The organism is Paeniglutamicibacter sp. MACA_103, assembly GCF_045798555.1.
Lineage (GTDB): Bacteria > Actinomycetota > Actinomycetes > Actinomycetales > Micrococcaceae > Paeniglutamicibacter.
This window is the reverse complement of record NZ_JBIXLN010000014.1, coordinates 1-54881: the sequence shown is the minus strand read 5'-3', so window position 1 is coordinate 54881 and position 54881 is coordinate 1. Positions and strand designations below refer to the sequence as shown.

The 54881-nt window shown below is 65.5% G+C and carries 55 protein-coding genes (1 of these 55 running past the window's edge); 32 read left to right on the top strand and 23 right to left on the bottom strand.

What is annotated here, in order from left to right:
* The 6 genes from ACIPVK_RS08810 to ACIPVK_RS08785 all read right to left on the bottom strand — a co-directional run.
* A protein-coding gene (locus tag ACIPVK_RS08810) for an acyl-CoA dehydrogenase family protein (protein WP_407611594.1) crosses the window boundary here: on the bottom strand, positions 1–1064 show its 5' portion. It extends 94 nt beyond the left edge of the window; the window shows 1064 of its 1158 coding nt (coding positions 1–1064); it begins with the start codon at positions 1062–1064; its stop codon lies off the left edge, out of view.
* Between the two features lie 117 nt (positions 1065–1181).
* Positions 1182–2795, bottom strand: coding sequence for a thiamine pyrophosphate-binding protein (locus tag ACIPVK_RS08805; protein WP_407611593.1), 1614 nt, complete (start codon positions 2793–2795; stop codon positions 1182–1184).
* Entirely contained in the window at positions 2792–3598 is an 807-nt protein-coding gene (locus ACIPVK_RS08800; RefSeq protein WP_407611592.1) for an SDR family oxidoreductase, read from the bottom strand. The genes ACIPVK_RS08805 and ACIPVK_RS08800 overlap by 4 nt, the downstream gene beginning before the upstream one ends.
* A gap of 11 nt (positions 3599–3609) precedes the next feature.
* Positions 3610–5655: an acetate--CoA ligase family protein gene (locus tag ACIPVK_RS08795; RefSeq protein ID WP_407611591.1), complete on the bottom strand. Its 2046-nt coding sequence runs from the start codon at positions 5653–5655 to the stop codon at positions 3610–3612.
* Positions 5652–6863: a Glu/Leu/Phe/Val dehydrogenase dimerization domain-containing protein gene (locus ACIPVK_RS08790; protein WP_407611590.1), complete on the bottom strand. Its 1212-nt coding sequence runs from the start codon at positions 6861–6863 to the stop codon at positions 5652–5654. Before ACIPVK_RS08790 ends, ACIPVK_RS08795 begins: the two co-directional genes overlap by 4 nt.
* A 110-nt stretch (positions 6864–6973) precedes the next feature.
* Positions 6974–7564 carry a TetR/AcrR family transcriptional regulator gene (locus ACIPVK_RS08785; protein WP_407611589.1) on the bottom strand — a complete coding sequence of 197 codons (591 nt, stop codon included), beginning with the start codon at positions 7562–7564 and terminating at the stop codon, positions 6974–6976.
* 280 nt (positions 7565–7844) lie between these two features.
* Here ACIPVK_RS08785 and ACIPVK_RS08780 point away from each other — a divergent pair, with 280 nt between their 5' ends.
* The 3 genes from ACIPVK_RS08780 to ACIPVK_RS08770 are packed head-to-tail and all read left to right on the top strand — an operon-like array spanning position 7845 to position 10463.
* Positions 7845–8597 (top strand): ABC transporter substrate-binding protein, encoded by a 753-nt coding sequence (locus ACIPVK_RS08780; RefSeq protein WP_407611588.1) that lies wholly within the window; start codon positions 7845–7847, stop codon positions 8595–8597.
* Positions 8594–9712 (top strand): amino acid ABC transporter permease, encoded by a 1119-nt coding sequence (locus ACIPVK_RS08775; RefSeq protein ID WP_407611587.1) that lies wholly within the window; start codon positions 8594–8596, stop codon positions 9710–9712. Before ACIPVK_RS08780 ends, ACIPVK_RS08775 begins: the two co-directional genes overlap by 4 nt.
* Positions 9713–9719: 7 nt before the next feature.
* On the top strand, positions 9720–10463 hold the full coding sequence (locus tag ACIPVK_RS08770; RefSeq protein WP_407611586.1) for an amino acid ABC transporter ATP-binding protein: 744 nt from the start codon (positions 9720–9722) through the stop codon (positions 10461–10463).
* Between the two features lie 86 nt (positions 10464–10549).
* Here the strand turns inward: ACIPVK_RS08770 and ACIPVK_RS08765 are convergent, their stop codons facing one another.
* From ACIPVK_RS08765 to ACIPVK_RS08755, 3 genes are all read right to left on the bottom strand, one after another.
* Positions 10550–11197 carry a GNAT family N-acetyltransferase gene (locus tag ACIPVK_RS08765; RefSeq protein WP_407611585.1) on the bottom strand — a complete coding sequence of 216 codons (648 nt, stop codon included), beginning with the start codon at positions 11195–11197 and terminating at the stop codon, positions 10550–10552.
* A 166-nt stretch (positions 11198–11363) separates the two neighbouring features.
* Positions 11364–11918: a Dps family protein gene (locus tag ACIPVK_RS08760; RefSeq protein WP_407611584.1), complete on the bottom strand. Its 555-nt coding sequence runs from the start codon at positions 11916–11918 to the stop codon at positions 11364–11366.
* A gap of 151 nt (positions 11919–12069) precedes the next feature.
* A complete protein-coding gene (locus tag ACIPVK_RS08755; protein ID WP_407611583.1) occupies positions 12070–12561 on the bottom strand; it encodes a DUF6328 family protein in 492 nt (163 codons plus the stop codon).
* A gap of 135 nt (positions 12562–12696) precedes the next feature.
* On the opposite strand from ACIPVK_RS08755, the gene ACIPVK_RS08750 reads away from it, so the two are divergent.
* Positions 12697–15228 carry an ABC transporter gene (locus tag ACIPVK_RS08750; protein ID WP_407611582.1) on the top strand — a complete coding sequence of 844 codons (2532 nt, stop codon included), beginning with the start codon at positions 12697–12699 and terminating at the stop codon, positions 15226–15228.
* A 48-nt stretch (positions 15229–15276) separates the two neighbouring features.
* Here the strand turns inward: ACIPVK_RS08750 and ACIPVK_RS08745 are convergent, their stop codons facing one another.
* From ACIPVK_RS08745 to ACIPVK_RS08735, 3 genes are read right to left on the bottom strand one after another with little or no spacing between them, the layout of a single operon-like run.
* Complete coding sequence (locus tag ACIPVK_RS08745; RefSeq protein ID WP_407611581.1) at positions 15277–15879, bottom strand: dual specificity protein phosphatase family protein; 603 nt, start codon at positions 15877–15879, stop codon at positions 15277–15279.
* Between the two features lies 1 nt (position 15880).
* Positions 15881–16534, bottom strand: coding sequence for a VWA domain-containing protein (locus tag ACIPVK_RS08740; protein WP_407611580.1), 654 nt, complete (start codon positions 16532–16534; stop codon positions 15881–15883).
* A gap of 31 nt (positions 16535–16565) precedes the next feature.
* A complete protein-coding gene (locus ACIPVK_RS08735; RefSeq protein WP_407611579.1) occupies positions 16566–16928 on the bottom strand; it encodes a hypothetical protein in 363 nt (120 codons plus the stop codon).
* 126 nt (positions 16929–17054) lie between these two features.
* On the opposite strand from ACIPVK_RS08735, the gene ACIPVK_RS08730 reads away from it, so the two are divergent.
* Positions 17055–18197 carry a hypothetical protein gene (locus tag ACIPVK_RS08730; RefSeq protein ID WP_407611578.1) on the top strand — a complete coding sequence of 381 codons (1143 nt, stop codon included), beginning with the start codon at positions 17055–17057 and terminating at the stop codon, positions 18195–18197.
* A 4-nt stretch (positions 18198–18201) separates the two neighbouring features.
* Here ACIPVK_RS08730 and ACIPVK_RS08725 read toward each other — a convergent pair whose 3' ends face one another.
* Complete coding sequence (locus ACIPVK_RS08725; RefSeq protein WP_407611577.1) at positions 18202–19746, bottom strand: FAD-dependent monooxygenase; 1545 nt, start codon at positions 19744–19746, stop codon at positions 18202–18204.
* Between the two features lie 322 nt (positions 19747–20068).
* Here ACIPVK_RS08725 and rlmN point away from each other — a divergent pair, with 322 nt between their 5' ends.
* From rlmN to ACIPVK_RS08675, 10 genes are all read left to right on the top strand, one after another.
* Positions 20069–21274, top strand: coding sequence for a 23S rRNA (adenine(2503)-C(2))-methyltransferase RlmN (gene rlmN, locus ACIPVK_RS08720; RefSeq protein WP_407611631.1), 1206 nt, complete (start codon positions 20069–20071; stop codon positions 21272–21274).
* Between the two features lie 42 nt (positions 21275–21316).
* Positions 21317–21796 (top strand): carboxymuconolactone decarboxylase family protein, encoded by a 480-nt coding sequence (locus tag ACIPVK_RS08715; RefSeq protein WP_407611576.1) that lies wholly within the window; start codon positions 21317–21319, stop codon positions 21794–21796.
* A 7-nt stretch (positions 21797–21803) separates the two neighbouring features.
* A complete protein-coding gene (locus ACIPVK_RS08710) occupies positions 21804–22622 on the top strand; it encodes an oxygenase MpaB family protein (protein WP_407611575.1) in 819 nt (272 codons plus the stop codon).
* A gap of 255 nt (positions 22623–22877) precedes the next feature.
* Positions 22878–23480, top strand: coding sequence for a SipW-dependent-type signal peptide-containing protein (locus ACIPVK_RS08705; protein ID WP_407611574.1), 603 nt, complete (start codon positions 22878–22880; stop codon positions 23478–23480).
* Between the two features lie 8 nt (positions 23481–23488).
* Positions 23489–24097, top strand: coding sequence for a SipW-dependent-type signal peptide-containing protein (locus tag ACIPVK_RS08700; protein WP_407611573.1), 609 nt, complete (start codon positions 23489–23491; stop codon positions 24095–24097).
* Positions 24098–24108: 11 nt separating this feature from the next.
* Positions 24109–25308, top strand: coding sequence for a signal peptidase I (locus ACIPVK_RS08695; RefSeq protein ID WP_407611572.1), 1200 nt, complete (start codon positions 24109–24111; stop codon positions 25306–25308).
* Positions 25305–25859 (top strand): hypothetical protein, encoded by a 555-nt coding sequence (locus tag ACIPVK_RS08690; protein WP_407611571.1) that lies wholly within the window; start codon positions 25305–25307, stop codon positions 25857–25859. The genes ACIPVK_RS08695 and ACIPVK_RS08690 overlap by 4 nt, the downstream gene beginning before the upstream one ends.
* 348 nt (positions 25860–26207) lie before the next feature.
* Positions 26208–26573: a thioredoxin gene (trxA, locus tag ACIPVK_RS08685; RefSeq protein ID WP_407611570.1), complete on the top strand. Its 366-nt coding sequence runs from the start codon at positions 26208–26210 to the stop codon at positions 26571–26573.
* 119 nt (positions 26574–26692) lie between these two features.
* Positions 26693–27898, top strand: coding sequence for a pyridoxal phosphate-dependent aminotransferase (locus ACIPVK_RS08680; protein WP_407611569.1), 1206 nt, complete (start codon positions 26693–26695; stop codon positions 27896–27898).
* Positions 27899–28043: 145 nt separating this feature from the next.
* Positions 28044–28454: a DUF2695 domain-containing protein gene (locus tag ACIPVK_RS08675; protein WP_407611568.1), complete on the top strand. Its 411-nt coding sequence runs from the start codon at positions 28044–28046 to the stop codon at positions 28452–28454.
* Positions 28455–28460: 6 nt separating this feature from the next.
* Here ACIPVK_RS08675 and ACIPVK_RS08670 read toward each other — a convergent pair whose 3' ends face one another.
* The 3 genes from ACIPVK_RS08670 to ACIPVK_RS08660 form a co-directional block, all read right to left on the bottom strand.
* On the bottom strand, positions 28461–28946 hold the full coding sequence (locus ACIPVK_RS08670; protein ID WP_407611567.1) for a septum formation family protein: 486 nt from the start codon (positions 28944–28946) through the stop codon (positions 28461–28463).
* A gap of 245 nt (positions 28947–29191) precedes the next feature.
* Complete coding sequence (locus ACIPVK_RS08665; protein ID WP_407611566.1) at positions 29192–29629, bottom strand: acyl-CoA thioesterase; 438 nt, start codon at positions 29627–29629, stop codon at positions 29192–29194.
* Between the two features lie 98 nt (positions 29630–29727).
* Positions 29728–30243: a MarR family winged helix-turn-helix transcriptional regulator gene (locus tag ACIPVK_RS08660; protein WP_407611565.1), complete on the bottom strand. Its 516-nt coding sequence runs from the start codon at positions 30241–30243 to the stop codon at positions 29728–29730.
* Between the two features lie 93 nt (positions 30244–30336).
* On the opposite strand from ACIPVK_RS08660, the gene ACIPVK_RS08655 reads away from it, so the two are divergent.
* The gene (locus tag ACIPVK_RS08655; RefSeq protein WP_407611564.1) at positions 30337–31008 is read left to right on the top strand and encodes an NADPH-dependent F420 reductase; all 672 of its coding nucleotides are present in this window, start codon (positions 30337–30339) and stop codon (positions 31006–31008) included.
* Positions 31009–31044: 36 nt separating this feature from the next.
* On the top strand, positions 31045–32088 hold the full coding sequence (locus ACIPVK_RS08650) for an LLM class flavin-dependent oxidoreductase (protein WP_407611563.1): 1044 nt from the start codon (positions 31045–31047) through the stop codon (positions 32086–32088).
* A gap of 478 nt (positions 32089–32566) precedes the next feature.
* Here the strand turns inward: ACIPVK_RS08650 and ACIPVK_RS08645 are convergent, their stop codons facing one another.
* Positions 32567–33463 carry a hypothetical protein gene (locus ACIPVK_RS08645; protein WP_407611562.1) on the bottom strand — a complete coding sequence of 299 codons (897 nt, stop codon included), beginning with the start codon at positions 33461–33463 and terminating at the stop codon, positions 32567–32569.
* A gap of 302 nt (positions 33464–33765) precedes the next feature.
* Here ACIPVK_RS08645 and ACIPVK_RS08640 point away from each other — a divergent pair, with 302 nt between their 5' ends.
* The gene (locus ACIPVK_RS08640) at positions 33766–34398 is read left to right on the top strand and encodes a dihydrofolate reductase family protein (RefSeq protein WP_407611561.1); all 633 of its coding nucleotides are present in this window, start codon (positions 33766–33768) and stop codon (positions 34396–34398) included.
* A 70-nt stretch (positions 34399–34468) separates the two neighbouring features.
* Here ACIPVK_RS08640 and ACIPVK_RS08635 read toward each other — a convergent pair whose 3' ends face one another.
* A complete protein-coding gene (locus ACIPVK_RS08635) occupies positions 34469–35014 on the bottom strand; it encodes a YceI family protein (protein WP_407611560.1) in 546 nt (181 codons plus the stop codon).
* 431 nt (positions 35015–35445) lie between these two features.
* Here ACIPVK_RS08635 and ACIPVK_RS08630 point away from each other — a divergent pair, with 431 nt between their 5' ends.
* The 12 genes from ACIPVK_RS08630 to ACIPVK_RS08575 all read left to right on the top strand — a co-directional run bounded on the left by ACIPVK_RS08630 (position 35446) and on the right by ACIPVK_RS08575 (position 46461).
* Positions 35446–35721, top strand: coding sequence for a hypothetical protein (locus ACIPVK_RS08630; RefSeq protein WP_407611559.1), 276 nt, complete (start codon positions 35446–35448; stop codon positions 35719–35721).
* A gap of 176 nt (positions 35722–35897) precedes the next feature.
* Complete coding sequence (locus tag ACIPVK_RS08625; RefSeq protein WP_407611558.1) at positions 35898–36995, top strand: pyridoxal-phosphate-dependent aminotransferase family protein; 1098 nt, start codon at positions 35898–35900, stop codon at positions 36993–36995.
* 575 nt (positions 36996–37570) lie between these two features.
* Positions 37571–37921 carry an ArsR/SmtB family transcription factor gene (locus tag ACIPVK_RS08620; RefSeq protein ID WP_407611630.1) on the top strand — a complete coding sequence of 117 codons (351 nt, stop codon included), beginning with the start codon at positions 37571–37573 and terminating at the stop codon, positions 37919–37921.
* Positions 37918–38415, top strand: coding sequence for an SRPBCC domain-containing protein (locus tag ACIPVK_RS08615; protein WP_407611557.1), 498 nt, complete (start codon positions 37918–37920; stop codon positions 38413–38415). The genes ACIPVK_RS08620 and ACIPVK_RS08615 overlap by 4 nt, the downstream gene beginning before the upstream one ends.
* A gap of 246 nt (positions 38416–38661) precedes the next feature.
* Complete coding sequence (locus tag ACIPVK_RS08610) at positions 38662–39948, top strand: LolA family protein (protein ID WP_407611556.1); 1287 nt, start codon at positions 38662–38664, stop codon at positions 39946–39948.
* A complete protein-coding gene (locus tag ACIPVK_RS08605; protein WP_407611555.1) occupies positions 39945–40916 on the top strand; it encodes an ATP-binding cassette domain-containing protein in 972 nt (323 codons plus the stop codon). Before ACIPVK_RS08610 ends, ACIPVK_RS08605 begins: the two co-directional genes overlap by 4 nt.
* Positions 40906–41721 carry an ABC transporter permease gene (locus tag ACIPVK_RS08600; RefSeq protein WP_407611554.1) on the top strand — a complete coding sequence of 272 codons (816 nt, stop codon included), beginning with the start codon at positions 40906–40908 and terminating at the stop codon, positions 41719–41721. The genes ACIPVK_RS08605 and ACIPVK_RS08600 overlap by 11 nt, the downstream gene beginning before the upstream one ends.
* Before the next feature lie 38 nt (positions 41722–41759).
* Positions 41760–42707, top strand: a complete 948-nt coding sequence (locus ACIPVK_RS08595; RefSeq protein ID WP_407611553.1) for a hypothetical protein — start codon at positions 41760–41762, stop codon at positions 42705–42707.
* Between the two features lie 146 nt (positions 42708–42853).
* Positions 42854–44053, top strand: a complete 1200-nt coding sequence (locus ACIPVK_RS08590) for a hypothetical protein (protein WP_407611552.1) — start codon at positions 42854–42856, stop codon at positions 44051–44053.
* A gap of 301 nt (positions 44054–44354) precedes the next feature.
* Positions 44355–45182 carry an excalibur calcium-binding domain-containing protein gene (locus tag ACIPVK_RS08585; RefSeq protein WP_407611551.1) on the top strand — a complete coding sequence of 276 codons (828 nt, stop codon included), beginning with the start codon at positions 44355–44357 and terminating at the stop codon, positions 45180–45182.
* Between the two features lie 106 nt (positions 45183–45288).
* Entirely contained in the window at positions 45289–46134 is an 846-nt protein-coding gene (locus ACIPVK_RS08580) for an HNH endonuclease family protein (RefSeq protein WP_407611550.1), read from the top strand.
* A 159-nt stretch (positions 46135–46293) separates the two neighbouring features.
* Entirely contained in the window at positions 46294–46461 is a 168-nt protein-coding gene (locus ACIPVK_RS08575) for a hypothetical protein (RefSeq protein WP_407611549.1), read from the top strand.
* Between the two features lie 209 nt (positions 46462–46670).
* On the opposite strand, the gene ACIPVK_RS08570 is transcribed toward ACIPVK_RS08575, so the two are convergent.
* Positions 46671–47813 (bottom strand): ROK family protein, encoded by a 1143-nt coding sequence (locus ACIPVK_RS08570; protein WP_407611548.1) that lies wholly within the window; start codon positions 47811–47813, stop codon positions 46671–46673.
* 186 nt (positions 47814–47999) lie between these two features.
* Between ACIPVK_RS08570 and ACIPVK_RS08565 the strand changes: the two genes are divergently transcribed.
* On the top strand, positions 48000–49430 hold the full coding sequence (locus ACIPVK_RS08565; protein WP_407611547.1) for a sugar porter family MFS transporter: 1431 nt from the start codon (positions 48000–48002) through the stop codon (positions 49428–49430).
* Positions 49431–49555: 125 nt separating this feature from the next.
* Here ACIPVK_RS08565 and ACIPVK_RS08560 read toward each other — a convergent pair whose 3' ends face one another.
* From ACIPVK_RS08560 to ACIPVK_RS08550, 3 genes are read right to left on the bottom strand one after another with little or no spacing between them, the layout of a single operon-like run.
* Complete coding sequence (locus ACIPVK_RS08560; protein WP_407611546.1) at positions 49556–50569, bottom strand: TAXI family TRAP transporter solute-binding subunit; 1014 nt, start codon at positions 50567–50569, stop codon at positions 49556–49558.
* Complete coding sequence (locus ACIPVK_RS08555; RefSeq protein WP_407611545.1) at positions 50566–51999, bottom strand: sensor histidine kinase; 1434 nt, start codon at positions 51997–51999, stop codon at positions 50566–50568. Before ACIPVK_RS08555 ends, ACIPVK_RS08560 begins: the two co-directional genes overlap by 4 nt.
* Entirely contained in the window at positions 51996–52664 is a 669-nt protein-coding gene (locus ACIPVK_RS08550; protein WP_407611544.1) for a response regulator transcription factor, read from the bottom strand. Before ACIPVK_RS08550 ends, ACIPVK_RS08555 begins: the two co-directional genes overlap by 4 nt.
* A 289-nt stretch (positions 52665–52953) precedes the next feature.
* Between ACIPVK_RS08550 and ACIPVK_RS08545 the strand changes: the two genes are divergently transcribed.
* Positions 52954–54405, top strand: coding sequence for an MFS transporter (locus ACIPVK_RS08545; RefSeq protein ID WP_407611629.1), 1452 nt, complete (start codon positions 52954–52956; stop codon positions 54403–54405).
* A 97-nt stretch (positions 54406–54502) separates the two neighbouring features.
* Here the strand turns inward: ACIPVK_RS08545 and ACIPVK_RS08540 are convergent.
* Positions 54503–54881 (bottom strand): hypothetical protein (locus ACIPVK_RS08540; protein ID WP_407611543.1); only part of this gene is annotated, 379 nt, incomplete at its 5' end.

Here is a 54881-nt window from a genome sequence, read left to right as displayed (position 1 = left end):
TATTCGCGGGAGTAGCCCCAGCCGCCCAAGGTCTGCACGGCCGCCCACGTACAGAACATGGCCGTCTCGGAAGCCTGCAACTTGGCCATCGCGGCCAATCCATTCACGTTTTCCCCGGCATCGAGTTGGCGGGCCGCGTGCAAGGTCATCAGCCATGCCGACTCGATGCGGGTTGCCATGTCGGCCAGACGGAATGCCACCGCTTGGTGTTCGATGATGGGCTTGCCGAACTGGGTGCGGGTCCGTGCGTATTCCAGCGCGTACTCGTAGGCAGCCCGTGCGGCACCGGTCGCGGCCGCCGCAAGCACGACTCGGGAAACATCGAAGGTCTTCATCAGGCCGTAAAAGCCTTGTCCCTCCTCACCCAGGCGGTCTTCCTCCGGGACAAAAACGTTGTCGAAGAAGATCTCGCGACAAACGATCGCCCGCTGGCCCATCTTCTTCATGGGTTCGCCGAAGCTCATCCCCGGGGTGTCCTTCCTGAGCAGAAACGCGGTGACGCCCCTGGACCGCTCGGATGGATCGGTCTTGGCAAATACCACGTACTGGTCAGCCAGTCCTGCGTTGGAAATCCAGGACTTCTGCCCGTTGATCGAGTAGCCGCCCTCAACCTTGTCGGCGCGGGTCACGATCGAGGCGGAGTCCGAGCCCGACCCCGGCTCCGTCGTCGCCAACGAGGTGAACAGCGCGTCGGGGCCCGCCAGCGGGGACAACCACTTCTTCTTCTGAAGATCGGAGCCCAGCGCCAGGAGCGGATCCGCGAAGAAGCCGTTAGCGCAGATGAAGTTTCCGATTCCGGGGTCGCCCCAACAGAGCTGTTCCTGGACCAAGCACTGGGTGAAGACGTCGGTGAATCCGCCGCCTCCGAATTCCTCCGGCAGCATGAAGTCGGTGATGCCGATCTCCGCGGCCTTGCGGAAGATGTCCTCGGGCGGAACAGTGTCCGCCTCATCGACCTCGCGCCCGCGCGGCCGAATCTCATTCGCGGCAAAATCCTTGCACAACTCCACGATTGCGCGCTGCTCGTCGCTCAGTGGCCAGTATTCGACGTTGTTCCTTGCCATGGTGTTTCTCCTCTAGTGCCTGGATCTGTTAGTACTGATGCGGTGCTGCGGCTTTCCGGTCGCGATGCCACACGTGGTGCCGCGACGGCGGAATCCGGGGTTGGTTGCGGTGCCGGTTTAGTTCATTCCGTCGGCGGCGCGGCTGGTTTCACGGATGTGCAACAGGGTGGGCCTGTCGGCGTCGAGGGCGGCCTTGATGCCGGCGGCCAGCTCGTCGGCGTCGGCAACGGCAACCCCGTGGCATCCCATTGCCTCGGCCAGGGCGGGGAAGTCCGCGCGCCCCAGGGCCACCGCGTGCACGGGTGCGCCGCGGTCGGCCATCTCGTTGTGGATCTCGCCGTAGCCGCCGTTGTCCACAACAACGATGGGCAGGGCGAGTCCCAGCTGGGCAGCGGTGGCAAGTTCGGCGATGCTGAACATGATCCCGCCGTCCCCCTGCAGGACCAGCACCGGTGCGTCGGGGTTGGCGATCTTGGCCCCGATCCCCGCGGGCAGTCCGTAGCCCAGGGTGCCCACGCCCGTGGGATACAGGAAGGCGTTGGGGCGGTGCAGCGGCAGGTTGGACAGGGCTCCGTAGTAGCAGGCCATGGCGCTGTCGCCGGCAACGATGGCATCGCGCGGCAGGGCGGCGTCGATCGCCGAGACGATCTCCAGCCACGGCCCGCCCTCCGCACGGGCATCGGCCGTGAGGCCCTCGCGCAGCGCCGCCGTTCGCCGGGCAGCGGATGTGGATGCGCCCTGGACCTCGGCGGCAAAGTGCACCAGCAGGGCCTCCAGCACGGTTGCGCTGTCACCGACCAGCGCGTGGGAGGGAACCGCGTTGGTGCTGATGGAGGTCGCGTCGATGTCGATCCGGACTAATTTGGAATCCATGCCCGGCAGCCCGATCCACCAATCGGAGGGTGCGAGTTCGGTGCCGATCGCCAGGACGACGTCGGCATCGTCGACTGCGGCTACCACGCTGGGGTGCTGCAACCCGGCGCCGACGGCCAGTTCGTGGTCTTCGGGCAGGATACCCTTGCCGTTGGTCGACGCGATGACCGGGGCCCCCAAGGCCTCGGCCACGGCCTTGACTTGGGCGGCGGCCCGGGAAGCCCCGCCTCCGACCAAGATCAGTGGGCGCTGTCCGGCGGACAGTGCAGCGGCGGCTGCCTTGACCACGGCGGCCGGGGCGCCGGGCAACGCGGAGACGATCGGCGGCACGATGGAAGCCTCGGCGACCTCATCGAGCAGGTCCAGGGGGATTTCCAGGTGCACGGGGCGCGGTCGGCCGGTGCCCATGAAGGCAAACGCCTGGGCGACGGCCAGCGGAATCTCCGCAACGCTGGTGATCCGGTGGCTGTAGGCCACGACCGCGTCCAATGCCGCACCTTGGTTCTTGACTTCGTGCAGCAGACCGTTGCCGCGTCCCGGGTGGCGCAGCGGCATCCCGGGGGAGATGAACAGCACCGGCACGGAGTCCGAATAGGCCTGCGCGGCGGCCGCGGTGGCGTTGAGGATCGCCGGACCGGTGGTGGTCAATACGACCCCGGGGCGTCCCGAGGAGCGGGCATAGCCGTCGGCCGCGTAGCCCGCACCCTGTTCGTGGCGCGGGGAGACATGGGTGATGCCGTAGGCAGGCATGGCCGCGTAGGCCGCGAGGTTGTGGGTGCCCGGGATGCCGAAGATCGTTTGGACGCCGTGGGCGGCGAGGGCGGCGATCAGCGACTGACCCCCTGTCATCTGGCTCATGCGTCGGCCCCCGCGGCGGTGTAGACAGACTTGCCCAGCCACTGCCCGCCGTCGACCACCATGACCTCGCCGGTGATGTAGTCGGCGCGGGGGCCCAGCAGGTAGGAGGCCGACTCGGCGATTTCCCTGGGACTGGCGAACCGTCCGGCGGGCACCCCGCCCAATACCCTGGCACGCGCGGCCTCGGTTCCCCACAGGGCTGCGCCCGCTCCCTCGGTCTCGGTGGGGCCCGGCGCGATGCAGTTCACGCGCACGCCACGGGCTGCCCATTCAACGGCCAGGGTGCGGGTCATCGCGACGATGCCGCCCTTGGCCGCCGCGCTGTGGACCGTGCCGGGGTGGCCGTGCCAGGCATAGGTGGCGATGACGTTCAGGATGCTGCCCGATCCCGCGGCGAGCATGTGCTTGGCAGCCGCATTCGTGGCGTAGAAGGTGCCGTTGAGGACGATGTCGATCACCGTCTTCCACCCGTTGGGGCTCAGGTCCTCGCCTGCGGCGACGAAGTTGCCCGCCGCGTTGTTCACCAATGCGTCCAGACGTCCCTCCCTAGCGACGACGGCGTCGATCGCCTCGGCCACTCCCGGGGCGTCGCGCACGTCGCAGGAGACGTGGTCGGCCTGCCCGCCGGCCTCGGTGATGAGCCGGACGGTTTCCCGCAGCGGCTCCTCGCGGCGTCCCAATACGACGACCTTGCCTCCGGCCGCGGCGTAGCGCTGGGCGATGGCGCGGCCTATGCCGGAGCCTCCGCCTGTCACCACCGCCACCTTGCCGCGGAATTCGGTGCTGATGTCAGGGACGATCATAATGTTCTCCTTCATACTCTGGCCGTGGCCCGGGACAGGACTAGCGCGTCGACGGCCATTGCGCCGACGGGTGCCACCCGGATGGGGTTGACTTCGAACTCGGTGATGTTTTCCGTGGCGGCAACGACCTCGGAAACGGCAACGACGATGCGCGCCAGGGCGGCAATATCCGTACCGGGTCGTCCTCGCCACCCCTTGAGCAGCGGCATGCACTTGAGCCTGCCGATCATGTGCAAGGCCGTGGATTCGTCCACCGGGGCAAGTTCGACGCTGATGTCCTGGCGGAGTTCGGTTTCGGTGCCGCCCGCACCGACGGTGACCACCGGTCCGAAATCCCTGTCCCGGCGGGCGCCCACGAGCACCTCGACGGTGTTCTCGCGCATGTCTTGTTCCTCCACGACGTACTGCCCGTCGCCCAGGAGCCGATGCATGTCATCGAAAGCCGCGAGCAACTGCTCGGCCGAACCGAGGCCCAGCTTCACGCCGCCGTGCTCGCTCTTGTGTTCCAGCCAGTCGGCCTTCAACACCAGCGGATACGTCAACATCTGGCCGGCTCGGAATACGTCTTCGCGGTTCAGTGCCAGCATGCCTGCCGGCGCGTCGATTCCGAGCTCGGCCAGCAGCCCGCGCGCCGACCAGTAGCCGGGGGCCGGCTCCCGGATCGTGCGCCCGGTTGCCCTGAGCGGGCGTCCCGGTGCCTCGGCAAGCCGGGCCGCCGAGGCCAGGGCCTCCAGGGCAAATTCGATGCCCGGGTAGCATGGGACGCCCCGCTGCCACAGTCGCCGGACGACGGGGGAGCTTTCGCTCAGGCTGTGCACGGCCAGGGCGATGCAGGAGCCGTCGGCCAGTGCCGCAAGTCTGTCCGCGACCTCCAGCTCGAGGGGCTCGAGCGCCGGGGTGTCTTCCCCGTAGCGGCCGAAGTAGCCGGAGAGCACCACCGCATCCACTTCGCCCGAGTCCTTCAGCACCTCGATCAGGTCGGCGTAGACGTGGAGGTTTGCCTCGCCCGCACCCGCCAGGTCGACTGGGTTGGACACTGCCGCGCCCGCCGGAAGGATGGCTGCGAGCCTTTGCTGGAGATCGTCGGAAAAGACCGCGCCCTGCAGTCCTGCCCGCGCTGCGACATCTGCGGCGATGCCTCCTTGCCCACCGCTGTCGCTGATGAGCGCGGTGCGGCGGCCTGCAGGCTTGTCCGCGACGCCCAGGTACCGTGCGAGGTTGATGAGCTCGGCGGGGGTGTTGACGCGAATGGCCCCCGCGGCGCGGCAGGCAGCGTCGACGGTGTCCAGGGCGGAAGTCAGCGAACCCGTGTGCGACCTGGCCAGTCGCTGGCTGCCGTCGGAAGCGCCGGTGGTGAGCACCAGCGTGGTCTTCCCGGCAAGGGTGAGTGCGCGGATTGTTTCGACAAGGTTGGCGCCGCCGCTGAAGCTTTCCAAGTACAGGGCAACGATCTTGGTTTCCTCGTGGTCCGCCAGGTCGCCCAGGATCTCGGCGGCATTGACATCCAGCTGGTTGCCTACGGAAACGAAGCGGGAGACTCCCAGGCCGGCCCGGGCGCCCAGGATTGCCAGTTCGGATCCCAGCTGACCGCTCTGAGAGACGATGGCCAGCTGGCCGGGGGTGAAGTGCCCCCACGCCAGCTGCAGTTTCGAGGCGGCGTCGAATAAGCCTAGGCTGTTGGGGCCGATGATTCTGGCTCCCGCCTTGCTGATTCGTCTCTTCAAGGCCTCTTCCCCGGGGACTCCGGCGGTGATGCCCAGAAATGCCTTGGACCCCGCTGCCAAGGCGTCCTCGACAACCTCGGCAACGAACCGTGCGGGGATGCTCAGCACCACGAGTTCGGGAACTCCTGGCAGGGACGAAACCTTGGGGTACGCCTTCTCGCCTTGGACGGCGTCGACGTTTGCATTGACCAGGTACACCGCACGCTCGGTGCGCCCTGTCAACGCTCCGCGAGCCAGCCAATAGCCCCACTTGGCGTGGTCGTCCGAGGCCCCAACGACTGCTACTGAGCGCGGGTTGCGGAACGGAGCCAGCGAGGTGTCCGGCGGGATCATGCCAACCCGAACTGCGCGTCGATGTCGCGCAGCTTGTCCTGAGTGAAGGCCAGCGCGGCATCGCGGAGGGTGACACCGTCGGCCGCAGCACGGCCAAACATGTCGGTGACGATTCGGCTCATTTCGGTGCGGATCTTGTGTTCGGACTGCCCGAGGTCGGCCTCGATGTCACCAAAGAGCGTCCACCACCACCATGCATTGGTGGCGGAGTTGGAAACAAAGTCCGGGACCACCTGGATGCCGCGGGCCGTCAACAAGTCCTCGGCCTCCCGGAGCACGGGCATGTTGGCGGCCTCGACAATCACGGAAGCCGCAACCTCGTGTTGGTTGTCCGCGGTGATGCAGTACGAGATCGCTGCCGGCACCAGGACATCGGTTTCGACGGCGAGCCACTGTCCACGCGGCAGCTCCGCATCCTCCGGGCGCAGACTTGCCCGGTCGATCTCGCCGAAGGAATTGCGCGACTTCAACAGCGCCTCCACGTCCAGCCCGTTCGGGTTGACCATGACGCCGTTGGCGTCGGCAATTCCCACCACGAGCATTCCGGCCTGGTTCAGGTACCGTGCCGTGGCGCCGCCCATGGAGCCAAAGCCCTGGATGACGACGCGGGACCCGACACGGGGCCTGCCGAGCTGGTCCAGCGCCGTGAGCACGGATTCGGCGACGCCCAGCCCGCCAACCAATTCCCCGAGACCCACCCCGTCAACATCGATGCCGAAGGCCTGCCGCAGCCGTGCGATGGCCTCGTCGGGGTCCGCAAGCAAGGGGTAAACGGCCTGGATGGAGCTTTCCAGCCCCAGTTCATGAATCACTTCGTCGATGAGCTTCTGCTGTAGGCCAAGGTCTTCACCCATGGTCCAGTGCGCCCGAAGTAGGGCGCCGACTCCTTGGAGGTACCGCTTGAGCACCCCGCGCATCTGCGGATCGTGCGGATCGCAGTCGATGCCGCCCTTGGCGCCCCCGAGGGGGACATAGCGGCTGTTCGGGTTGAAATGCAGGCTTTCCTTCAGCGTCATGCCCTGAGCCAGCCCGCGCACTTCTTCCAGAGTGCAGCCCTTGCGCATGCGCAGCCCACCGCTGCAAACGCCACGAACCAGCCGGTCAATCACCAGAAATCCCTTGGCGCCGGTGACCGGGTCGGCCCATGACACCTCCAGCAGGGACGACGTTTTGAGGGCCTGCTTTTTCTTCTCAACCACGACCGACACGGGGCGTCTCCTAGTCCATGCATTTGATTCTTACTGAATGGCTATTCAGTCTGCATGGCACTCGCGGCCCTGTCAAGGGATCGAATAATGGACCCCGGAAGAGACGCCCGTTAGGCCTTCCCGCCGAGCTCCAACTCCACTTGGCGGGCCAGCCAGGCGTGCAGCTCGACGCGTCCGATGCGCTCCTGGTGCACGAGCATCCGCACCGCCAAGCCGTCCAGCATCGACGTCAGTCTTGTGGCTGCATCGCGGGAGTTTTCGGTCGTGAAAATGCCCTCGGCGGCACCTTCGTCGATGGCGCCCGCGATCGCGTCCGTCCACTGGCCCTGCAGGTCAACAAGTACTTTGGCTAACACCTTGTCGCGCATGGAGAAGGACCACGCGTCAATCCACAGTTGCCAGCCCCTGGCTCGGCCAGTGGGCGCGTACCACTCCAGTGCGGCCATGACCCTGGTGGACGGAGTCCCGGATTCGCGCATGATTCGACCCAGCTTGCGCAAGTCGCTTTCGGCGGCGTACATCAAGGCTTCGGCCAAGAGCTTTTCCTTGGTTTCAAAGTGGTAAATGATCAATGCCGCGCTGACGTCCATGGCTGCAGCCACATCCGCAACGCGCAGGGCTGACATCCCCCCTGCCCGAATCTGGCGGACGGTTTCCCCGAGTACCTCAACGCGGCGCGCCTGTGCAGTTTTCCTGGTCATACCGGCACTCTATCCTCAATCGACGGGAGTGGAGGCGAGGGGAAATGTTCCGTCGTTTCGTTGACAATGCGCGTGACGCACGGCACAGTCTACGTATTAGCTGTATGACGGTTCAGTAAGAGGCACATCGCAAGCGATCGAAGGGTGAGAGATTTCCATGGCCAGACAACGATTAGGGGGACTGGTGGCGCTTGCCGCAGCGTCCACCTTGGCTTTGACCGGATGCGGCGGCTCAACCCAGGCGCAGGACGGGGGAGGCGCCGCCTTCGGCGAGTGCGAGGTGTACGGCACGGCCGGGTCAATCAAGCTCAACCCCGTCACTCCTGACACTCTCACCGTGCAAACGAACTTGCCTTCCCCCGGTTGGTGGAAGGGCATTTCGCCGGACAAGATCACTGGTGGCTTTGAGTTCTGCCTGGCGGCAAACATCGCTCATCGCGCGGGACTTGGCAAACTCAAGGTGGCCAATGCCTCCTTCGATGCGCTGGCAGCCGGGCAAACAGACGGGTTCGACATCGCCATGGCGCAGGTGTCAATTACACCGGAGCGCAAGAAGGTCGTCCAGTTCTCCGAGCCCTACTATGACTCCAACGTTTCGGTGCTGGTCAAGAAGGGATCCGACGTCAGTGCGGAGAACATCCAGTCGAAGACCATCGGGGTGGCGTTAGGTACGACGGCCGTGACTTTCGCCCAGGAGAAGCTAAAGCCCGGCACGCCGGCCCGTGTCTTCCAGGAAACCGACGCCATGGTCACGGGAGTGGCATCGGGCCAGATCGATGCAGCCATCCAGGACACAGCCATCATGCTTGGCTTCGCCAGTGGTTCCGGGGGCGCCATGGAGGTCGTCGGGCAGTACAAAACCGGAGAACAATACGGAGCCATCTATCCCAAGGGGTCCGCCAATGCTTCCGCCATGGATGAGGCCATCGCCGCCATGGGCAAGGATGGGACGCTGGAAAAGCTTTCCGCCTCCTGGCTGGGCCCCACACTCGGCGGCGATCCCGCCAAGGTTCCGGTGTTCGAGGTCCCATGATCAACATGATCCCCACCCAAGACACGAACGTCGCGCGGCTTCAAGCGCCGCAGGCACAACCCCCAGCAGTGGTGCCGCTGACCGCGGCGTCGGTCATCGTCGTTATCTTTACCGCGGCGATGTCCTTCTACGCACTTAAGTGGCTCTACGCCTACATGTTTCCGGAACCCGCCAGCGGGTTCGTCAAGGCACTGTTCGTGGTCCTCTGGCTCGCGACCTGGATGCCGTTGGTGCCATCGGTCCAGGCGCTCAGAAGCGCCCGCAAGTCCCATGGAGCCCTGCGGGACAACGGCATAGTCATCGCCAGGCGCCATGCCGCACTTGGCCGCGAATCGGCTCTAACCAGCCTCGGATACTCGGTTGCGATCATTGTCCTCGCGGCCTTGGTCGCCTTTGTCAGCACTAACGACGGCGCCATCGCCCGCACATTCCTGCGTCCCGAGTTCATCGCCCAGGCCTGGTCCGATGTGCTGAGCGCATTTTGGGTCAACGTCCAGGTGGCCATCGGCGCCGAGGCGTTGGTGTTGGTGCTCGGGCTGGTGATAGCCATCATGCGCATGCTTCCGGGCAGGGCGGGGCGCCCCCTGCGCTTCTTGGCCGTCCTGTATACCGACGTCTTCCGCGCCATCCCCGGCATCATCGTCCTCTACCTCGTGGGATTTGGCTTGTCTCTTGCCGAGGTTCCTTTTTTCAAGGACCTCCCACCGGTGGTGCTGGCCATTTTTGCTCTGACCCTGACCTACAGCGCATACGTTGCGGAGGTGTACCGGGCAGGGCTGGATTCCATCCATCGCAGCCAGTGGGCGGCTGCCCGCTCGCTGGGGCTGTCGTATCCGCAGGCCCTGCGCACCGTAATCATTCCCCAGGCGGTCCGCCGCGTCATTCCGCCGTTGCTCAACGACTTCATCGGGCTCCAGAAGGACACAGCCCTGATCGGAGTCATGGGCGTCATCGATGCCTTTACGCAGTCGCGCCTCGTCGGATCGGCCGTCTTCAACCTCTCACCGGTGACAGTAGTCGCCATCGTCTTCGTGCTAATCACCATTCCGCAGTCCCGTTTCGTCGACAGGATGATCGAAAAGGATCAAGCCCGTCAGCGTTCAGGATCAAACTAGGAAAACCATGTCATTTCTGCAAATACGAGACCTGCACAAGTCATACGGATCCGCCCAGATCCTCAAGGGCATTTCCCTGGAAGTGGCCCGCCACGAGGTGGTCTGCCTCATCGGTGCCTCGGGTTCTGGAAAATCAACGCTGCTGCGGTGTATCAACGCACTGGAGACCATTGAATCCGGCGAGATCCTGGTTGATGGCGACCAGGTCACCGGCCTGGGCGTGAACCTCAACGTCCTGAGGCGGAAAGTGGGCATCGTCTTCCAGTCCTACAACCTGTTTCCCCACATGTCGGTGCTGAAGAACATCACACTGGCACCCACCCTGATCGGGGGAATGTCCAAGGAAGCCGCCGAACAGCGGGCCCTCGAGCTCCTGGACAAGATTGGTCTGCGCCACAAGGCTGCGTCCTACCCCGACGCCTTGTCCGGGGGCCAGCAACAGCGCGTAGCGATTGTCCGTGCCATGGCCATGGACCCGCAGGTTCTCCTGCTCGATGAAATCACCGCAGCGCTGGACCCGGAACTCGTCGGCGACGTGCTCGAAATGATCAGGGAACTGGCAGTGGGTGGGTTGACCATGCTTTTGGCCACGCACGAGATGGGTTTTGCCCGAGAAGTTGCCTCACAGGTTTGCTTCCTGCATCAAGGCAAGGTCCTTGAGCGGGGAACGCCTGAGGAACTGTTTGAAAATCCCCAGGAAGAACGCACCCAGCAATTCCTGAAACGGGTCATCACGGCCGGAAGGCTCTAAGGTTCAAGGTCCCGAGTCCGAGGCCGGTGCGACAACTTCAAATTCGGCATCGGGCTCAGATGCCGCACCGAAAAAATGGGGCCGGATTATGTTCGTTCGTGGCGCTCGCCCTCGAAGTCGATGCGCATGACCAGCCGGCGCGGTGTCGGATGGCTGACCTCGCTGAACCCGGCCTCTTCGAAGATGGACCGGCTGCCCACGAACATCTCGCCCCACATGGACTTCTTGCCCTCTTCCAAGAGCCTCGGGTATCCCTCCAGTGCGCGCGCACCGCGGTCACGGGCGAAGTCCACGGCCGCGACCGCCATGGCCCGACTGACACCCATGCGCCGGTACCCGGTGCGCGTGACGAAGCAGACCGCCGCCCAGACATCCTCGCTGTCCTTGTCCTCGTCTCGCCCTGCCCACGGGATCTTGGAGCCGAGCAGCCGCGGGTAGGCGGTGCGCGGCTCCACGGCGCACCAGCCGACGGGCTCGTCCTCGAGATAGCCGACCAGCCCGCTGGTCTTCTTGGCCCGCGGGGTTCCGCATGCCGTCTGATCACGGAGCCGCTGGGCCCGTTCCTCATCGGTGAGCGCCCCGAAGCTCTTTCCGGGATTCTGGAACCACTGGCATCGGCAGTGGCCGGGATCGCCGCGGGTGCCGAAGATCTTCTCCAGGTCCTCGCTGCTGGCCTGGTTGGCCGGAACAATGCGCATGGCGGCGCTCTTCGTGGATTCCTGGTTTGTTTCCATTTGCGAGCTCTCCCACGGCTTGTGGCATGCGCCAGCCGTGGTCCGGCCGGCTCCCTGGCTTCGAGACTGCCAGTGCCACATTCGCCGGTCAAGGGCACAGCGCGAACGAAGGGCGGGGACGGAAGCGCATGCCCTTCCGTCCCCGATCTTCGTCTTGCGTTTTGGCCTACTTGGCCTTCTTGGCCGCGCCCTTCTCGGTGCGGGCACCACCGCTGGCCAGGTCGCCCGCGCTGTTTTCCAGATGCGATCGCATGAACCACTGGAACTGCTCGAGCGCTGCGGTCTGGCCGATGAGGATGTCCTCGGTGATCGGGTCCAGCTTGCCGACCTCCTCGATGGTCTTGCGCATCGAGGTGATGACCCCGGTGTAGACCAGGTCAAGGGCGGCGAGGTGCTCGCTGGTGCTGGCCCGCCCGATCTCGTAGTCGTCCCAGGCGCGTGCCGCGACCAGGGCGCCGGGCAGGCCATTGGGTGCCACGCCCATGGTGGCCATGCGTTCGGCCAGTGCGTCGATCATGCCGCGGACCAGGTCGATCTGCGGGTCAAGCATCTCGTGGACGCCGATGAAGTCGCGTCCCACCACGTTCCAGTGTGCGTGCTTCAGGGTCAGTTGCAGGTCGTTGAATGCGTGGATCCGCATCTGCAACGCGCCCGCAACCTTGTGGCCGTTGGCCAGGGTCATTCCCGGAACCGTGAATCCTGCGTTTGCTTTTGCTGCCATTACTGCCTCCTCGATTATCGACTGCTGGGCAGTCTTCCGTGGATATCCATGTGATGTAGCGGTGACAGCAAGGTATCACGCACAGGGGCCGAAACGCCCGGGGTTTTCGCGAATAGAAAACAACGGTGGGTTAATTCGAGAATTCGGCCGTTCAATCCGCCGGGAGCTTCGAGCGCGGGGTGACTATCCGCGGCAGGACGAGCAGCAGGAAGAGTGCTGCAGCCATCAGGATTCCTCCCACGATCAGACCCGTTTGCCATCCGTGGAGGACCTGGATGACGAACCAGACGCACCCGGCGACCAGCACGCCCACCCCCACGACGACCAGCCTGGAGATGACGTGGCCCAGGTGAACGGTGGTGGCCTTCAGCTGTTGCCCGAAGAAGTGGCGGTGCACGGCCACGGGTGTCACCAGCATGATGATCAACAGGGCGGAAGCGACCAACAGCACCAGATAGAACCTCTCGTCCGGAACCTCCAACGTGTCGAAGCGGGATTGGAAGGGAAGGACCACCAGGAAGGCCGCGAGGATCTGCGCGCCGGTCTGCATCACGCGCATCTCCTGCAGCAACTCGTTCCACTTGCGGTGCAACTCCTTGTCGCTGTCCTCGGTCGTCTTGGCGGTGTCGCTGTGCTTGGCCATGTCCGTTCCTCTGCTGGGGGTGATTGTGAAAAAACCCTATGCGACGCACCACTGCAGGACCCGGCGACGCGGCCGGTGGAGCACTCAAACCACGACGCGGCTGGAGATCGGGCATGCCCCGGACCTAGGGTGGGGATGGTGAACAGCATTGGGCAGGACACCGAGTACACCCCGGCACCAAGCACCCATGACGGATTCGTCCATGTGCGCGGCGCCAACGAGAACAACCTGCAGGATGTCGAGGTGCGCATCCCGCGCGATGCCATCGTGGCCTTCACCGGGGTCTCCGGATCCGGGAAATCCTCGCTGGCCTTCGGCACCATCTTCGCCGAGGCGCAGCGCCGGTTCCTGGAATCCGTGGCACCGTACGCGCGCCGGCTCATCGCCCAGGGACACACGCCGAAGGTCGAGTTCATTTCCGGCCTGCCCCCGGCCGTGGCCCTGCAACAGCGCCGCGGCACCGCCAGTTCCCGCTCCACCGTGGGCACGCTGACCACGCTGTCGAACTCGGTGCGGATGCTCTTCTCCCGCGCGGGGGACTACCCGGACGGGGCGCCCCGCCTTGATTCGGATTCCTTTTCGCCGAACACCGCGGTGGGCGCCTGCCCGCAATGCCATGGGCTGGGCGTCGCCCACACCGTCACCGCCGATTCCCTGGTTCCCGACCCCTCCCTGAGCATCCGCGAGGGGGCGATCGCCGCGTGGCCCGGAGCCTGGCAGGGCAAGAACCTGCGCGACATCACTTCGCACCTGGGCCACGATGTGGATGTGCCCTTCAAGGAACTGCCCAGGGAGGTGCGCGACTGGCTGCTGTTCACCGACGAACAGCCCGTTGTGGAGGTGACGCCCGAGCGCGACAGGGTCGCAAAACCCTACAAGGGCCGCTTCTGGAGCGCTCGGCGCTACGTGCTGCACACCGTGGCGGATTCCAAGTCCGAATCGATGCGCGCCAAGGCGCTGCAGTTCATGGAAACCGGTCCCTGCCCAGCGTGCTCGGGCACCGGCTTCCGCCCGGAGGCCTTGGCCGTGGGCTTCGCCGGGCTGGACATCGCCGAGTTCAACTCCACGGCACTCGACGCCCTGGCCGCGGTGCTGCGTCCGGTCGCCGAGAACCGGCCGCAGCCCGGGGAGGAACCCGCACACGAGGTCGCCGCGTCGATCGCCGCCGATCTGCTTTCGCGCATCGAGGTGCTCACGGGGTTGGGCCTGGGATACCTGAGCCTTGACCGCGGCACCCCGACGCTTTCCCCGGGCGAGATGCAGCGCCTGCGCATCGCCACGCAGTTGCGCTCGGGTCTCTTCGGGGTCATCTACGTGCTCGACGAGCCTTCGGCGGGCCTGCACCCGGCCGACGCGGCGCCGCTGCTGGAGGTGCTCGAGGCACTGAAGGCCGGCGGAAACTCGGTCTTCGTGGTGGAACACAACATGGAGGTGGTCTCCCGCGCCGACTGGATCATCGACGTGGGCCCCGGGGCGGGGGCCGGGGGAGGCAAAGTGCTCTACAGCGGCCCGGTGGCCGGGCTGTCGCGGGTGGATGAATCGGTGACCCGGCGTTTCCTGGAGCCCCGCGAGGACGCCGCGGTGACGCGTGCGCCGCGGACGAGTGGGCACTGGCTGGAACTGGACGGGATCTCCCTGCACAACCTGGCGGACCTCGACGCGCGTTTCCCGCTGGGCGTGCTCAGCTCGGTCACCGGGGTGTCCGGATCCGGCAAGTCCTCGCTGGTCAGCCAGGCGCTGGCCCATGGACTCAAGGACAAGCTGCGCGGCGCCGGGGAGGACGGAACCGCCGACGCCGGCGTCGGGGACCCGGCCGCCGATGCTGCCCGGGCAACGGTGCGCGAGGTGCGAGGGGCCGGGCGGATCGACCGGATCGTTTCCATGGACCAAAAGCCCATCGGCCGCACCCCGCGCTCGAACCTCGCCACCTACACGGGCCTCTTCGACGCGGTGCGCAAGGCCTTCGCCGAGACACCCCTGGCCCGCGAGCGCGGCTATGGTGCCGGACGTTTCTCCTTCAACGTGGCCGGCGGGCGCTGCGAGACGTGCCTGGGCGAGGGCTACCTGGAGGTGGAACTGCTCTTCCTGCCCGGAAGCTACGGTCCGTGCCCGGTGTGCCACGGATCGCGTTACAACCCCGAGACCCTTGAGGTCACCTACGCGGGCAAGAACATTGCAGAGGTCCTGGCACTGAGTGTGGATGCCGCCGCGGAATTCCTGGCCGGGATCCCGGCAGCCGCCCGGTCGCTGGAGACGCTGCGCGACGTGGGACTGGGCTACCTTTCGCTGGGCCAGCCGGCGCCCGAGCTATCCGGCGGCGAGGCCCAGCGCATCAAGCTGGCCACCGAGCTGCAGCGCGCCAGGCGCGGGCACACGCTCTACTTGCTCGACGAGCCCACCACCGGCCTGCACCCGGCCGACGTGCAACTGCTGCTGGGCCAGCTGCACCGGCTGGTCGATGAATCCAACACCGTGATCGTGGTCGAGCACCACATGGATGTGGTGGCCGCCGCCGACTGGGTCATCGACATGGGCCCGGACGGGGGAGATGCAGGAGGGACGATCGTCGCGACCGGCACGCCGGACCAGCTGGCCGCCCACCCGGATTCCAGGACCGCGCCCTACCTGGCCAAGCGCCTGGGACAGGTGGGTTCGAACGCGCAGTAGCCGGCGAGCGCGGCACCTCGCGCTCGCCGGCCGACAGTGAGTGGGGGCTCAGGCCGAGAAGCCCAGGTCGCGCCGGTGGTTCTGGCGCATCACGTGGCGGATGCGCCCCACGGCGCTGGGCGTGAGCACCTCATCGATGTGCTTCTGCAGTGCCCGCGCCTGCTTCTGGGCGTTGGCCGGGTGTCCGCCCTTGCGCAGTTGCCGGGCCACGTGGGCCGCGAGCGCGTCCTGTGCGTAGGCGATGAAGGCCTGCGGGCGGGCGGCGCGGATCATGTCGAAGGCCTCGATGGGGGAGTGCCCGCGATCCAGCAGGATCGCGAACCCCATGGATGGGCCGCGGTTGATGCCCATGTGGCAGTGGGCCAGCACCTTTCCGCCGTCGCGTGCCGCCAGCCGGGCGAACCGAACTCCCTTGTCGAAGACCTCCGGGGCCACGACGTGGCCCTCGGCGTCGTCGGTGCCCAGCCAGGCGTACTTGATCCGGGCGACCTGCCAGATGTGGGCGTCGTTGGCCTCGATGCGCAGGTCCACCACGTGGGTGATGCCCGCGTCGATGATCTCCTGAAGCTGCGGGACCCAGATATCGATGTCTTCGTCCAGGTCACCGCCCACGGCCAGGTCGTTGGTGACCCAGTTCAGGTTGGGCCGCATGTCACTTGCCCGTGTCCTTGCGCTGGCGCTCGGTGAAGACGCCCTCGGCGAGGACCTCGTCCCAGTCCGCGCCGCGCCGGGTGGCGCCGCGGACCGATGTGGTCATCAGGCTGTAGGTGTCCATGGCCTCCGCCGCGGTGTCCCGGGTGTAGGTCAGTGAGCGGTCGGGGGAGACCCCCAGGCTCGTTCCGACCTCGACGGCATCCTGGTCGCAGCCCATGTAGGAGATGACCCACTTGTCGACCTTTTCCTGGGTCTGGATCAACTCGCGGATGGACCTTTGCGTGTACTTCGTCGATGCGTTCTCGAGCCCGTCCGAGGCGATATTGAAGTGGACAATTCCCGGGCGCTTGTCGGCGGGCAGCTTGGCGATCTGCTGGCGGACATCGGTGATGGTCCGGCCGATGGCGTCATACAGCGCGGTGGTGCCGCGGGGCTCGAGGTTGAAGTGTGGAACCTCGGCCAACGGCATGTTCCGGTAGGCGGCCTCGAAGCGGTCGTCGAACAGGTAAAGCGACGCGGTGGCCGTGCCGGGCTGCGCCTTCTGCTCGGCAATGTAGGCGTTCAGGCCGCCCTCGATGTCCCTCTTGATGTCGAACATGGAACCGGAACGGTCAAGCAGGAAGACAAGCAGTGCTGAATCATTGTTTGACATGACGAGTGCCTTTCGGGAAGCGGCGCTTTTTCTAGCTGGAGCGCCTTGGTTTGAAGGTCATCGGTTCGGTGGGCGCGGGGCGCCCGGTTTCCGAGTCATAGCGGGCCCGCTCGATGGAGGAGCTTGACACCTTGCCGCCGGCATCCGTGTAGCTGGAGAGCTGCGAGGTGCGGGCCAGCCGCGGGGGGACCGCGTTGGGCGAGAGCCCGGCGCGGACGGCCACCGAACGGATCGACGCGCCCTCGAGGGTGGCCTTGGCCATCTCCTCGTTCAGTGCGGTGTCAATCAATTCGCGGACCTCTCCCAGTCGTTCGACCGCGCCCAGCGGGTCGGAGGGGACATCCTCCAGCAGCTCGCGGGCTTCGTCGATCGGGGTACGCTTCTTCTTGTTCATAAACTAATCATGCGCAGTTTATGAGCATGTGTCAATAGTGCGTAAAGAAATCTTTTGCGCACCATTCGGCCAGGCCGAGACCACGGGCCTACAAGCGGGTTCCCGAAAAATGGAAGAATCGACGGTGTGGATATTGAACTTGGCCCCCGGCGCCGGAACGAATCGGCGGACATGCAGTTCCGCAGTGAGAGCTGGGCCCTCTGGCTCGGGTTCGGCTGCACGGTGCTCGGCGTCGTGGTCGGGCTCGTTGGCTTCGCGAACCACCGCCCGGACCTGGCCGGCTACCGTTCGGTGGGCGTCTTCTCCGCGATCCTTGCGGCACTGACCGCATCGGCAGGCAGCATCTTCGGGTACCTGAAGGTGCTGAGCAAGACGGAGCCCTGGCTGTTGGACTTCCCCCTGTACCGGCAGATCATCAACGCCGCGGCCCTGGTGATCCTCCACGCGGCAATCTCCGCCATGGCCGCACTGGTCACCTTCCGGATCTTCCAGGATGCCTTTCTGGGGCTGACCGTGGACAGGTATGCGGCAAGCCTCATGCTGGGCATCACCGCCGGGATCGCCGCCTACGTGGCCCTTCTGTCCTCGGCGCGGGTGACGGGGCAAAGCCTCTCCACGCTGCTGGCGGCCTTCATGACCACCGGGGTGTTCATCAGCATGCTGGGCGCGGAAAATCCCTACTGGTGGCAATCTATGTTTTCCGCGCTGGGGACGAGGGACTCCGGGCTCACGTCCTTTTGGACCTTCAACGTCACCCTGGTCGTTTCCGGCCTGGTGCTCAGCACCCTGACCGCGTTCATCGTGCGCGACGTGATCCAGATGGCGCGCATCCACGACAAGCTGGCACGTGCCCATGGCAGGCCGCGGCCCCGCATCATCCGGCCGCGCCCGGCCGTGGTGCGCACCTGCCTGCTGGGCCTGGGCGGCTGCGTCATCGGCATCGGGCTGATCCCGTTCAACGTCTCGGCGCCGGTGCACTCGGGAATCGTGCGCATCGCCGCGGGATTCATCGTGGTGCTGCTCCTGGGCGCCGCCCTCTGGCTGCCCGGATTTCCCTGGGTGTTCCACCTGTTCTCGTTCGCCTGTTTCCTGGGGCTGGTGGGCGCGGCCCTGCTCTGGCAGCCGCTGGCCTACTACAACCTCACGGCCTTCGAGCTGGCGGTGGTGGGCATCGTCTTCGGGTGGCTGAGCGTGTTCATCCGGACCACCGACGCGGCGCTCGCCGTCAAGCGCAAGGAACTGGCCGACGTCCTGGCCGTCAACGGCTGAGCGGTCAGGCGGGGACCTGTTCGAAGTGGGCCACGAACATGTCCGGGCGCACCAGCACCACCGAGCCGTTGGGCAGGAGGCGCTTGGGTGCGGCGGCAAATTCATGCAGCGGAACCCGGTACTCGGCCGCCAGCTGCTCCCCGCGGTCCCGGCCCGCCGGACCATAGATGTGCACCTGCCAGTTGGCGTCGTTGAGCACCTCGAAGTTGTCCGCGTGCTCGCCGGTGCGGTTGGGCACCCACGGCAGGCGGCGGCCCAGCACCTTCCCGCGGCGGCGCGTCCGGGCAAAGCCGCTGGCAAGGGCGGCGCGGTCCTTGGCGCTGTCATCCATCCAGTAGTGGATGCGGATCTGCGAGAGGTACCCGAAGAAGCGGCGCCCGGCCGGGATCCTGCCCACCAGGCGCACCGCCGCGGGCCAAAGAACGGGCAGCACCCGCGTGCGCACCGTGCGGGCCAGAAGCGAACTCGAGGTGGCGAATGCGAAGAGCCGGTCCGTAGTGGCCACCAGGCGCAGCGCCACGGGGCGGCGCTCGAGTTCGTAGCGCTGGAGGTAGGTCTCGGGCATGCGTCCGGACAAGACGTCGGCCAGCTTGCACACCAGGTTGTGCGCGTCTTGCAGCCCGGTGTTCATGCCCTGGGCGCCGACCGGCGAGTGGATGTGCGCGGCGTCCCCGGTCAGGAAGACCCGGCGCCGTCCGAAGTGCTCGGCGACGCGGTGGTGCACCCGGTAGGTGGTGAACCACTGGGCCGAGTTATACCTGACGCCGAACTCGCTGCGGAGGCTGGCCCGCGCGCGGTCCTCGTCGATGTCGGGCTTTTCTTGGCCGGAGTCCTTGGGCTCGTGCAGGATGCCCAGCAGCCGGCGGCGCTCGCCGCCGTTCTCGTCGTTGCCCATCGGGAAGCCGAGCATGAAGTTCTCGTCCGAAAAGCGCAGGTTGATGCCCGAGCCCATGCCGGTGACGCCCTGGGCGTCGAGGACGTAGAAGACCTCGTCGTCGGTCGTTCCCTCGAATGCGATGCCCAGGGCTTCGCGGATCGGGGACGAGGCGCCGTCCGCGGCGATCACGTAGCGCGCCGAGATGTGCGCCGGACCCTGCGGCCCGCTGCATTTGATGAGTATCCGGTCCCCGGTGTCGGCGAAGGATTCGTAGCCGTGCTCCCACAGCACCTCGTTGCCCGCGTTCTTGAGGTACTCGGCCAGCAGTTCCTCGTTGGCGCTTTGCTCCAGCATGGTCAGCCCCGCGTAGTGCGTCTGGGCGTAGCCGAGCCGGTTGAGCTTGATGCTCTTGAAGCTGCGGGCACCGATGCCCGGGCGCATCTCGCCGGTGGGAACCGCCCGTGCCTTGACCTCGTCGGCCAGCCCCAGCTGGCGGTAGATCTCCATGCTGCGCGCCTGCAGCGCCAGGGCGCGCGATTCGCGGGTCGGGCCGCTCTTCAGGTCAACGACCTTCGAGTCGATCCCGAACTTCTGCAGCCATGCCCCCGCCATCAGGCCCGTGGGCCCGGCACCGATTACCAAAACGTCTGTGTGCAGTAGCGTCGCGTCCATGTTTCCCACGCTACGCCCCCATGCCGGGCAAAGCACTGGTGAGTTGGGGCTGGCGGGTCGGGTCGCTGTGCTGTAGAAGTCGCTTCGGCGGGGAGGTGCTTTGCCGTGGGACGACGCCGGCAGATTGCGGGGCGTCTGCCGGAACCTGCGGCAGTCGGTGGTGCCCAATCTCACCGCCCACACTCTGGACATGCATGGGAGAATGGAGGAGATGACTTCCCCCAAAATTTCCCCAGTGACCGAGCCTGCCACTACTGCGCCCGCCGCAGAGGACGCCGCGGCCCGCCGCGCCGCCCAGGCCGCGGCCCAGGGTGCCCAGCAAATGCGCATCTCCGAATCCCGTGCCAAGGCCGAAGGCCGCGCACAGGTGCGCCCCACCGCCGAGGGGTGGAAGCAGGCCATGGGCGACGACGGCCGCCCGCAGCTCCAGTTCACCGCCAAGGCCCGCGTCAGCCAACCTCCGGTGCACCTGGCTGATCTCACCCTGGCCGAGCGCGCCGAGAAGCTCAAGGAGCTGGGCCTGCCTGGCTTCCGGGCCAAGCAGCTCTCGGTGCACTACTTCCAGCACTACACCACCGATCCCGAGCTGATGAGCGACCTTCCCAAGGACCGCCGCGCCGAGCTGGCTTCAGTCATGTTCCCGAAGCTGCTCACCGAGGTCAAGCGCCTGGCCACCGACGATGGCCGAACCATCAAGTTCCTTTGGCGCCTCTTCGACGGCTCGCTGGTCGAGTCGGTCTTGATGCGCTATTCCAACCGCATCACCCTGTGCATCTCCTCGCAGTGCGGCTGCGGCATGAACTGCCCGTTCTGCGCCACCGGCCAGGCCGGACTGACCCGCAACATGTCCACCGCCGAAATCCTGGACCAGATCGTCCAGGCCAACCGCGTGATCGCCGAGGGCGGCCTGGGTGGCCAGAAGCACCCGGAAGAGCGCGTGGGCAACATTGTCTTCATGGGCATGGGCGAACCCCTGGCCAACTACAAGCGCGTCATGAACGCCGTGCACCGCATGGTCGCCGAGGCCCCCGAGGGCCTGGGCATGAGCGCCCGCGGCATCACCGTCTCCACCGTGGGCCTGGTCCCGGCCATCAACAAGCTTTCCGAAGAGGGCGTCCCGGTCACCTTCGCGCTCTCGCTGCACGCCCCGGACGACGAGCTGCGCGACGAGATGATCCCGGTGAACTCGAAGTGGAAGGTCGACGAGGCGCTGGACGCCGCGTTCAACTACTACGTGAAGACCGGTCGCCGCGTCTCCATCGAATACGCGCTGATCAAGGACATGAACGACCACGGCTGGCGCGCGGACCTGCTGGCCCGCAAGCTCAACGCCCGAGGCCGCGGTTGGGTGCACGTGAACCCGATCCCGCTGAACCCGACCCCGGGATCGGTCTGGACTTCCTCGGAGCCAGACGTCACGGCCGAGTTCATCGACCGCCTCGAATCCGCCGGCGTGCCCACCACGCTGCGCGACACACGCGGCAAGGAAATCGACGGCGCCTGCGGCCAGCTCGCCGCCGCCGAGTAGGCTTTAGGCAACACGTTGGGGCGCACAGGTGCCATTGATGAGATGAGTCGAGAAGTGTCACTGGCAGCACCGTTTTTCCTGGACAAGTCCGATCCCGGCAGCTGGAAGGCGCTGAACGCGTTTTCGCTCAAGGTCAAGGAAGCCGCGACAGCTGCCGGGCTGGGCACCCGGCTCATCGAGCTGCTCAATGTGCGCATTTCCCAGATCAACGGCTGCTCGTACTGCTTGGACATGCACGGCCGGATGGCACTTGAAGCAGGCGAGACCGCCCAGCGACTGGCGGTGCTCTCCACCTGGCGCGAGACCGAGTTGTTCGATGACCTGGAGTCGGCCGCACTCTCGGTCGCCGAGGCAGCGACCGTGCTGCCCGATTCCGAGACCCGGATTGCCGAGCTCGCCGCATCCCGACTGGTGCTGGACGATGCGCAGTTCTCCGCCGTCCAGTGGGCCGCCATTGCCATGAACGCCTTCAACCGCGTGTCCATCCTGTCGCAGCACCCGGTGCGTCCGAGCAAGAAGTAGCGGCGCAGTGGCTGCGGGCACGGGGGATTCCCGGGGTGCGGAAGCGCCACCCGAATCGGTGCTCTCCCGCTACGCCCCGGAAGGTGTCTACCTGCTGGGCGGTGGCCGCGCCATCCTGTTGCAGCTCGCGCTGCCCGGGGTGGGCCACGGCGTGGCCCGGCATTCGAATTTTGCCGTCAATCCGTTGGGCCGCCTCAACGGCACCTTGACGTACATCTACGCCCTGAGCAACGGCACCGATGCGCAGCGGGCCAAGGTCCGCGAGATCGTCGACGCCGCACACGCGCCGGTCAAGGCCCCCGCCGCCAAGGACGGTTCGCACCCCGCCTATTCCGCGCGCGACCCGAAGCTGCAATTGTGGGTTGCGGCAACGCTCTACGACTCGGCCATGACGATACAGCGTGCGGTGTTCCCGCCGCTCGACGACGACACCGCCGAGGCGCTGTACCTCAACTACGCGCAGCTGGGCACCGAGCTGGGCATGCCCGCTCACCTTTGGCCGGCCACCCGGGCCGACTTCGCGGATTACTGGGCCCAGACGCTTGGGCAATTAAGGGTCGACGCGCCGGTCCGTGCGGTCGCCCATGAACTCCTCGCCGCCAAACATGCACCGCTGTGGATCCGGGCCGCGATGCCGCTGGTCCGGCTGATGACCATCGGGCTGTTGCCCGAGCCGGTGCGGGTCATGTACGGCTTCGCGTTCGGTCCGCGTCAGCAACGCCGGATGGACCTGGTTTTGCGCGGCGCGCGGTTCTCCGTGCGCATCCTGCCGCGGCGGATCCGGCATTTTCCCATGCGCTTCTACTTGCGTCGTTTGGGTAGCTGATCGGCCTATTAAGCTGGCCGTTTGGCCGCCGGGCAACCTCCATTCGGCTCCATGTAGTCAGCCGTTAGCGTCGATCGTCCAGACTTGCCTAGATATTGGCCATCGTTTCGCCAAAATCCCGAAACCGTACTGTTTTGGCATTTGGCCGCTGTTAGCGTGAGTTGGTGGAGTGAGACGCCGAGAAACGGTGTTTCACGGTCTGGGTCTCTTGAAATATCCAGCATCTCCACGGTCTTTCTAGCTCAGGGGGAGCGAATGTCTCAAAAGGAAAAGAACCGCAAGGTACGGGCGATACTGGCCGGTGGATTGGTACTCGGTGTCGGTGCGGCGGTCACGCTCGCCGCGTGGAACGACTCCGAATTCGCACAGGGAACATTCGGTGCCGGGCATTTCAACATGCAGGGCAGCACCAACGGCACGGACTTCAGCGACCACGCAGCGGGCGCGCCGGCGCAGCTGGGCTTCTCCCTCGGCTTCGATGGCCTCAGCCCCACCGACACGGTTGCCGCGCCGTTCGTGATGCACCTGGACCCGGATACCACCAATAACGCAGAGGTCAGCGTGGCCTCGGCCACGGTTTCGGGCACCGCCGCGCTCGAGCTCAGCTACGGAATCGTGCAGGTGGATTCGTTCGCTTCCTGCACCCCGACCGCAACCGGCACGCAAATCGTCCCGGCCGGCACGCCCCTGGACTCGGTCACCGGCGCAAGCCCGTTCACGCTGGCGAAGAGCACCGCACCCGGCACCGACCCGGGCGCCGATGTGTTCCTGTGCCTGCAGGTAACCGCCAGCTCGACCATTGCCCAAGACACAACGGCCGTCGGCACCTGGGAATTCGTCGGCACATCGACTCCCTAAGCTGACGGATGCGACGCGATCTGACGCCGGCCCGCAGGCGGCGCTTCACCCGCCTGCGGGCAGTGCTCGCCGGCGGCCTCGTGCTCGGCGTCGGCACCACGGCAACACTTGCTGCGTGGACCGATGAAGAACACGCCTCCGGATCCTTTACTGCCGGCACCTTCTCGATCGTTGGAAGCACGAACGGCACCGGCTTCAGCGACCATCCGACCGCGCCCGGTGCCTCGCTATTGTTCACCGTGACCCCGGACGCCATGGTGCCGGGCATGACGGTGTACGCGCTGTACTCGGTGAAGACGACAGCATCGAGCGTGGCCGGCTCCGCGCAGGTGTCAGCGGATGCGGGCAACGCCAGCGGGCTCGGCTCCTACCTGCGCTACGGCGTTCGTACGGTTGCGGGAACCACCTGCAACGCCACCACCTTCGCCGCCGGCACGCCGATCGTCGACACCGGTACGACGCTGACCACGGGATCCACCGCAAAGAGCGCGCTGGCGGCCAACGGGGCTTCCGCTGTCAATTACTGTTTCGCCGTCACCCTGCCCACGACCGCACCCAACGCCGCCCAGGGCACCACGCTCACGGGACGTTGGGTCTTTGCGGCGACGGCCGATTAGCAGGGCCGGACATGGATAGACGCATGCGGGGCGCGGGAAGGTTCCTTGGCGATGCCGTTTTGAGCCTGGCGGCCTTCGGCGGACTCATCTGCGTGTTGCTGGTCATTCTCGCTTTCGCCTTCAACATTTCCCTGATCATGTTCAAGACCGGTTCCATGGGCCCGACGATTCCTGCCGGATCCCTGGCCGTGGTCCGCGAAATCCCCGCACCAGAGATCCGGGTCGGGGATGTCGTGACGGTTGGCCGCCCGGCTGCCCTCCCCATCACCCACCGCGTGACCTCCGTGGCGGGCGGGCCGTCACCGGCCGAGCGCGTTATCACCATGAAGGGGGACGCCAACGAGGCCGAGGACCCGGCCCCGTACACCGTCGGTAATGTCCGGATTGTCATGGGCTCCGTGCCCAACCTGGCGTACGGAGTGGTGTGGTTCTCCAGTCCGTGGGTGCTGGCCCTCCTGACACTTGGCGCATCGGGGCTGGTCACGTGGGCGTTCTGGCCGCGCGAGGCCGAGGGCGGTGACGAAACCGGTGACGGCGAGCGTGTTCGCGTGCCGGGACAACCCGAAAACGGCTCGCACTCCGCGCTGGTCTTCCTTGTCGCGCCCCTGGCCCTTGGATTCGCCTTGGCCGCTCCGGCCCAGAGCACTACGGAGGAGATCGTTGCGAGTGGGCATCTGAGGATGACCTCCATCGGCGACCACGCTGCAATGGCCCAGCTGGCGCCCGGGGAACCCGTGCAATGGCAGGTCGGTGTTGCCGCCGAGGAACCGGGCACCGGCGTTGTACGGATTGAATTGCTGGGCAACGGGAATGCGGGGCTGGGGCTGCATGCGGCCATTCGTTCCTGTGACCGGCGATGGGTCGAGGGGACCTGCACCGGGGGAACCGACAAGCTACAGGTCGCTGGTCCGATTGCCGTTGACGGGGCCAAACGGCAGATGACAACCATGTCCGCGGGGGAGGAACGCTGGCTGCTGTTCGATCTCTGGCTGCCGGAGGCCAGCGCCCCGGATGCCGCTGGAGGACCGGTCCACTTGCAAGTTCACGCGTCGGGATTCGGCGATGACGTCAATAGCTCGCCCGGGCCGGTCGGCCCGCTGGCCCCCACCGGGACCAACCCGATCCTGGCCCTGTTCGCAGCCGTGGGCTCCGTCGGTCTCGGCCTCGCTCTGGCCGGCGCGGCAAGAATGCGAAGGAAGCGGAACCGATGAACACTGCCGCGTCCCAGGACCTGAACACACGAAGGCAGCGCCACAGCCGACGGCGCCTTGGCGTTGCCATGGCGATGTGTGCCGGGCTTCTGGTTGCGTTGGTCCCGCCCGCGGCAACCACGGCCGCCTGGACGGATGCCGAACACGCCTCGGCGGGCTTCTCTGCGCTGGTGGTTCCGGCCCCGGTCATCGACAGCTGCACGGCGGAGAGCGTCTTGGTCAACTTGAGTCTCAGACCCAGGGTCATTCTCACCTGGCACTATCCATCAGCCGGATACACCCGTGCCGGGGCACAATTCTGGTCTGGAACCAGTGTGGCCACCCTGGCCCAAGTGTCCGAGGGAAACGGGGTTTCGACGACGGGCGCGGATCCCGGCCCCTACACCAGCACGTTCCAGGGCGGTCTGCTGGCCGGGCTTCTCGGGGGAACGGCCCACGTCGGAATATCTGCCGGGCACTCGTCCGGCTGGTCCTCCAAGGTCTCGACCGCCCGTGCCACCTTTCCCCTGCTCGTGGGCTCGGGCACGTGTGTGATCACTAACGCATCCTGATGCCGATCAACGAGTTGGATGTCGGGGGCCTTGTACTGGCCGACGCCTCCAACTGGGGATTCGGCGGTGACGGATTGAAACCCTCTCCGTCCAAGTCGTCCTGATTAGACGCAGCTACAGCGATCCGCGACCGCGACGTCTCCGAGCGCATCCTCGATGTGTTCGCCGCAGCCTGCCCAGGTTGGCTTGGCGCAGCTATCGCAGGTGACCTTCTTGCACATGTGGTGACTCCCTTGGAAGATTTTGAACGAACTCCCTAGGAATATTACCGTTGCGCGCATGGTTGACCTATTTGCGGATCCGCTCGTGATCCGCGGCAACCACACCTCCCGAAGGGATGAAGCACGCATGGCTTCCGTTGAACTCAATTCCGCAAATTTTGAATCCACCATCACCGAACCCGGCACCGTATTCGTGGACTTCTGGGCCGCATGGTGCGGCCCGTGCCGCAACTTCGCACCGGTGTTTGAATCCGCCAGCGAGAAGTACCCCGACATCACCTTCGGCAAGATCGACACCGAGGTCGAGCAGCAGCTGGCCGCCGCCGCGAACATCACCTCGATCCCCACGCTGATGGCGTTCCGTGACGGAATCCTCGTCTTCTCCCAGCCCGGCGCACTGCCCGCCGAGGCGCTTGAAGCCTTGATCGGCCAGGTCCAGGGACTGGACATGGAAGCAATCAAGAAAGACATCGCTGCCGGATCCAAGGCATAATTCCCCTGCACTCAAGCGATCAGAAGGCCCCGCCACCGGTGGGGCCTTCGCGCGTCCGTCCTCCGGCATGTGACAGGCTTGGTGAAGTCGCCAATACGGCACAAGCTACCGGAGGAAAAGTGCAGAGCAAGTTGAAGGTCGCGGACCGGGCGAAGGTTCCGGCGTTTGAGGTCATGAACATCCTGGACCGGGTCGCCCAGTTGCGGGCTGCGGGCCGCAACGTCATTTCGCTGTGCGCGGGTGAGCCCAACGATGGCGCCCCGTCCGCAGTCTCCAAGCGGGCCGCCGAGATCCATGCGGCAGGCACGCCGCTGACCTACACTCCGGCCCTGGGTATCCGGGACCTTCGGGAAGCCATCGCTGGACACTACAAGCGTTGGTACAACATCGAGGTTTCGGCGGACAACGTCGCCGTCACCACCGGCAGCTCCGGCGCCTTCATGCTGACCTTTCTCTCCGCGTTCAACGCCGGCGACAAGGTCGCATTGGCCCGCCCCGGCTACCCCGCCTACGCAAACATCCTGCGCACCCTGGGCATCGATGTCATTGAGCTGGATGCCGGGCAGGAATCCCGCTACCAGCCCACCGTGGAGCTGCTGGAAGCGGCCTGGCGGGAACACGGACGGCTCGACGGCCTGATGCTGGCCTCCCCGGCAAACCCCACCGGCACCATGGTCTCCGGCGGTGAGCTCGAGGAGCTCGCAGGGTGGTGCAAGGAACGCGGCGTCAGGCTGATCAGCGACGAGATCTACCACGGCATCGACTACCCGGAACCGGGGTCGGAAGTCCGTCGCTCGGTCAGTGCCTGGGAATTGGACACCGACACCGTGGTGATCTCCAGCTTCTCCAAATACTGGGGCATGACCGGCTGGCGCTTGGGTTGGGCGCTGGTTCCCGACGACATGCTGTCCACCGTGGACGCTCTGGCCGGCAACGTGGCGCTGTGCCCGCCGGCCCCCGCGCAATATGCCGCGCTGACCGCATTCACCGAGGACTCCTACGCCGAGGCCGAAGCGCGGGTGGCCGAATTCGCGCGGACCCGCGCCGCGGTGCTGGACTCCATGGGTCGCCTTGGCTGGGGCGAGAGCGCGCCGGCCGACGGCGCCTTCTACCTGTATGCGGATCTGGGCGACCAGCTCGGCTCCCATGAAAATGCCGCCGCCTACTGTGCCGCACTACTCGAAGCTGAAGGCGTGGCCATTGTTCCCGGCAACGACTTCGACCACGTCAACGGACAGCACCATGTTCGCCTCAGTTTTGCCGCCGGATTCGATGCGGTGACCGAGGCCATCGAGAGGATTGTGCGGTTCCAGGGCAACGCCTGACGCCGGGCAGGGGAGCAGGGCTTCCCCTCACAGCGGCACAGGACGGCCTGGGTGATGCCCGGTGTCCACAATCAAGGTGCCTTGAAGGAGCCAAGCTCGGCTGTTGTACCCATGCTGAAGACTCCACCGATTCAAGGAGTTCACCATGGACCAATACACCGTCTCGGACCTTGAGGATGCTCTCAAGATCGCGAAGAGGCTGCTGCCGCCACGCTACGAATGCCTCGCCTGCTACGTCAACCGCATGCTTGAGCACGGATGCAGTGGGCTGAAGTGGTGCACCACCTACCGGGATCTTCGTGCACCGCGGGCCACCTCGCTGGAGCGGAAATTTCCGGCCCTCGGCGGCTACTGCGATTGCGAGGTCATGGCCAACGTGTTCAGGATCAACGACGAGTTCTGGACACGCGGCGACGACGGAGAGACCGACGACAGCTACGTACCGCCATGCCACAAGGTCCGGTTGGGAACCATCCGACCTTGCGAATTGTGGCTGATGCGCAGCGGCGTCCAATGGGGCGGGGGAGTCTTCCGACCGGTGAACAAGGCGTCCTAGACGGGCCTATCGATTGGAGCTGGCGAGCGATCCAGTGCTCTTCCCGTTTTCGGGGTCGGCAATCAGGCAATGCACTACCCTGTCGCCGTCGGCCCAGCTGAGTTCGGTGGGCTGCAGGGAGGTGTACTCCAGCCGGGAATCCTCATAGGAGCGCCCCACGAACGCCCGGAATACGGGGTCGCACTTCTCATAGGTGAGCTCGTCCATGGCGTCTGCCGTGTTGGGATAGGCGGCATCTTGGATACTGAATTCGTGAAAGACCTCTAGTTCGTGAGGCTCCGAACAGGGAACGACAGAGACGCGGTCGACGTCGCCCTCGCCCGGGTCGTTGAGGCAGTCGCCGACACGGATGGAGAAGGCATCAGCAGTGGCTTGTTTGTCGATGGTCCCGGTCTCATCGCGCGGTGCTTCGCTGGCGCCGATCAGCGCGCAGCCTCCGAGCGACATGGCGACCGCGACCAATAATACAACCGCCTTCGTGGCTCGAATCATCGTTTTGTCCCCCTGTGAAGTGCATGATCGTTGGACATATCCTAGCTGTCTGCTGGGAATCCGCTGGCAATGGAGGATGCGTGTCGAGACGGTTCCGGTCTAGAGTCTCTGGCTGTGGAATGGCAACGATGTTGAACTCGAACCATGGCACGGTGAGCGATGGCCAGGAGCGCTGGATTCGCTTTGCGGAGCAGGGTCACGATCGGTGCGTTGGCGTTCTTGGCGTTGGATGCCAGGGTGGCGGACTACTGCTCCTCGGGCTGCTTGATTTTCAGGTGCTCGCCGGGGATCCGGTCGCGGTCGTAGGTGATCTCCGAGTAGCCGTGGGGGGCGGGGGTTCCGTCCGGGCCCATGTTCACGAACACGATCTTCTCGATGGTCAGGATCGACTGGCGGGTGATCATGTTGCGGACCTCGGCGCGCATCGTCAGCGAGGTGCGGCCGAAGTGGGTGGCGGTGAGGCCCATCTCGATGAGGTCGCCTTGCTGCGCCGAGGAGACGAAGTTGATTTCGGACATGTACTTGGTGACCGCAAAGCCGTTGCCCAACTGGACGATGGCGTAGATTGCCGCTTCCTCGTCGATCCAGCGCAGCAGGCTGCCGCCGAAGAGCGTGCCGTTGGCATTGAGGTCTTCGGGACGGACCCATTTGCGGGTGTGGAATGTGATGTCGCCAGCGTTCATGTCACGAGTCTATGGTGTTGGCGACTTTCGGTTCACGGTTAGTGACCGGAACCATCCGCCTGTGACGTCGGCGTGGGCTGGCCCCGCAGGCCGGGCGATTAGCCCAGGTGGTCCATGGCCTCGCAGGGGTTGGCTCCGGGCTGCGCGCGGTGGATCGCCATCGAGAGCTTGGAGACCAGATGGGCGAGTTGCTCGCTTTCACGTGCATCGAGCTCGGTGAGCAGGGTTTGCTCGGTCGCGGCAACGCGGGCCTCGAGCCTTTTCAGCAGGGCCTCACCCCGCTTCGTGGCAACGATTTTCCGGGCCCGTCGATCCGTGGGGGCGGGAACTCGCTCAACGAGGTCGGCGGCCACGAGATCGTCAATGAGGTAGGTCAACACCGTACGGTCGATACCGAGGTGTGCCCCCAGTGCCTGTTGGTTGGCTGGGTCGTGGTAAACCACGGTGGAAAGCATTTGGTAGCCGCGCACCGAACAGGGCATTTCCGCCACGGCCTCGGCAAAATGCGTTTGGTGTCCGCGCAGGATCATTCCCAGGTGCCAAGCGAGATCGCCGGGGATGAATCCCGGCAACGGCTTTTCGAATGCGAGGGGCGCGTGCTGTGTGGAAGCCATGACATCAATCATACCCGACATTGTGAAGTTGCCCAGATGATCTGCGAGGAATATAGTCTGTAATACAACATAAATCTTTGGAAGGCAGGACGCATGGATATCGGCGCACAAGAACACGTGGCTTCGCGGGGGACCGTTGGCATCCTGGGTGCCGGCCGCGTGGGTACGGCCATTGCCCGCTTGGCGATTGCCGCCGGATATCTGGTCAAGGTCGCCACCTCCAAGCCGGCCGCCGATAACGAGCTGATCATCGAGATCGTCACCCCTGGCGCGGTGGCCGTCGACGCAGCCGAGGCTGCCGCTTCGGACTTGGTGGTTGTCGCCATTCCGCTGCACAGGTACAAGACCTTGGACGCGGGTGCTCTCAGTGGCAGGGTTGTCATCGATGCCATGAACTATTGGGCCGCAACCGACGGCGACATTGCCGACTTCGAAAACACCAACCTGTCTTCCAGCGAGGTCGTGTCCGCATACCTGGACGGATCGCGCGTGGTGAAATCCTTCAACCACATCGGATACCACGAGATGGAACCGGATGCCGCGGAGCCGGGAACTCCGGACCGGCGGGCGCTGGCCATTGCCGGGGATGACGATCTGGCCAAGGAGCTGGTGGCCGGCTTCATTGACACGCTGGGGTTCGACTCCGTGGACGCCGGCGAACTCGCGGCGGGAAACTCCTTTGAGCCAGGAACCGATATCTTCAACGGCCGCTTCAATGCCGCCGAACTGGCGAACGCGCTGCAGCGCAGCCTTGCCGCCGCCTGAACCGCCACACGCACTCGACGAATGAGGAATGAACACATGGAAATCGGCGCCTACAGCTTTGGCGACACCCAGCGAAACGTCGACGGATCGCTGCGATCAACCGGCGAGGCCATCCAAAACCTGTTCGAGGCAATCAAGCACGCGGATGCATCAGGTTTGGACTACTTCGGCGTGGGGGAACACCACACCGCCACGATGCCGGCGTCCTCGCCCGGCGCCCTGATCGCCGCCGCGGCCGCCGCCACCAGCAGCATCAAACTGGGCAGCGCCGCAAGCATCATCAGCACCGACGACCCCGTGCGCATCTTCCAGCAATTCGCCACGGCCGACGTCATCTCCGGGGGCGGGCGCATCGAGATCACCGCCGGGCGAGGCTCCTCCGTGGAAACATTCCCGCTATTTGGGTACGACTTGGGCGAGTACGACGAGCTGTACACCGAAAAGCTCGACCTGCTCATTGCAATCAACAATGCGGACACCCAAAATGTCACGTGGTCCGGGACCAAGCGACCGGCGATTGCGGACCTGGCTGTTGTGCCCCGTCCCCTCGGCGGAAAGCTGCCGGTTTGGGTGGCCACCGGCGGCAATGCGAGTTCCTCGGCGCGTGCCGGGCAATTGGGCCTTCCGGTGTCCTACGGCATCATCGGCGGGGCGCCGCACCGTTTCGCCCCGCTGGCCGAGCTCTACCGGCGCGCTGGAGCCCAGGCGGGGCATTCGGAGGAATCGTTGAAGGTCTCGGTGGCGGCATTGGGCCTGGTGGCCCCGACCAAGAAGGAAGCGCTCGAGCGCTTCTACCCGGGCTGGCACAACCTCAACGTGGAAATGGGACGGCTGCGCGGCTGGCCTGCGCCCGACAAGCGCGCCTACGACGCGCAGGCCGAGGCCCCGGGTGCCTACTATGTGGGTTCCCCCGACGAAGTGGCGGAACGCATCGTCCACCTGCACGGCTACATGGGCCATATGCGCCACTTCCTCCAAATGGATATCGGTGGACTCCCGCAGGAACACCTGCTGGAGTCGATCACGCTGCTGGCCACCGAGGTCAAGCCGCGCGTACAGCGCCTGCTCGCGCAAAAGTAGCTTCACCGCGAGCTCGTTCGAGAATCGTTTCCCGAGTCGAATCGGCCCTCACGCGTCGATGGCACCCAACTGGGTGGACCCAGCCAGGTTGACCCACGTGAGTGTAGAACTACGGGCCGAATATTGTTTGGATTGGACCTGTGGTCGCAAGCCAGTCGGGTTGCGCGGCTAAGGGTGCATGGGGTGGGTCCTTGGGGAATGCCGAACCAGATTTGGTTAAGCGGTCCTGCCCCGGTGCATCAAGGGGTGCGGATACTCGTTGGACCTTGGACCACCTGCGTGTTGGCTGGGGGATCGGGGCGCATCGAACACTTCGGGTTTGTGCCGAAGCCATGCAGGCAAGCGCCTGCATGGACAACGATGTGGCCCGTTGCCGACGAAGACCAATGCCGTGGTTGGAACGGGGGTGCCGGGCTGCTTGGGGGTATCCGGCACCCCCGTTCCCCATCACGCTTGCGGGATGCGGCCGGAGACGAAACTAAGTCTTGCGCCGTTGGCCCATGGCGGTCTCTGCGGCTTGCTCGACGGTGAGCCCGTCACCAGGGTCCACCAATGCCAGAAACAGCGATAGCGCGGCGGTTCCCAGGAGCGAAGTCCGCTTCGCGTGGTCTAGCACCGCCTCGTCCACACCGGAGATCAGCCGCAATCCGAGTCCCTCCGCCATGGCCTGCAGCAAGATGTTGAAATCTTCCATGGTCACGCCCGGCCTGAACGTGAGCCCGTAGTGTTCAAAAACGCTGCTGTAGAGCGACATCCATACCTGCGAAAGATTCGTGTACATGCGTGCCAACGCCTGCGCGGACGCGGAATCAGCCTGGGCAGTGGCCACGGCCAGCAGCTGAAAGCGGAAGGCGGGCAGCTCCAAGACGAGTTTGAGGTCCTCGTAGGCGACGCGGTGGACGGCCCGGGGAAAATCCTCGTCAGCGGTCAACAAGTCCTTGGCATGTTGCGAGAGTGCGACCTGGAGGCTCCAGTGTTTGTCGGCCAGGGCGTAGGAGACGAAGTCGGCCAGAAAAGCTCCATGCGAGCTCCAGCGGTGGCGCATCATGTTTTCGCTGAGGGGAAAGTCATCGCCGCAATTCTTTTTGGCCTTGGCCAGGACCTTTCGGCGGGATAGATATGACATGACCGGCCGGGCGTCTTCCTCGTCGGCGTCAAGCAGTTGTTCCGAGAGCGCCGGGGTGAAGAGCTCGGTGGTGAGGTCGAGCGCGGCATCGAGAAACGCGCGGGTCTCGCGGCCGTTGGCCAGTCGTTTGCGCGTCATCGCGGTACGGCCAGATACATTCGTGACGATCTTGGCGTCGTAGAGATCGAGATCCGGGGTCGGGCGCGCTTCGGAGGATCGGCGTGGCTGGTTGTGCTTTGGTTCGATCATAAGTTGCCTCCCCCATGCGAGATTAATGACAAGGATTTTTCTAATTCCAACGTACCGCACTGGAAGCGTGCGGACGAGGTGGCTTGCGAAGAATGCTGCAACCGCTGTCTGGGGGCGACGGCGCCCCCAGCGCGGCAGTCGAGCCGAGCCGGGAAATCGAGGATTCACTGGCCCGGCTGTTTTGCGGTCGCGGCTGCGGGCGTAGCCTCGGTGCGTGGGGCCGGAGGGAATGGTTCTCGCGTGCGGCGGGGCGCTCGAGGTATCCATGGTTGCCCCGATGATTCATGGAGAGGTGGCAAGAAATGCGCAAGCTTATGGTTCTGAACAACGTGACCCTTGACGGTGTCATGCAGTCGCCGGGACGGTCCGACGAAGATACACGCGACGGATTTGCCTATGGCGGTTGGGCGGTGAAGTACGGTGATCCGATTCTGGGCGAATTCCTTGGCCGGGGCATGGCCGCTGAAACCGAGCTTGTCCTGGGGCGGCGGACCTATGAAGACTTCGCTTCGTTCTGGCCGACGCAACGGGACAACCCCTTCACCGAGAGGCTGAACAACCTGACGAAGCACGTTGCCTCCCGCACGCTGACCGAGCCGCTTTCCTGGGTCAACTCCCGGCTCCTGGCGCCCGATGCGGTGGCAGCGGTTTCATCACTGAAAGACGGGCCCGGCCCAGACCTGCTGGTCATGGGCAGCGGAAACCTTCTGCAGTCGTTGATCGCCGGAGGCCTGGTGGATGAGTACACCTTGCTGATCCACCCGCTGATTCTGGGAACCGGCGCCCGCCTCTTTGCCGGGGAGCTGCCGGATATGGCGCTGGACTTGGTCGAATCGCTCACCACGACCACCGGTGTCATTATTGCCGTCTATCGGCCGGTGCCAAGGGTGCCCTCCGAATCTGAGGCCTTGGCCGGCACGTTGCCCAAGGATTAGGGGTGCCGATAACGCCGCAGGGGCGCCATCCACGGATCGTGGATGGCGCCCCTGCGACGGCTGAAGCAGCTTAGTTCTGCGAAGCGAGAACGAAAGCGGAATCGATGTTGATGGTGACCTTGTCGCCCACCAGTACGCCGCCGGCCTCAAGGGCAGCGTTCCAGGTGATGCCGAATTCCTTGCGGGAGATCTGCGTGGTGGCGGAGAAGCCGGCGCGGGTGGCGCCGAACGGGTCAACGGCCACGCCGCCGAACTCGACCTTGAAGGTCACCGGCTTGGTGGTGTCCTTGATGGTCAGTTCGCCCTTGAGCTCGAAGTCTTCGGGGGAGCCTGCGACGCCGGTGGACACGAAGGTCATTTCCGGGAACTGCTCGACGTTGAAGAAGTCCGCGCCCTTGACGTGGGCGTCGCGGTTGTTGTCGTTCGAGTCGAAGGACTCGGTCTTGACGATGGCTTCGACCTTGGAGGAGGCGACCGAATCGCCCACGGTCAGGGTGCCGGTGACGTCGGTAAATGCGCCGCGGACCTTGGAGATGCCTGCGTGGCGAACGGTGAAGCCAACTTCGCTGTGCGAGGTGTCGAGGTTCCAGGTACCGGGGGTGATTTCAATGCTCATGTGGAAAACTCCTTGTGTTGGAAGCCGGCTTGTTCACCGGTTTGCATGCTTATGTATATAAATATGACACAGGGTGATTGACGTGTCAACCATTATTTTTGCTGATGCAACACTTCTTAACATGCCACCGGTTCCCGGCCTCATGGCGGAGCCGCAATTAATGCCGGATGAACATTCGGCGCGAGACGTCCCTCGCTGGCCATGCAGGGCACCGGCGGGTGGCGTGTTGCCCTGAAGGCCATGGTGGGCTCGATGCAGGCCCGAGTGGTCCCGAGGCGTGGGGTTATCGCGCTCCGGCGCGGCGCGGCCGGGTTCGGCGCGTGGTGCCCGATTCTGCTTGACTGCCAAGTCAAGGCTAGGCTGTCCATAGGATTGGGCGCGTGATCCGCGTCACGAGGAAGTGCGAGCGGGAGTCAGGCGGAAGGCCGTATATGAACGACATTGTTTTAGAGGCATTGAATATTCTCGGTGACACCGACACCGATGACTCAAGCCCGGAAGCGCGGGGACGCCGTGCCCACGCACGCGTCCTGGCCATGATCGAGGTGGCGCGCGAGAGCCGTCGAAGCCGCCGGGAGCAGCGCATCGCCAACTTGCTAACGCTGGCACAGCTGGACAAGAAGGACGCCTCCGATGCCCTGCGGGAAGCTCGACGGCTGATGTCGCTTGGCGACGACGCGAGCGACTGGGCGCTGAAAGCAGCCTGACTGCCCGCGGAGGGACCCGTTCCTTCGGCCCCGCGGCGCCGGATGGCAGGTGAACGTTGACGAATCAGCCTCCATTTCCTGTGACGGCGTGGGCTTCATCTAGCGGGGTGCACAGCGCGATCGGCATAGGCTGGCCCCGAGCCATACAGAGATTGCAACGAGAAAAGTGAGATCAAATGACCCAGATCGTTCCGGTTCGCCACCTCTTCGGCCCCGGCCCCTGCAACCCCTACCCGGAAGCCACCGCGGCGCTTGGACTGCCGCTGCTGGGCCATCTGGATCCGTTGTTCATTGCCCGCATGGATCGCACCGCCGAGGGGCTGCGCACCCTGTGGGGCACCAAGAATGCGCGCACGCTGCCTTTGAGCGCCACCGGATCGGCCGGCATGGAGGCCGCGTTCGTCAACACGGTGAAGGCCGGCGACGTGGCGGTCATCGCGGTCAACGGACTCTTTGGTGAGCGCATGTGCGAGGTCGCTTCGCGGGCGGGCGCCGAAGTTGTTCGCGTCGACCACGAATACGGAACCCCGGTTGATGCCCAGCGCGTGGCCGACGCGCACCCGAACCCCACGGTTATTGCCGCAGTGCACGCCGAAACCAGCACCGGCGTCGTCTCGGACATCGCGGCGCTCGGCGCCATCAAGGGCGATGCGCTGCTCATCGTCGATGCCGTCACTTCGATCGGCGGCATGCCGGTGCTCGCCGATGAGTGGGGGATCGACGTGGGCTACGCCGGAACGCAGAAGTGCATCGGGGTGGCCCCGGGCCTGGCCCCGTTCACGATCTCGGACCGCGCCTTCGAGCGCCGCGTGCAGAAGCCGCAGTCCTGGTACCTGGATCTTGGCTTGCTTGGTGGGTACACCAGCGGCGGGGCCGGCGGAGGGCGCACCTATCACCACACCGCTCCGGTCGGCATGGTGGCCTCGCTCGAGGCCGGCATCGACCGGATCCTTGCCGAAGGCCTGGACGCTGTCACCATCCGCCACCAGGCGGCGGGCAAGGCGTTGCAGGACGGGCTGGAGGAGATGGGCCTGACGCTTTTCGCTGCCGAGGGCCACCGACTGCCGCAACTGACCACCGTGAATGTTCCGGAGGGCGTTGACTCGGCCAAGGTCCGTTCCTACCTGCTGGAGCGTTTCAATATCGAGATCGGCGGCGGCGTGGGCAAGTATGCCAGCAGCGTGTGGCGCATCGGCCTGATGGGCCCGAACGCCAACCCGGCCTCGGTCGCGCTGATCCTTTCCGCATTGAAGGAAGCGCTCGCGCAGGCGTAGCAGCAGACCTGATGGCCAACGGCCAGTCCCGCATCTGGGGCAGGCCGTTGGCCATGCTTAATACTGTCGTTGCCGCAACCGACGGCAACGATCGATCACCCTGTTCGCGTCGGACGAGTGTAGCGAATCCAGCGACGAAATTTCGTGCCCGAGAATCATGCCGATTCTGTGCAGTGATTCGACCGGGTCGTTGCTTCCCATGATCCGAAGCTCACGCAACATCGCAAATTTCTCCGTCCCCGTTGCCAGGTGCGTCGGCCTCCGCGACGGTCTGCACTCTTCAATGATTTCGTATTGGTCAAACATTCCCCGTCGCCTTTCCCCGCCCCGAGGCGGTAGTGCTGTGGCCGAGGGGCCATGGTGACAGTAGAGCACGGGGCGCCGACACTTTGACGATGGGTTACCTGGCCTTGTGCGCGCGGTTTCGCTTCACTGTTCGGTTTCTTGCTTGTTGTCCAACCTTGAGCGTGCGGCACTGATAGTGGCGGACCATGTCCTCGGGACAAGTGGGCGAATTCCAGAAATTCGCCAGCAAGTATTGCATCGGGCTCGTCGGCACAGTAACCTACAACCAAATGGTTGTATATGAATTGAGTGAAACCGAGATCGACCGCATCTTCCAGGCCATGGCGGATGCGACCCGGCGCGACATCATCAAGCAGGCGATGCTCCGGGAACAATCGGTCTCCGAGTTGGCGAAGCGCTATGACATGAGCTTCGCAGCCGTGCAAAAGCACGTGGCGGTGCTCGAGAGGGCAACGCTGATCACCAAGGAGCGACGCGGAAGGGAGCAAATCGTGCACGGGAACCCCGAATCCCTGCGCCGTGCCACCCGGCTGCTTGAGGCCTATGAGGGCATCTGGCGGCAACGCGTCGGCAGGATCGGAGACCTTCTCTCCGAGGATCTCGAAGGAGCAAAACCATGAGCGTCATCAGCGTTCAAACCAACCCGGAAAACCTCACCCTCACCCTGGTTGCCGAATTCGAGGCGAAGAAGGAGCGTATCTGGCAGATCTGGGAAGACCCGCGCCAGCTCGAGCGGTGGTGGGGTCCGCCGACCTGGCCGGCCACATTTGTCCGCCACGAGTTTGTCGAAGGCGGGGAGTGCCGGTACTACATGAGCGGACCGGATGGCGAGAAGGCCCGCGGCTGGTGGAAGATCCTGTCGGTGAATGCGCCCAACGGCTTCGAGTTCCAGGACGGGTTCGCCGGGGACGACGGCGAGCCGAGCGGATACCTGGGCACCACGAGGTGCGTGGTGAGTCTGGAGGAGCAGGACGGGACGACCCGCATGACCTCGGTGTCCTCGTTCGAGAATGCCGAGCAGCTCGAGGAAATGATCAAGATGGGCATGGAGGAGGGCATGCGCGAGGCTGCCGGGCAGATCGATGCGATCCTCGCCGAGACCTCGGTCAGGTAATCGTCGCGGCAACGAATTTCATGAACAGGGAGCGGGGCCAATTCGGTCCCGCTCCCTGTTCGGGGTGCTCGAATGCCAGCCCGGGGACCTGCTGCGCTGGGAGCCCGAATCCGCCGCCGACGGCGGTGCCGCGGCCGGAGCCTGAGGGTTCCGCCGGCCTTTGCGGGGCGCGCGCTGGGGCATCGCCAACGCCGCCGCACCGGCGTACGGTGGAGATACCAAGACGCTTACTGGGGATTGATGGCCGTGAAACCCGCTGTGCTCAAGAAATGGATACCCGCCGTGCTGGCCCCCGCAGTCGTTGCGGCGTTCGCCCTGGGTGCCTCGTTCTCCGCCAACGCCCAGGTGCAGCTCGAGCCCAAGACCCCGCAGCAGGTCCTGCAGATGATCGCGGGCTCCCGCGTCACCGACTTCTCCGGCACCGCCCGCGCAACCCTGAACCTGGGAATCCCGCAGTTGCCTGATCCGGGAAGCACCGGCATGATGCAGCAACCCGGAGCCTCGGGGGCAGAGGGCGAAGCCGAATCCGACGGGGTACCGGCAAAGGCCGGTGCCGACCTGCTGGGGATGCTCTCGGCGCTTTCGGGAACCCACGAGGCCCGCGTCTATGTTGACGGACCGGACAAGGCCCGGATCCAGGTCATGGATGGGATGGACGAGCAGAACTTCATCCGCAACGGCTCCTCGCTGTGGCACTACGACTCGGCCGAGAACACCGCCGTCCACCTGACACTTCCCCGGTTGCCCCGCCATGCGGGACCCCCACGGCACACGATGCAGCCGCCGACCCCCGGCGTGGTTGCGGACCGCCTCCTGGAAGCGATGGGGCCGAACACCGACCTGAGCGTGCAGGACGACACTCGTGTGGCCGGCCGCGACGCCTACACCCTTGAACTGGTCCCGCGCAGCGACGAATCCCTGATTGCCAAGGTGAGCATCGGGGTAGACGCCGCCACCGGGGCACCGCTGGATGTCGTGGTGGACGCCGTGGGACAAGAGGATCCGGCTATCGCCGTCGGGTTCACGACCTTCACCCCGGAGACTCCGGCAGCCGACCTCTTTGAATTCACTCCGCCGCCGGGGGCCGAGGTCAGCGAGCATAAGATCCCGAAAAGATCCCTCGACCACAAGCCCGGCCACAACCCCGGTGCCAAGGCCAACGGCCACAACCCCGGTGCCAAGGCCAACGGCCACAACCCCGGTGCCAAGGCCAACGGGCACAAGATCCCGAAACCGTTCCTGGAGCACAAGTCCGGTGCCAAGGACGGGACCGGAAAGCCCGGCAACAAGCGCCCTGCCGGGCATCCGGATGCCATCAAGGGCACTGGCTGGGACACCGTGCTGGTGGTTCCCGCCAAGGAAGTGCCCAAGGAGTTGGCCGCAAACGAACTGCTGAACCAGCTGGCCACGCCGGTCGAGGGCGGGAAACTGCTGCACACCTCCCTGCTCAACGTGCTGATCACCGATGACGGACGCCTGGTCATGGGATCGGTGACGGTGGAGCGGCTGCAGGCCGTGGCCAGCGGCCAATGACAACAGTGCCGGAACCCGGCGAGCTGGCCATCCACACGACGGGGCTGGGCAAGAGCTTCGGCAAACGCCGCGTGGTCAACGACCTGGACCTGGCGGTGCCGCGCGGGTCGGTCTTCGGCTTCTTGGGACCCAACGGCTCGGGCAAGACCACCACCATCAGGATGCTGCTGGGCCTGGCAACCCCGGACAGCGGCAGCATCTCCCTGCTCGCCGAACCCATGCCCGCCGCGGCCGCCCGGGTGCTGCCGCGGGTGGGATCCCTGATCGAGGGTCCGGCGTTCTATCCGTTCCTCTCCGGGCGAGCCAACCTCGTCCGCATCGATTCCGCCGACCATACCTCCGACGGGTCCACCCGCGGCCGCCGCGTGGACGCGGCGCTGGAAAAGGTCGGGTTGGGCAAGGCCGCGCGCTTGGCAGTGCACGCCTACTCGATGGGCATGAAGCAGCGGCTGGGGATTGCCAACGCCCTGGTCAACGAGCGCGAGTTGCTGGTGCTCGACGAGCCGACGAACGGGCTGGACCCGCAGGGAACACGCGAGGTCAGGCACCTGATCCGGGTGCTGGCCACGGAAGGGACCACGGTCTTCGTCTCCAGCCACCTGCTCAGTGAGATCGAGCAGATGTGCAGCCACGTCGCGGTGATGAGCGTGGGCAACCTGGTGGCGCAGGGGACGCTGGAGGAATTGCGGGCCGAGGGCAAGCGCATGGTCACCCTGCGCACCCCGGACACCGGCGTCGCCCTGGCGGTGCTGGCCCGGCTGGGCCTCGACGCGCGAGTCGATCCGGTGCCCGCCGGCCAGGACGGCGCCCTGGACGCGGCACTGGGTTCCGGGGCGCCTGAGCCCGAGCGGTTGGTGGAGGAGCTGGTGGCCGCCGGGGTGCGCGTGCGCGGCTTCACGGTCCAGGCGGCAAGTCTAGAGGAGCGATTCGTGGCGCTGACGGGGGAGGGGTTCGACCTTGTCCAATAGGGGGTTGCTGGCCAACGAGGTGGTGCTGCTGTTCCAGCGCCGCCGCACCTGGGCCATGCTCCTGGCCCTGGGCGCGGTGCCGGTGCTCATCGCAGTCGCGGTGCGCCTGACCTCCGGCCCGCCCTCCGGGCGCGGGCCGGCATTCCTGGACCGGGTGGCGGGAAACGGGTTGTTCGTGGCGATCACCGGGCTGTTGGTGTGCATCCCGCTCTTCCTGCCGTTGACCGTCGCGGTGGTTTCCGGCGACACGATCGCCGGGGAGGCCGGGACCGGAACGCTTCGCTACCTGCTCACGGCCCCGGTCTCACGCCCGCGCCTGTTGCTGGTCAAGTTCGCCGTCGCGGCGCTCTTCTGTTTCTCGGCCACCGCGATGGTCGCCCTGTGCGGCCTGGGCATCGGGGCGTTGCTCTTTCCCACGGGTCCGGTGACGCTGTTGTCGGGAACCACCATTTCCGCGCCGGCCGCGGTGCTGCGCGTCGGGTTGGTGGCGCTCTACGTGGCGGTGTCGCTGCTGGGTCTCACCATGCTGGGCCTTTTCATCTCCACGCTGACCGACGTGCCGGTGGGTGCCATGGCCGCCATCGCCGTGCTGGCGGTGGCCGCGCAGATCCTGGGCCAGCTGCCGCAGCTGGACTGGTTGCATCCGTGGCTGTTCACCCACCATTGGCTCGGCTTCGCCGACCTGTTGCGCGACCCGATCCGCTGGAGCGAATTTGGGCAGAACGCTCTGCTGCAGGGCGGGTACCTGCTGGTCTTCGGCACCCTGGCCTACGGCAGGTTCGCCAGCAAGGACGTGCTTTCCTAGCACTGGTGCCCCGAAGGGTCCGGTGCAAGAATCGTGGGATGGACATCGTGACCTGGTTGCTCGACTCCGATCCATCCATCCGCTGGCAGGTCCTGCGTGACCTGCAGGGCGCCCCGGACCCCGAGGTGGCCAGGGAACGGGAGCGCGTGGCCATCGAGGGCTTTGGTGCGCAACTGTTGGCGCTGCAGGATGCGGGCGGGTACTGGGACAACGACGAGTACGGCGAGGACGGCAGCCGCAAGTCGGTCTTCTGGTCCCTGGCGCTGATGCGCCGTCTCGGCGCCGTCCCCGCGGATCCAACCGTGCACGCCGCGGTGGAGAAGGTGCACGAGTCGGTCATCTGGAAGTACTGGGACAACCTTCCCTACTTCCACGGCGAGGTCGAACCCTGCATCAATGGCGGCGTGCTCTCCCAGGGTGCCTACTTCGGGAAGTCCGGGGAGGGCGCCGAGCGGATCATCTCGCGGTTGCTCGCCGAACAGCTAAGCGACGGCGGCTGGAACTGCGAGGCCCCCGAATCCTCCAAGGTCTCGTCCTTCGACACCACCCTCTGCGTGCTGGAGGGGCTGCTCGAGCACGAACGGGCGGTAGGCGAGGTTCCTGCGGCGCTCGCCGAGGCCCGTGCCCGCGGCGAGGAGTACCTGCTGAAGCGTTCGGGGTGCAAGCGGCTTGCCACCGGGGAAGTGGCCGAAGACCGCTACCTGAACTTCTCCTTCCCGCCGTACTGGTTCTACGATGTGCTGCGCTGCCTGGACTACTTCAGGGAAGCCGGAAGCGCGTTCGATCCGCGGCTGGAACCGGCAGTTGATGCGCTGCTTGCCAAACGCGGATCCGACGGACGCTGGGTTTCCGGGATCGCCTGGCCCGGCCAGACGTATCTGGAAGTTGATGCGCCGGAGGGCGATCCGAGCCGCTGGAACACCCTGCGTGCGCTGCGGGTGCTGCGCTGGGCAGGTGTGGAGACCGATGGCTCGGTCCCGGCCTGAGCAGCGTCGGGACGGAGGCGTGAAGTTCGCGAAGAGTTAACGCCCCGCTGGCAAAGTGTTGGGTTCGGTGCGGCAAGGTGGGGAAAGTGCGGGTGTTGGGGCGCCCGGACCACGTCTGCCCCACCGCACCTAAGGACATCCACACCATGCCCAAAAAACCCTGGTTCGCCACAGCGGCCCTCTCACTTTCCCTCGGCTTGCTCGCCGGAGCCGGCACGCCCGGCGCGGCGCTTGCAGCCGGTACCTCGGATCCGCAGGGCCCGCCCGTGCACGCGGCACCCGAGAAAGCCAACTTCGGATACCCGCAGATCATCGAGTCCGGATCCTGGGATGCCGGGCACATCCAAGGCATCGCCATCGACGAAAAGGGCGGCTTCGTCTACCACTCGTTCACCAACATGCTGGTGAAGACCGACCTGTCCGGCCACGTCATCGGCACCGTCGAGGGCTTCACCGGACATCTTGGGGACCTGGACTTCAATACGCGCGACGGCCAGGTCTACGGTTCGCTCGAATACAAGGCGGCCGAATCCTTTTACATCGCGATCTTCGACGTCGAGAAGATCACCGAGGTCGGCATGGATGCCGAGGACTCCGGCATCGTCACCGCGGTTCACTTGGAGGAAGTGGCCGAGGACTTCACCGCAGACCTGGACGGGAACGGGGTTTTTGACGGCGACACCGCCAGCACCGCGGACCACCGCTACGGATCCAGCGGCATCGACGGGGTTTCCTTTGGCCCTGCATTCGGCTCCGCCAACGGCAAGCAGCAGCTGATGGTTGCCTACGGGATCTACCGCAACCTCGATCGGGAGGACAACAACCACCAGGTCATCCTCCAATACGACGTGTCCACCTGGGGCAGCCTCGCCCGCCCGCTGACGCAGGACGATCCGCACACCTCCGGCCCCGCGGACGTGGACGCAAAATATTTCATCCACACCGGCAACACCAACTTCGGTGTCCAGAACCTCGCCTACGATGAGCACACGAAGAACTGGTACCTCGGGGTCTACCGCGGTTCCAAGCCGGAATTCCCCAATCGCACCCTCTACGTCGTGGATGGCACCGCGGCCCCTGCCGAGGGCGTCCTTGAGGGGCAGCCCGGAAACGAATCCGGGCTTTTGGTGCCGCTGCTCCAGGACGGGATCCCGGATCCGGCCACCGGCATCTTCGGGTGGGAATTCAAGGCGGATGTCGGCGTCGAGCCGGTCGGCCATGGCTACTTCTATGTGGCACGCGACTTCGACGACTACTCCAGCGGACACAAGCAGGAAGCTGCGACCCTGGAGCTGTATCGATGGACGGGTACTGACGGCGCCGGATTCGAGCGCGTGGTCCGCTAACGACACCTGCCAATTCACCCGAAGGCGGGGAGCGCAACCGGTGCTCTTCCGCCTTCGGCGCGTTAATGAACGGCGGTCACAATTGGCTCGCCATAGAATCCATACATACAGGTCAAAAGCAGTTTTTGGTGATTCAAGTCGCCGCGCAAGAAAGTAAGAAGTGACCATTGGGGCGAAAGTGGCTATGGTTTGGCCTATTGGTTGGATTAGTTGAAACTTTGGGGAAATCATGAGTTGGGGTAGTGAATCAGCGCCATCGAAGAGGCGCACAAGCAAACGATGGATTTGGTTGGGGATTGCCGTGTTGGCCCTCATCATGATGGGAATCGCCGGCGCATTGCCGGGGGTGATGGTTCTTGTGGGGATCATGGCCTTGCTCCTTGGCATCGTGGCGTTGCTTGCCAACGGCATCAAGTGGGCAAGGATTCCGAATCGGAAGGTTGGTGCCGGCGTCGCGGGCGCTGCGTTGGTCCTCACCATGGTCGGCGGAGCACTGAGCGGAACCGACGGGGACGTTAGCCCGGAGGCATTGATCGAGGAGCCTGCATCGGCCGAGACGCTTCAGGCAGATCTCGCCAGCTATGTCGGCAAGCCCTGCGAATTCGACTATCAGGTCATGACCCAAGGCGTTGCCAGCAACTATTGCGATGCGGATTCGGCGGGCGCCCTGATCTGGGTCGACCAAGACACCCATGAGCGTGCCGCGGCCGAGCAAACGGCTGCCCGCGAAGCTGAAGCCAAGAAGGTAGCCGAAGCCAAGAAGAAGTCGGACGAAGCCGCGGCAGCCAAGGCGAGGGCCGCAGACGCCAAGAAGGCAGAAGCGGAAGCCGCGGCAAAGGCGAAGAAGGCAGCGGAGGCCAAGAAGGCGGAAGCGGCAGCGGCAAAGGCGAAGAAGGCGGCGGAGGCCAAGAAGGCGGCAGCGGCGGCGAAGGCGAAGAAGGCGGCCGAGGACGCGAAGACGAAGATCCGTGCGCAGGAAGCCAAGCCCGAAGTCCAAAGATTCACCCCCAGCACCAGTTACGCGAACTGTTCAGCGGTAAGGGCTGCCGGTGCAGCCCCGATCTACAGCGGCGATCCGGGCTACAGCCGCAAACTGGATAGGGACGGCGACGGTGTCGGTTGTGAATAATAACAACCGAGTGGCACCGACAGGTTCCCGGGCGGGGAAAAGCCCGATCTCTGGCAGGAAGATCGGAACTGCCGGCCCGCTTTCGGCCATGGTTCTTGCCCTCGGCATGGCCCTGACGGCCTGTGTGGGAGCCGGTTCCGAGACGCCCGCAGTTGCCGCCCCGGTCATCTGGTCCGAGGCCCCGTCCTCCGAAGCACTGGTGATTTGGTCGGAGGCGCCCACGCCTCAGCCGACTCCAACGGCCGACGAGCCCACGCCCGAACCCTCAGTGGAAGCAACACGGGCGCCGGTCGAAACGACCAAGTCTGCCGCACCTGCTCCGGCGACCTCGGCTGCACCTTCAGTCAAGGCAGGCCCATCAACGGCCAAGGCAGGCACTACGCTGAACCAGCTCCCCGGCATTCCCGTCAAGGGCAGGGCGCCGAAGACAGGTTATGAGCGCAGCCTGTTCGGCAGCGGCTGGAAGGATCCGGACCGCAACGGCTGCGATGCCCGCAACGACATGCTGCGCCGGGACCTGACCGGGATCGCGGTGAAGCCCGGGACAAACGGATGCGTCGTCACCAGCGGAGTTCTCTCCGACCCGTTCACCGGAAAGCGCATCGATTTCGTGCGAGGCCAGGGAACCAGCACCAAGGTCCAGATCGACCATGTGGTCGCCCTGTCCGATGCCTGGCAAAAGGGTGCGCAAAAGATGACAGAGGAGCAACGCGTGGCCTTTGCCAACGATCCACTCAACCTCCTGGCGGTCGACGGTCCGTCCAATGCCTCAAAGGGCGATTCGGATGCTGCCAGTTGGCTGCCGCCGAACAAGTCCTTCCGCTGCTCCTACGTTGCACGCCAGACTGCGGTCAAGGCCAAGCACGGCTTGTGGATGACCAAGGCCGAGCACGAGGCCACCAAGCGGATCATCACCACACAGTGCCCGAACCAAGCGATCCCCGCTGGATAGAAGCGTATCTCGTGCTCCTTCGGAGGCGGTTTTTGCGGTGAACCGGCGCACGGGAGTCGCCGGGTCGGGCTGGTTCGGCTCCTCGCCCGGGAGGCTGTTGCCAAGAACGTGAACCGGTGCCACGGTTGAGGTATCCGAACCTTTTCCGGGAGGCACGCCATGGGCAACAACCATCATGAGGACGAACGCTACAAGAAGTTCTACGACCGCCCGCCGCACGGCGAGGTTCCCAAGGATCCGCGGGTCAAGGAAGCCAAGGAAGGCGGATCCGAGCCAGTCGAGGACGGCTCGGAGAACGTCCAGCAGGCCGGACCGTCCCGCTCCTGAACGCTACGCTGGCGGGCCGGTGAACGGACCGGGACGAAGCTGTTCGGCCTCGAGCGCCACGAACGTCGAGGAGACCAACCGCCGCCAGGCGGCAAAGGAATCCGCTTCCTCGATCCGGTACGTTCTCGCGCCCCTCCCCGTTGTCTTCCCTGGGGTAGCCTATGCCACGTCCTCGTCGGGCTGGGGGCGACCGGGACGGGAACCGGGTGTCAGGAGCGGTAGTTGCTCCAGAAGTGGGCTTCGGCCATGTCCCGTGCGGCCAGGCTGGCCCCGATCAGGGGTGCATCCTCGCCCAGGGAGCTGGCCAGCACCTCGAGGTCCGCATTGAGCAGCAGCGGCTTCAGGGCATCGGAGAACATCCGCGCAAAGACCGCGTTCTCGGAGATCGGGCCGCTGAGCACCAGTGCCTGTGGATCGGTGATGGTGGCAATGTTGCCGATTTGCTGGGCAACGGCCTCGGCAAAGAGCCGGGCATCTTCCGAGGTGGGGACGGTTTCAAAAAGCGACAAGCATGCGGCGACGTCGAGCCGATCGCTGCCGGGGGCCGCAACCGAGTGTTCCAGCAGCTGGCTGATCAAGGTGCGTCCGCCCGAGCGCAGGTAGCTCAGCTCGCCGACCGTGCCGTGCCGGCCGCGTTGGACGGTGCCGTTCATGACCAGTCCGGCGCCGATGCCCGGTCCCAGGTAGACCAGCAGCAGCTCGTCGATCCCGCGGGCTACGCCGATGCGCTGTTCCGCCAGGGTCGCCCAGTTGACGTCGTTGTCCAGGCGCACCGGTCCGCTGCATACCTCGCGCAACAGTGCGCCCACGTCGACGCGCCCTTCCGGGAATGCGGAGGCCGGAAGGACCACCGGGCGCTGCGTGGTCGGATCCACCGGGTTTCCCTGTGACGCGGTTGCCGCCAGGCAAGGGGAGCCGGTGGCATCGACTGCGGCGGTGACCAGATCCCGCAGGGTCCTCTCCAGCTCGTCCTGGGTCATGGCGTCGGGCAGGTCCAGGGCGGTGTCATGCAGCAATGTGCCACGCAGGTCGTGGGTTTGCACCCGGGCCTGCCCGGCTGCGGCAGTGAGCGAGAGCGTGTGGCCGAAGGCGGGATCCAGGTCGTAGATCTCCGGTATCCGGCCCCGCTTCTTGGCCGGGGGTGTTTCGATGGTTCTCAGTAGACCGGTTTCCGACAGGCGCATGGCTGCCTCCGACGCGGTGGGCCGGGAGAGCCCGGTGGAAGCGGCGATGGCAGTGCGTGAGCTGGGGCCGTGGTCGAGCAGGTGCTCCAGGAAGCGTTGGTCGGTCGCGGTGGCCAGCGTCTGCGGCAGGGGCCTGCCGGAGGATCCGGAGGCGGCTGCTGTGATCATGGAATCGATCCTTTGGTTAGGCAGTCTTTCCAAATCCTACCGCAGTGCCTTATGCTGGACATCACAATGTTTAGGCTCCTTTACTAATTGAGTCTTACCAATTAATCAAAGGAGATTTCAACGTGGACCAAAGCCATGGCCTGCCACAGGCAGAGCAGGACGTGTCGGGTGAACTCGAGGGACTCTATGTCTGAGGTCAAGCGAGTCATCACACCGAACAAGAATGACGGACGGGTCACGGCCAGACTCGTCGCCATGGCCGCGGTTGCCGCGTTGGGCGGCTTCCTCTTTGGCTACGACAGCGCAATCATCAACGGAACCGTTGATGCGGTGCGCGAGCAGTTCGGACTCGGCTCCGGACTGCTGGGCTTCACCGTGTCCTGCGCCCTGGTTGGCGCGGCACTGGGTGCCTGGTTTGCGGGAGTTTGTTCGCAACGCTTTGGCCGGGTCCGCACGATGCTCGTTGCCAGTGCACTGCTTTCGATCAGCGCACTGGGCTGCGGGTTCGCCTTTGGCGTGTGGGACCTGATCTGGTGGCGCTTCGTCGGCGGCATCGGTGTGGGCTTTGCCTCGGTGATCGCCCCGGCGTACATTGCCGAAATTGCCCCCGCGAAGGTGCGTGGACGTCTGGCCACGCTGCAGCAGCTCTCGCTGGTCAGCGGCATCTTCCTGGCGTTTCTGCTCTCGGCCATGATCGCGTGGCTGGCCGGGGGAGCCGCCCAGAGCGCGTGGCTGGGCCTGGAGGCCTGGCGCTGGATGTTCCTCACCCTGCTGGTGCCGTCCCTCGTCTACGGGATCCTGGCCTCACGGTTGCCCGAGTCTCCGCGCTACCTCGTGGAAAAGGGTGACGACGAAGGCGCCCGGAAGGTGCTCATCGATGTGGTGGGCATGGTGGCCGGCGAAGCGACGGAGAACAAGATCGCCGAGATCAAGGCGACCGTGAACCTGGAGAGACGCCAACGCTTCGCGGACCTGTTTGGCGGCAAGTTCGGGTTCAAGACGCTGGTCTGGATCGGCATCCTGCTCTCGGTCTTCCAGCAGCTCGTGGGAATCAACGTGATCTTCTACTACTCGACCACTATGTGGAGGTCCGTCGGGTTCCAGGAATCCGACTCGTTCATGATCTCCGTGATCACCTCGGTCACCAACATCGTGGCAACCATCGTGGCGATCTCGCTGGTGGACGTGGTGGGACGCAAGCTGCTGCTGATGGTCGGCTCCGCCCTGATGACCCTGTCGCTGGGCACCATGGCCGTGGCCTTCGCCCAGGCGGTCACCGTCAACGGCGACCTCAGCCTCCCGGGTTCCTGGGGCATGGTCGCGCTGGTGGCGGCGAACCTGTTCGTCGTGGGCTTCGGCGCCAGCTGGGGACCGGTGGTGTGGGTGCTGCTGGGGGAGATGTTCCCCAACAACATCCGCGCACTGGCCCTGGGACTTGGTGCCGCCGCCCAATGGATCGCGAACTTCGTGGTCAGCACGACCTTCCCGACCCTCGCGGAGGCGGGCCTGCACCTGGCCTACGGCATCTATGCAGGCTTCGCGCTGCTCTCGTTCCTCTTTGTCTGGCGCCTGGTGCGCGAGACCAACGGGCGCCAGCTCGAACACATGACGCTCTGATCCCCTCATGGGTCAGGGGTGAATGACGAACACCCGAAAATCGCTCCGTGCACGTTTGCCCCGCCCAGGCAGACATGCACGGAGCGATTTCGTTTTTCCGCACGGAAGATGCCGAGCGTGCCGTGCTACCCGTGGAGCTCCCGATAGGCCCCGGCGGCCGCGGGGTGCAGCGGCACGTCGGCGGTGTTGATCAGCGAATCGGGGCTCAGGAACTGCACCCCGACGCTCGAGCGCGGAATCAGCTCATCGGCATGCCCCACCAGCAGGTCCACGGTTTGCCTCACCGTCTCGGAGTCCAGGTCCATGCGGCAGAGCAGCAGGTTGGCCACCCCGATGGTCCACACTGCGTCGATGCCCGGATAGCTGTCGCCGGGGATCAGCACCTTGTCGTAGAAGGCCCCATACCTTTCGCGCAGTCCGGGGAGCAGGGAGGAGAGGTCAAGCAGCGCGAATGCGGATGCGGTGTGGGCCTGGGCGATCGCGGCGGTGGGGACCCCGCCTGACCAGAAGAGGGCGTCGACCTCACCGGCGGCCAGTGCGGCGACCCCGTCGTTGAGTCCCAGCGCCTTCACGGTGACGGCCCCGCCCGCGGCCGGGGTCCCGGCGTGGGCGGATTTCAGGCCGGCGACCTCGAAGAGCCGCGGGGTGATCAACGAGGTGCCGGAGCCAGGCATGCCCACGGCCACGGTGCGCCCGGCCAGGTCATCGAGCGAGGTGATTGAACCGTCCCGGCGCACCACGGCGTGGACGTAGTTCTGGTAGACCTTGCCCAGCGCCGCGATCCGCCCGGGTTGCTTGCCTTGCGGGCCGCCCTCGAGTGAGGCGGCGTCGGCCAGCGCGACGGCCAGGGTCGCCTTGCCGGAGAGCAGCTGCGCGACGTTGTCCAGGCTGCCGCCGGTGGGGTTGACCGTGGCGTTGCGGGCCACCTGGTGCCGTTGCAGGGAGGCCGCCAGCAGCGTGGCGAATTCCAGGTAGAAGCCGCCGGGTTCCCCGCCGGCGACGACGATGGTTTCGCGGCGCGAGCCGGAGACACAGGAGGCGAGTGCCGGGGCCAGCAGGGAGATCGTCCCGGCCGCGAAGGCGGCGCGCAGCACGCTGCGCCGCGACGGGTGGACGCCGGCTGCGGGGGTTGCGTTCATGAGGCTTCCCCCTGCCCGGGGAGGGTGGGTGCCGCGTCGAATTCGATGCGGGCGCGCAGGCCGTGCGGTTCGTTGGGCCCCAGCACCAGACGCCCGCCGTTTGCGGTGGCCAGCCTGTCCACGATGGTCATGCCCATGCCGGTGCCGCGGATCGAGGAGTGTTCGGGGGCGCGCCAGAAGCGGGTGGTGGCGGCGGCCAGCTGTCCGGGCTCCAGGCCCGGGCCTGTATCGGCGATCTCGATGAGCGTGGCCGAACCCCGGGTCCGCACCGAGGCGGTGATCTGTGCCGCCGGCGCGTACTTGACGGCGTTGTTCAGCAGCTCGCCGAGCATCTGCGCCAGCTCGATCCGGCTGCAGGCAAGCTCCGCGCCGGGATCCTCCTGAGTGGCCAGGACCAGTTCGGTTCCGGCCGCCAGGGCGGCGGGCCGGGCGCGGTCCACTTCCTCCACCAGCACCACGAAGGCGTTGACGCTCCCGGAGCCGGGGCCCTCGGAGACCTCGGGGGAGGCGCCGGCCGAATCCTCGATGACCCGGTGTTCGGCGACCGCCAGTTTGAGCACCGATTCCAGGATCTCCTCGACCCGTTCGAGCTCGGCCAGCACCCCGGCCCCGGCGGCCCGCTCCTTTTCATTCCGCAATTCCAGCAGCAGCAGGTCCACGCGCAGGCGCAGTGCCCCGATCGGGTTGCGAAGGTGGTGGGAGGTGTCGGCAATGAGCTGGCGCTGGGAGGTGATGAGCTCGCCCAGGGTCGTTGCCATGTCGGTGAAGGACCGCGAGAGCTCGCGTAGCTCCGGGGGACCGGCCTCCGGCAGCGGCGGCGTGCGGCCGGTGTCCTTGAATTCGCGCACCGCGGCGCCGAGACGCTGCACGGGGCGCAACACCCAGCCGGTGACCCGGCCGGCCAGCAGCAGCAACACCGTTGCCAGTGCGATGGCGGCAATGCCGGTGACCAGCCAGCGGTAGCGCAGCTTGTCCCGGGCGGCATCGAGGTTGACCTCCATGACGACCTCGCCCAGGACCTGGCTGGCGCTGCCGAAGGACCGGGAGATCACCTCGTTGCCGGTGCCGAAGGGCCCGACGGGGTCCAGCGTGGTGTCGGAGAGGTTCAGCGAGGCCCGCCCCAACGCCTCGCGCACGTCCGGGCGCTCGGGGTCCAGCCCTCCGGAGGCCAGCGTGCCGGTTTGCAGGCGCACCACCAGGCCCTCGGAGTAGAGGCCGGAGTAGGTTTCCATGTCCCGCCGCAGCACCGTGGTGTCCCCGTCGGTGGCCGCGTCGTAGGCGAGCTGCGCGATCCGGTTGAGCGAGGCGGCACGGTTGATTTGCAGCTGTTGGGTCACCTCGCGTCCCGCGGATGAGAGGATCACGTTGGACACGAGCAGCACCAGCAACAGCACCAGCACGCTCAGGATGCCCAGGACGCGCAGCTTCACTGCGGGTCGGCCTCGATCCGGTAGCCGACGCCGCGGACGTTGACGATGAAGCCGGGAAGTTGCAGCTTGGAACGCAGCCCGGTCAGGTGCACATCCAGGGAACGGGAGGAAGCCAGGAAGGCATCTCCCCACAGGGAATCGAGGATCTGTTCGCGGGTCACGACCGAGCCGGCATTGCGGGCCAGCAGGGACAGCAGGTCGAATTCGGTGGGCGTCAGGGACAGCTCGGTTCCGGCGACCTCGGCCACGCGGCGGTCGAGGTCGATGGCCAGCTCCCCGATCCTCACGTGCGGGTTCTTCCGTCCGCCGGCGGGCGCGGTCCGCCGGGTGACGGCCTCGATGCGGGCGAGCAGTTCCACGAGCTTGACGGGCTTGATCAGGTAGTCGTCCGCGCCCGAGCGCAGGCCCAGCACGACGGAGCGTTCGTCGTCGCGGGCGGTGAGGATCAGGATGGGGGAGTCGGAGACCTGGCGCAGCTTGCGCAGCACCTCGAGCCCGTCCATGTCCGGCAGTCCCAGGTCCAAGAGGATCACGTCGAACTCGCGGTGCCTGAGCAGGGCATCGGTGCCGCGGGAGACCCGGGTTGCGCCGTGCCCGGTGGACTTCACCGCGGCGGTGAGTGCCGCGGCCATGGAGTCGTCATCCTCTACGATGAGTACGTCCATGGAAGGGTCCCTTGTTTCGTGGATTGTGTCGTAAAAAAGTCGTGGTTCACGGCCCGCTCTTGCAGCTTGCGCCCGTCTTGGAGAGTATCATTTCTTCGAGTTTCCCGCCCCGCCCGCTTTCCTGCCATGGCCGCGCCGGAACCCCCGATGGACTCCTAAGGAAGTGTTAGGAATTCGCTCTCACGTTGGTTGTAACTTGTCTCACGATTACCTTGGTTGAGGCCCCGGTTGATTGTGGGAGCCACCAACGTAGGAGGAGGAACCCATGGGACAAGCTGCCGTGGAGAACATGAAGAAGGCGCCGCGACCCGGTGCCGGCACCAATGATGCAAGCGAGGCGGCGGCAACCCGCAGGGCCGTCAGCAACATCCTCAAGGGCTCGGCCGGAAACCTCGTGGAGTGGTTTGACCTCTACGTCTACACGGTCTTTGCCGCGTACTTCCAGTCGCACTTCTTCAACTCGACCAACGAGCTGCAGGCCGGCCTGGAAGCCATGGCCGTCTTCGCGACCTCGTTCCTGATGCGCCCGGTGGGTGCCTGGTTCTTCGGCCGCTACGCCGACCGCCACGGACGCAAGGCCGCACTGACGCTGTCGGTGACCATGATGTCCGCCGGCTCCTTCGCCATCGCGCTGCTGCCGACGCAGCAAGCCATCGGCATGTGGGCCATGGTCCTGCTGGTCTTCGTGCGCCTGGTCCAGGGCTTCTCCGTGGGCGGCGAGTACGGCACCAGCGCCACCTACATGTCCGAGGCCGCGACCTCCAAGCGCCGCGGGTTCTTCTCTTCCTTCCAGTACGTGACCCTGATCGGCGGCCAGATGCTGGCCCTTCTGGTGCTGGTCATCCTGCAGAACACCATGAGCCACGAGACGCTCACCGAGTGGGGCTGGCGCATTCCGTTCGCCATCGGCGGCGTTGCGGCCCTCGTGGTCCTGTGGCTGCGCCGCACCATGGAGGAAACCGTTTCCGCCGAGCAGGTTGCCGCGGCCAACAAGCCGGGCGTTGCCGGCGAGGCCCAGCCTGGCACCATGAAGCTGCTGTTCACCCAGTACTGGAAGCCGCTGCTCATCTGCATCGGCATCACCCTGGGCGGCACCGTGGCCTTCTACACCTACACGAACTTCATCCTGAAGTTCATGAACGACACCTCGGGCATCGCCAAGACGCAGACCTCGGTCATCAACTTCTGGGCCCTGTTCATCTTCATGCTGCTGCAGCCGGTGTACGGCATGATCTCCGACAAGGTCGGGCGCAAGCCGCTGCTGCTCTGGTTCGGCATCACCGGTGTCCTGTTCACTTGGCCGCTGCTCTCGATGCTGTCCAAGACCCAGAACCCGGTCTTCGCCTTCGCGCTGATGCTCGGCGGCCTGCTCATTGTCGGCGGCTACACCTCGATCAACGCGCTGGTGAAGGCCGAACTGTTCCCGGCCTCCATCCGCGCCTTGGGCGTGGGCCTGGGCTACGCCATCGCGAACTCGCTCTTCGGCGGAACCGTCCCGCTGATCGGCGCCGCACTGCAGAAGGCCGAGCGCGTTGACCTGTTCTTCACCTACGTCACCGTGGCCATCGCGATCTCGCTGCTGGTCTACATCTTCGCGCTGAAGAACAAGAAGACCACGCACCTGGACAACGAGCAGGGCCACGCCTGGAACGGCAAGGCCCCGCAGGCCGAGGCCCAGGATGCCCAGGGCACGGACTCCAAGGACACCGGCGACGACAAGAAGGATCTCGTCGACGCCTAGTTCCACAGGTTCGCCGGGAGTCGTTCCCGGCACGGAAGCCACCCGTTTTCACGCGTCCCAACGTGAATGCGGGTGGCTTCGGTGCGTCCCGGGTGATTCAGGAGCGAGTGGCCCGAATGGCCTGACGCAGGGCGTCCAGGGTCGGCTGGCCCGCGAACCCGTCCGGGGTGCCATAGACACGGCAGGCCACCGCGGGTTCGGCATCGGATTCGAAGAGGTCGGCGCCGTTGATGCTGAAGCCCGGTGAACCGTGGAAATCATGCAGGGCGGCCTCGTCCTCGGTGCTGATTTCGCGCACCATGGCCGGGGCCCCGATTCCCTCAAGTTCGAGGGCGGCGTCAAAAAGTTCCTTGGCGGAGGCGGAATTCGGGCATCCGGGGATCACGAGCAGTACGGGTTCCATGTCTTCCAGTATCGCGCGTTTCACCGGGGCAGGAGTCGGTGGCCGCAACGGTGAAAGGCGTGTGGCCCCGGGG

What these genes read in the sequence shown, in the direction of transcription:
- ACIPVK_RS08805 (WP_407611593.1), bottom strand. Translation starts at nt 2,795, where the DNA reads ATGAGCCAGATGACAGGGGGTCAGTCGCTGATCGCCGCCCTCGCCGCC.
- ACIPVK_RS08800 (WP_407611592.1), bottom strand. Translation starts at nt 3,598, where the DNA reads ATGATCGTCCCTGACATCAGCACCGAATTCCGCGGCAAGGTGGCGGTG.
- ACIPVK_RS08795 (WP_407611591.1), bottom strand. Translation starts at nt 5,655, where the DNA reads ATGATCCCGCCGGACACCTCGCTGGCTCCGTTCCGCAACCCGCGCTCA.
- ACIPVK_RS08785 (WP_407611589.1), bottom strand. Translation starts at nt 7,564, where the DNA reads ATGACCAGGAAAACTGCACAGGCGCGCCGCGTTGAGGTACTCGGGGAA.
- ACIPVK_RS08775 (WP_407611587.1), top strand. Translation starts at nt 8,594, where the DNA reads ATGATCAACATGATCCCCACCCAAGACACGAACGTCGCGCGGCTTCAA.
- ACIPVK_RS08770 (WP_407611586.1), top strand. Translation starts at nt 9,720, where the DNA reads ATGTCATTTCTGCAAATACGAGACCTGCACAAGTCATACGGATCCGCC.
- ACIPVK_RS08765 (WP_407611585.1), bottom strand. Translation starts at nt 11,197, where the DNA reads ATGGAAACAAACCAGGAATCCACGAAGAGCGCCGCCATGCGCATTGTT.
- ACIPVK_RS08760 (WP_407611584.1), bottom strand. Translation starts at nt 11,918, where the DNA reads ATGGCAGCAAAAGCAAACGCAGGATTCACGGTTCCGGGAATGACCCTG.
- ACIPVK_RS08755 (WP_407611583.1), bottom strand. Translation starts at nt 12,561, where the DNA reads ATGGCCAAGCACAGCGACACCGCCAAGACGACCGAGGACAGCGACAAG.
- ACIPVK_RS08750 (WP_407611582.1), top strand. Translation starts at nt 12,697, where the DNA reads ATGGTGAACAGCATTGGGCAGGACACCGAGTACACCCCGGCACCAAGC.
- ACIPVK_RS08745 (WP_407611581.1), bottom strand. Translation starts at nt 15,879, where the DNA reads ATGCGGCCCAACCTGAACTGGGTCACCAACGACCTGGCCGTGGGCGGT.
- ACIPVK_RS08740 (WP_407611580.1), bottom strand. Translation starts at nt 16,534, where the DNA reads ATGTCAAACAATGATTCAGCACTGCTTGTCTTCCTGCTTGACCGTTCC.
- ACIPVK_RS08735 (WP_407611579.1), bottom strand. Translation starts at nt 16,928, where the DNA reads ATGAACAAGAAGAAGCGTACCCCGATCGACGAAGCCCGCGAGCTGCTG.
- ACIPVK_RS08725 (WP_407611577.1), bottom strand. Translation starts at nt 19,746, where the DNA reads ATGGACGCGACGCTACTGCACACAGACGTTTTGGTAATCGGTGCCGGG.
- rlmN (WP_407611631.1), top strand. Translation starts at nt 20,069, where the DNA reads ATGCGCATCTCCGAATCCCGTGCCAAGGCCGAAGGCCGCGCACAGGTG.
- ACIPVK_RS08715 (WP_407611576.1), top strand. Translation starts at nt 21,317, where the DNA reads ATGAGTCGAGAAGTGTCACTGGCAGCACCGTTTTTCCTGGACAAGTCC.
- ACIPVK_RS08705 (WP_407611574.1), top strand. Translation starts at nt 22,878, where the DNA reads ATGTCTCAAAAGGAAAAGAACCGCAAGGTACGGGCGATACTGGCCGGT.
- ACIPVK_RS08700 (WP_407611573.1), top strand. Translation starts at nt 23,489, where the DNA reads ATGCGACGCGATCTGACGCCGGCCCGCAGGCGGCGCTTCACCCGCCTG.
- ACIPVK_RS08695 (WP_407611572.1), top strand. Translation starts at nt 24,109, where the DNA reads ATGGATAGACGCATGCGGGGCGCGGGAAGGTTCCTTGGCGATGCCGTT.
- ACIPVK_RS08690 (WP_407611571.1), top strand. Translation starts at nt 25,305, where the DNA reads ATGAACACTGCCGCGTCCCAGGACCTGAACACACGAAGGCAGCGCCAC.
- trxA (WP_407611570.1), top strand. Translation starts at nt 26,208, where the DNA reads ATGGCTTCCGTTGAACTCAATTCCGCAAATTTTGAATCCACCATCACC.
- ACIPVK_RS08675 (WP_407611568.1), top strand. Translation starts at nt 28,044, where the DNA reads ATGGACCAATACACCGTCTCGGACCTTGAGGATGCTCTCAAGATCGCG.
- ACIPVK_RS08670 (WP_407611567.1), bottom strand. Translation starts at nt 28,946, where the DNA reads ATGATTCGAGCCACGAAGGCGGTTGTATTATTGGTCGCGGTCGCCATG.
- ACIPVK_RS08665 (WP_407611566.1), bottom strand. Translation starts at nt 29,629, where the DNA reads ATGAACGCTGGCGACATCACATTCCACACCCGCAAATGGGTCCGTCCC.
- ACIPVK_RS08660 (WP_407611565.1), bottom strand. Translation starts at nt 30,243, where the DNA reads ATGGCTTCCACACAGCACGCGCCCCTCGCATTCGAAAAGCCGTTGCCG.
- ACIPVK_RS08655 (WP_407611564.1), top strand. Translation starts at nt 30,337, where the DNA reads ATGGATATCGGCGCACAAGAACACGTGGCTTCGCGGGGGACCGTTGGC.
- ACIPVK_RS08650 (WP_407611563.1), top strand. Translation starts at nt 31,045, where the DNA reads ATGGAAATCGGCGCCTACAGCTTTGGCGACACCCAGCGAAACGTCGAC.
- ACIPVK_RS08645 (WP_407611562.1), bottom strand. Translation starts at nt 33,463, where the DNA reads ATGATCGAACCAAAGCACAACCAGCCACGCCGATCCTCCGAAGCGCGC.
- ACIPVK_RS08640 (WP_407611561.1), top strand. Translation starts at nt 33,766, where the DNA reads ATGCGCAAGCTTATGGTTCTGAACAACGTGACCCTTGACGGTGTCATG.
- ACIPVK_RS08635 (WP_407611560.1), bottom strand. Translation starts at nt 35,014, where the DNA reads ATGAGCATTGAAATCACCCCCGGTACCTGGAACCTCGACACCTCGCAC.
- ACIPVK_RS08630 (WP_407611559.1), top strand. Translation starts at nt 35,446, where the DNA reads ATGAACGACATTGTTTTAGAGGCATTGAATATTCTCGGTGACACCGAC.
- ACIPVK_RS08625 (WP_407611558.1), top strand. Translation starts at nt 35,898, where the DNA reads ATGACCCAGATCGTTCCGGTTCGCCACCTCTTCGGCCCCGGCCCCTGC.
- ACIPVK_RS08620 (WP_407611630.1), top strand. Translation starts at nt 37,571, where the DNA reads ATGGTTGTATATGAATTGAGTGAAACCGAGATCGACCGCATCTTCCAG.
- ACIPVK_RS08615 (WP_407611557.1), top strand. Translation starts at nt 37,918, where the DNA reads ATGAGCGTCATCAGCGTTCAAACCAACCCGGAAAACCTCACCCTCACC.
- ACIPVK_RS08605 (WP_407611555.1), top strand. Translation starts at nt 39,945, where the DNA reads ATGACAACAGTGCCGGAACCCGGCGAGCTGGCCATCCACACGACGGGG.
- ACIPVK_RS08595 (WP_407611553.1), top strand. Translation starts at nt 41,760, where the DNA reads ATGGACATCGTGACCTGGTTGCTCGACTCCGATCCATCCATCCGCTGG.
- ACIPVK_RS08590 (WP_407611552.1), top strand. Translation starts at nt 42,854, where the DNA reads ATGCCCAAAAAACCCTGGTTCGCCACAGCGGCCCTCTCACTTTCCCTC.
- ACIPVK_RS08580 (WP_407611550.1), top strand. Translation starts at nt 45,289, where the DNA reads ATGGCCCTGACGGCCTGTGTGGGAGCCGGTTCCGAGACGCCCGCAGTT.
- ACIPVK_RS08575 (WP_407611549.1), top strand. Translation starts at nt 46,294, where the DNA reads ATGGGCAACAACCATCATGAGGACGAACGCTACAAGAAGTTCTACGAC.
- ACIPVK_RS08570 (WP_407611548.1), bottom strand. Translation starts at nt 47,813, where the DNA reads ATGATCACAGCAGCCGCCTCCGGATCCTCCGGCAGGCCCCTGCCGCAG.
- ACIPVK_RS08565 (WP_407611547.1), top strand. Translation starts at nt 48,000, where the DNA reads ATGTCTGAGGTCAAGCGAGTCATCACACCGAACAAGAATGACGGACGG.
- ACIPVK_RS08560 (WP_407611546.1), bottom strand. Translation starts at nt 50,569, where the DNA reads ATGAACGCAACCCCCGCAGCCGGCGTCCACCCGTCGCGGCGCAGCGTG.
- ACIPVK_RS08550 (WP_407611544.1), bottom strand. Translation starts at nt 52,664, where the DNA reads ATGGACGTACTCATCGTAGAGGATGACGACTCCATGGCCGCGGCACTC.
- ACIPVK_RS08545 (WP_407611629.1), top strand. Translation starts at nt 52,954, where the DNA reads ATGAAGAAGGCGCCGCGACCCGGTGCCGGCACCAATGATGCAAGCGAG.